The organism is Sphingobacterium gobiense (genome assembly GCF_002980575.1).
In the GTDB taxonomy this organism is placed as follows: Bacteria; Bacteroidota; Bacteroidia; order Sphingobacteriales; family Sphingobacteriaceae; genus Sphingobacterium; species Sphingobacterium gobiense.
In genome coordinates, this window is record NZ_PVBS01000001.1 from 173,014 (window position 1) to 230,684 (window position 57,671).

50 protein-coding genes (2 of these 50 only partly in view) are annotated in these 57,671 nt (G+C 40.9%); 31 read left to right on the top strand and 19 right to left on the bottom strand.

The genetic code is table 11. The annotated features are described in order from the left end of the window. Positions 1–461, top strand: the 3' end of a protein-coding gene (locus tag C5749_RS00755) for an acyl-CoA dehydrogenase family protein (RefSeq protein WP_105722103.1). 607 nt of this gene lie to the left of the window's left edge; 461 of the gene's 1,068 nt are visible here — the last part of the coding sequence; its start codon lies off the left edge, out of view; the stop codon is at positions 459–461. 20 nt (positions 462–481) lie between these two features. On the opposite strand, the gene C5749_RS00760 is transcribed toward C5749_RS00755, so the two are convergent. Next, complete coding sequence (locus C5749_RS00760) at positions 482–2,218, bottom strand: thiamine pyrophosphate-dependent enzyme (protein WP_105722105.1); 1,737 nt, start codon at positions 2,216–2,218, stop codon at positions 482–484. 84 nt (positions 2,219–2,302) lie between these two features. Here C5749_RS00760 and C5749_RS00765 point away from each other — a divergent pair, with 84 nt between their 5' ends. Continuing rightward, positions 2,303–2,443 carry an RNA polymerase sigma factor gene (locus C5749_RS00765; protein ID WP_181151231.1) on the top strand — a complete coding sequence of 47 codons (141 nt, stop codon included), beginning with the start codon at positions 2,303–2,305 and terminating at the stop codon, positions 2,441–2,443. 259 nt (positions 2,444–2,702) lie between these two features. Continuing rightward, positions 2,703–3,773, top strand: coding sequence for a PA0069 family radical SAM protein (locus C5749_RS00770; RefSeq protein ID WP_105725077.1), 1,071 nt, complete (start codon positions 2,703–2,705; stop codon positions 3,771–3,773). A 49-nt stretch (positions 3,774–3,822) separates the two neighbouring features. Here the strand turns inward: C5749_RS00770 and C5749_RS00775 are convergent, their stop codons facing one another. Beyond that, on the bottom strand, positions 3,823–4,224 hold the full coding sequence (locus C5749_RS00775) for a DUF5606 family protein (RefSeq protein ID WP_105722109.1): 402 nt from the start codon (positions 4,222–4,224) through the stop codon (positions 3,823–3,825). 13 nt (positions 4,225–4,237) lie between these two features. Then, positions 4,238–4,696: a peptidylprolyl isomerase gene (locus C5749_RS00780; protein ID WP_105722111.1), complete on the bottom strand. Its 459-nt coding sequence runs from the start codon at positions 4,694–4,696 to the stop codon at positions 4,238–4,240. 151 nt (positions 4,697–4,847) lie between these two features. Between C5749_RS00780 and radC the strand changes: the two genes are divergently transcribed. Continuing rightward, complete coding sequence (gene radC, locus C5749_RS00785) at positions 4,848–5,534, top strand: RadC family protein (RefSeq protein ID WP_105725079.1); 687 nt, start codon at positions 4,848–4,850, stop codon at positions 5,532–5,534. Positions 5,535–5,545: 11 nt separating this feature from the next. On the opposite strand, the gene C5749_RS00790 is transcribed toward radC, so the two are convergent. Then, positions 5,546–6,160, bottom strand: coding sequence for a deoxynucleoside kinase (locus C5749_RS00790; RefSeq protein ID WP_105722113.1), 615 nt, complete (start codon positions 6,158–6,160; stop codon positions 5,546–5,548). Between the two features lie 3 nt (positions 6,161–6,163). Continuing rightward, on the bottom strand, positions 6,164–7,165 hold the full coding sequence (gene trpS, locus C5749_RS00795; RefSeq protein WP_105722115.1) for a tryptophan--tRNA ligase: 1,002 nt from the start codon (positions 7,163–7,165) through the stop codon (positions 6,164–6,166). A 68-nt stretch (positions 7,166–7,233) separates the two neighbouring features. Between trpS and C5749_RS00800 the strand changes: the two genes are divergently transcribed. Further along, positions 7,234–7,932 (top strand): hypothetical protein, encoded by a 699-nt coding sequence (locus C5749_RS00800; protein WP_146113642.1) that lies wholly within the window; start codon positions 7,234–7,236, stop codon positions 7,930–7,932. A 9-nt stretch (positions 7,933–7,941) separates the two neighbouring features. Here C5749_RS00800 and mazG read toward each other — a convergent pair whose 3' ends face one another. After that, positions 7,942–8,748, bottom strand: coding sequence for a nucleoside triphosphate pyrophosphohydrolase (gene mazG / locus C5749_RS00805; RefSeq protein ID WP_105722119.1), 807 nt, complete (start codon positions 8,746–8,748; stop codon positions 7,942–7,944). A gap of 100 nt (positions 8,749–8,848) precedes the next feature. On the opposite strand from mazG, the gene C5749_RS00810 reads away from it, so the two are divergent. From C5749_RS00810 to C5749_RS00830, 5 genes are all read left to right on the top strand, one after another. Next, the gene (locus tag C5749_RS00810) at positions 8,849–9,154 is read left to right on the top strand and encodes a hypothetical protein (RefSeq protein ID WP_105722121.1); all 306 of its coding nucleotides are present in this window, start codon (positions 8,849–8,851) and stop codon (positions 9,152–9,154) included. Positions 9,155–9,237: 83 nt separating this feature from the next. Next, positions 9,238–9,798 carry a Crp/Fnr family transcriptional regulator gene (locus C5749_RS00815; RefSeq protein ID WP_105722123.1) on the top strand — a complete coding sequence of 187 codons (561 nt, stop codon included), beginning with the start codon at positions 9,238–9,240 and terminating at the stop codon, positions 9,796–9,798. Between the two features lie 94 nt (positions 9,799–9,892). Further along, the gene (locus C5749_RS00820) at positions 9,893–11,281 is read left to right on the top strand and encodes a TolC family protein (RefSeq protein WP_245893579.1); all 1,389 of its coding nucleotides are present in this window, start codon (positions 9,893–9,895) and stop codon (positions 11,279–11,281) included. A gap of 2 nt (positions 11,282–11,283) precedes the next feature. Continuing rightward, entirely contained in the window at positions 11,284–12,240 is a 957-nt protein-coding gene (locus tag C5749_RS00825) for an HlyD family secretion protein (protein ID WP_105722125.1), read from the top strand. A gap of 13 nt (positions 12,241–12,253) precedes the next feature. Continuing rightward, on the top strand, positions 12,254–13,408 hold the full coding sequence (locus C5749_RS00830; RefSeq protein WP_105722127.1) for an ABC transporter permease: 1,155 nt from the start codon (positions 12,254–12,256) through the stop codon (positions 13,406–13,408). Here C5749_RS00830 and C5749_RS00835 read toward each other — a convergent pair. Further along, a complete protein-coding gene (locus tag C5749_RS00835; RefSeq protein ID WP_105722129.1) occupies positions 13,405–15,573 on the bottom strand; it encodes a S46 family peptidase in 2,169 nt (722 codons plus the stop codon). The genes C5749_RS00830 and C5749_RS00835 overlap by 4 nt on opposite strands. A 220-nt stretch (positions 15,574–15,793) precedes the next feature. Between C5749_RS00835 and C5749_RS19555 the strand changes: the two genes are divergently transcribed. The 3 genes from C5749_RS19555 (at position 15,794) to C5749_RS00845 (ending at position 18,960) form a co-directional block, all read left to right on the top strand. Continuing rightward, positions 15,794–15,943, top strand: coding sequence for a hypothetical protein (locus C5749_RS19555; protein ID WP_181151232.1), 150 nt, complete (start codon positions 15,794–15,796; stop codon positions 15,941–15,943). A 267-nt stretch (positions 15,944–16,210) separates the two neighbouring features. Beyond that, positions 16,211–17,152 (top strand): hydrogen peroxide-inducible genes activator, encoded by a 942-nt coding sequence (locus tag C5749_RS00840; RefSeq protein ID WP_105722131.1) that lies wholly within the window; start codon positions 16,211–16,213, stop codon positions 17,150–17,152. Between the two features lie 17 nt (positions 17,153–17,169). Continuing rightward, positions 17,170–18,960 (top strand): chloride channel protein, encoded by a 1,791-nt coding sequence (locus C5749_RS00845; RefSeq protein ID WP_105722133.1) that lies wholly within the window; start codon positions 17,170–17,172, stop codon positions 18,958–18,960. Here the strand turns inward: C5749_RS00845 and C5749_RS00850 are convergent. Together C5749_RS00850 and C5749_RS00855 are read right to left on the bottom strand one after the other, a co-directional pair. Continuing rightward, positions 18,948–19,547 (bottom strand): riboflavin synthase, encoded by a 600-nt coding sequence (locus tag C5749_RS00850; protein ID WP_105722135.1) that lies wholly within the window; start codon positions 19,545–19,547, stop codon positions 18,948–18,950. The two genes, C5749_RS00845 and C5749_RS00850, sit on opposite strands and share 13 nt — an antisense overlap. Positions 19,548–19,778: 231 nt before the next feature. Next, positions 19,779–20,678, bottom strand: a complete 900-nt coding sequence (locus C5749_RS00855; protein ID WP_105722137.1) for a DUF3078 domain-containing protein — start codon at positions 20,676–20,678, stop codon at positions 19,779–19,781. Between the two features lie 170 nt (positions 20,679–20,848). On the opposite strand from C5749_RS00855, the gene rlmH reads away from it, so the two are divergent. After that, positions 20,849–21,322, top strand: coding sequence for a 23S rRNA (pseudouridine(1915)-N(3))-methyltransferase RlmH (gene rlmH / locus C5749_RS00860; RefSeq protein ID WP_105722139.1), 474 nt, complete (start codon positions 20,849–20,851; stop codon positions 21,320–21,322). Positions 21,323–21,379: 57 nt separating this feature from the next. Beyond that, a complete protein-coding gene (locus C5749_RS19875; RefSeq protein ID WP_281258028.1) occupies positions 21,380–21,511 on the top strand; it encodes a hypothetical protein in 132 nt (43 codons plus the stop codon). Positions 21,512–21,574: 63 nt separating this feature from the next. Here the strand turns inward: C5749_RS19875 and C5749_RS00865 are convergent, their stop codons facing one another. Then, positions 21,575–22,021, bottom strand: coding sequence for an NUDIX domain-containing protein (locus C5749_RS00865; protein ID WP_105722141.1), 447 nt, complete (start codon positions 22,019–22,021; stop codon positions 21,575–21,577). A 20-nt stretch (positions 22,022–22,041) separates the two neighbouring features. Further along, a complete protein-coding gene (locus tag C5749_RS00870) occupies positions 22,042–22,776 on the bottom strand; it encodes a hypothetical protein (RefSeq protein ID WP_105722143.1) in 735 nt (244 codons plus the stop codon). Between the two features lie 386 nt (positions 22,777–23,162). Between C5749_RS00870 and pheT the strand changes: the two genes are divergently transcribed. The 12 genes from pheT to C5749_RS00930 all read left to right on the top strand — a co-directional run bounded on the left by pheT (position 23,163) and on the right by C5749_RS00930 (position 39,111). After that, positions 23,163–25,556 (top strand): phenylalanine--tRNA ligase subunit beta, encoded by a 2,394-nt coding sequence (gene pheT / locus C5749_RS00875; RefSeq protein WP_105722145.1) that lies wholly within the window; start codon positions 23,163–23,165, stop codon positions 25,554–25,556. A gap of 38 nt (positions 25,557–25,594) precedes the next feature. Continuing rightward, positions 25,595–25,903: a hypothetical protein gene (locus C5749_RS00880; protein ID WP_105722147.1), complete on the top strand. Its 309-nt coding sequence runs from the start codon at positions 25,595–25,597 to the stop codon at positions 25,901–25,903. Positions 25,904–25,951: 48 nt separating this feature from the next. Beyond that, positions 25,952–26,242 carry a cell division protein ZapA gene (locus tag C5749_RS00885; RefSeq protein ID WP_105722149.1) on the top strand — a complete coding sequence of 97 codons (291 nt, stop codon included), beginning with the start codon at positions 25,952–25,954 and terminating at the stop codon, positions 26,240–26,242. A gap of 246 nt (positions 26,243–26,488) precedes the next feature. After that, positions 26,489–28,048 (top strand): ribonuclease Y, encoded by a 1,560-nt coding sequence (rny, locus tag C5749_RS00890; RefSeq protein ID WP_105722151.1) that lies wholly within the window; start codon positions 26,489–26,491, stop codon positions 28,046–28,048. Between the two features lie 273 nt (positions 28,049–28,321). Next, positions 28,322–28,999, top strand: coding sequence for a response regulator transcription factor (locus C5749_RS00895; protein WP_105722153.1), 678 nt, complete (start codon positions 28,322–28,324; stop codon positions 28,997–28,999). 3 nt (positions 29,000–29,002) lie between these two features. Next, positions 29,003–30,337 carry a sensor histidine kinase gene (locus C5749_RS00900; protein WP_105722155.1) on the top strand — a complete coding sequence of 445 codons (1,335 nt, stop codon included), beginning with the start codon at positions 29,003–29,005 and terminating at the stop codon, positions 30,335–30,337. A 69-nt stretch (positions 30,338–30,406) separates the two neighbouring features. Further along, a complete protein-coding gene (locus tag C5749_RS00905; RefSeq protein ID WP_105722157.1) occupies positions 30,407–31,651 on the top strand; it encodes a TolC family protein in 1,245 nt (414 codons plus the stop codon). 7 nt (positions 31,652–31,658) lie between these two features. Continuing rightward, positions 31,659–32,750: an efflux RND transporter periplasmic adaptor subunit gene (locus tag C5749_RS00910; RefSeq protein WP_105722159.1), complete on the top strand. Its 1,092-nt coding sequence runs from the start codon at positions 31,659–31,661 to the stop codon at positions 32,748–32,750. A gap of 11 nt (positions 32,751–32,761) precedes the next feature. Next, entirely contained in the window at positions 32,762–35,863 is a 3,102-nt protein-coding gene (locus C5749_RS00915; RefSeq protein ID WP_105722161.1) for an efflux RND transporter permease subunit, read from the top strand. A 23-nt stretch (positions 35,864–35,886) separates the two neighbouring features. Continuing rightward, complete coding sequence (locus C5749_RS00920) at positions 35,887–36,417, top strand: DUF962 domain-containing protein (RefSeq protein ID WP_105722163.1); 531 nt, start codon at positions 35,887–35,889, stop codon at positions 36,415–36,417. Between the two features lie 133 nt (positions 36,418–36,550). Continuing rightward, the gene (gene pruA / locus C5749_RS00925; RefSeq protein ID WP_105722165.1) at positions 36,551–38,179 is read left to right on the top strand and encodes an L-glutamate gamma-semialdehyde dehydrogenase; all 1,629 of its coding nucleotides are present in this window, start codon (positions 36,551–36,553) and stop codon (positions 38,177–38,179) included. A gap of 41 nt (positions 38,180–38,220) precedes the next feature. After that, positions 38,221–39,111 (top strand): helix-turn-helix domain-containing protein, encoded by an 891-nt coding sequence (locus tag C5749_RS00930; RefSeq protein WP_105722167.1) that lies wholly within the window; start codon positions 38,221–38,223, stop codon positions 39,109–39,111. A 4-nt stretch (positions 39,112–39,115) separates the two neighbouring features. Here the strand turns inward: C5749_RS00930 and C5749_RS00935 are convergent, their stop codons facing one another. Both C5749_RS00935 and C5749_RS00940 read right to left on the bottom strand, forming a co-directional pair. Continuing rightward, positions 39,116–39,496: a hypothetical protein gene (locus C5749_RS00935; protein WP_105722169.1), complete on the bottom strand. Its 381-nt coding sequence runs from the start codon at positions 39,494–39,496 to the stop codon at positions 39,116–39,118. A 36-nt stretch (positions 39,497–39,532) separates the two neighbouring features. After that, entirely contained in the window at positions 39,533–40,087 is a 555-nt protein-coding gene (locus C5749_RS00940; RefSeq protein ID WP_105722171.1) for an NADPH-dependent FMN reductase, read from the bottom strand. Between the two features lie 114 nt (positions 40,088–40,201). On the opposite strand from C5749_RS00940, the gene C5749_RS00945 reads away from it, so the two are divergent. Next, entirely contained in the window at positions 40,202–41,278 is a 1,077-nt protein-coding gene (locus C5749_RS00945) for a DUF6807 domain-containing protein (RefSeq protein ID WP_105722173.1), read from the top strand. A gap of 20 nt (positions 41,279–41,298) precedes the next feature. On the opposite strand, the gene C5749_RS00950 is transcribed toward C5749_RS00945, so the two are convergent. Together C5749_RS00950 and C5749_RS00955 are read right to left on the bottom strand one after the other, a co-directional pair. Further along, positions 41,299–43,488: a glutamine synthetase III family protein gene (locus C5749_RS00950; protein WP_105722175.1), complete on the bottom strand. Its 2,190-nt coding sequence runs from the start codon at positions 43,486–43,488 to the stop codon at positions 41,299–41,301. 170 nt (positions 43,489–43,658) lie between these two features. Beyond that, on the bottom strand, positions 43,659–46,397 hold the full coding sequence (locus C5749_RS00955; protein WP_105722177.1) for a S9 family peptidase: 2,739 nt from the start codon (positions 46,395–46,397) through the stop codon (positions 43,659–43,661). Positions 46,398–46,603: 206 nt separating this feature from the next. Between C5749_RS00955 and C5749_RS00960 the strand changes: the two genes are divergently transcribed. Then, positions 46,604–47,338: an SIMPL domain-containing protein gene (locus tag C5749_RS00960; RefSeq protein WP_105722179.1), complete on the top strand. Its 735-nt coding sequence runs from the start codon at positions 46,604–46,606 to the stop codon at positions 47,336–47,338. A gap of 20 nt (positions 47,339–47,358) precedes the next feature. Here C5749_RS00960 and rnhA read toward each other — a convergent pair whose 3' ends face one another. Continuing rightward, entirely contained in the window at positions 47,359–47,859 is a 501-nt protein-coding gene (rnhA, locus tag C5749_RS00965) for a ribonuclease HI (RefSeq protein ID WP_105722180.1), read from the bottom strand. Between the two features lie 66 nt (positions 47,860–47,925). Then, on the bottom strand, positions 47,926–50,385 hold the full coding sequence (lon, locus tag C5749_RS00970; RefSeq protein ID WP_105722182.1) for an endopeptidase La: 2,460 nt from the start codon (positions 50,383–50,385) through the stop codon (positions 47,926–47,928). A gap of 294 nt (positions 50,386–50,679) precedes the next feature. Between lon and C5749_RS00975 the strand changes: the two genes are divergently transcribed. Further along, complete coding sequence (locus tag C5749_RS00975; RefSeq protein WP_105722184.1) at positions 50,680–51,351, top strand: tetratricopeptide repeat protein; 672 nt, start codon at positions 50,680–50,682, stop codon at positions 51,349–51,351. 59 nt (positions 51,352–51,410) lie between these two features. On the opposite strand, the gene C5749_RS00980 is transcribed toward C5749_RS00975, so the two are convergent. After that, the gene (locus C5749_RS00980; RefSeq protein WP_105722186.1) at positions 51,411–52,898 is read right to left on the bottom strand and encodes a RagB/SusD family nutrient uptake outer membrane protein; all 1,488 of its coding nucleotides are present in this window, start codon (positions 52,896–52,898) and stop codon (positions 51,411–51,413) included. Positions 52,899–52,929: 31 nt separating this feature from the next. Next, the gene (locus C5749_RS00985; RefSeq protein ID WP_105722188.1) at positions 52,930–56,043 is read right to left on the bottom strand and encodes a SusC/RagA family TonB-linked outer membrane protein; all 3,114 of its coding nucleotides are present in this window, start codon (positions 56,041–56,043) and stop codon (positions 52,930–52,932) included. Between the two features lie 495 nt (positions 56,044–56,538). Between C5749_RS00985 and C5749_RS00990 the strand changes: the two genes are divergently transcribed. Continuing rightward, on the top strand, positions 56,539–57,671 hold the 5' portion of the coding sequence (locus tag C5749_RS00990) for a SusC/RagA family TonB-linked outer membrane protein (RefSeq protein ID WP_105722190.1). The gene runs 1,954 nt beyond the window's last position; 1,133 of the gene's 3,087 nt are visible here — the first part of the coding sequence; the start codon lies at positions 56,539–56,541; its stop codon lies beyond the right edge, outside the window.

Sequence of the window (57,671 nt, forward strand, 5' to 3'; positions counted from 1 at the left end):
ATCTACATCCCGATAAGCGCACAAGCGACGAACCTATTTTTTATTATCCGTTTATGACTTTCGCCGAGTGCACATTGGCAGTGAATTATGTCGGTATGTTTAGGCGTTTTCTTGATCTTTTGGAAAAACAACTTCTAATTAAAGCATCTGATCCGGAGCCGGCTGCGGAGAAAGGGAAAATATTGTTTAAGAAAGTCGACGCGGTAAGAAGCGCTTTTGAAGAAAAGCGTAATCGTCTTTATCAGCTCATAGCGGCAACTTGGAATAAGAGAGAACCCAAAAAAGAATTTTTGGTAGAAATAGCAACCTTAAGCCGGGATCTTACGCATGATGTTCGAATAGGAACAATAGACTTATTTCCTTACACGGGTATTGCCGGCGCACAGCGTGATAACGAGTTGAATATTGTATTTCGTCATATTTTTACGGCTTCACAGCACGCTTTATTGAATATTCCGTAATGGAATAAACAGAAAGTTGTCTAAAACACATCTTTAATGTGCTTATAATTGCTTTTAATAATATTAGCAACATCTTTAAAATCACCGTGAAGCATCATCTTGCCCATGGAAGATACCATTCCCTTTAACTGCTCAAATTCTATCTTTGGGGGCATGGCGAGTGAATCGGGATTGGTATATACGTGAATCAAGGCCGGTCCGTTAACAGCAAATGCATTTTGTAGTGTTATTTCCACTTCATCAGGTGAATCTATCGTAAAGCTGTTCATGCCCATGGCATCACCTATTTTGGCAAAATCAGGATTGTACATGTCGGTTTCACCGTCTGGCAGTCCCTCAACCTGCATCTCTAATCTTACCATACCTAACGATCGGTTGTCGAAAACCACTATTTTTATAGGGAGCTTATATTGCACCACGGTAGCTAGATCACCCATCATCATAGACAACCCTCCGTCTCCACACAGTGCTATCACCTGTTGAGTTGGTCTAGCTAAAGCAGCCCCTATGGCATGTGGTAACGCATTAGCCATCGATCCGTGCGTGAATGAACCCAATAATATTCGTTTTCCTGTAGCGTGTAGGTATCGTGCCCCCCACACACAGCACATCCCCGTATCCACGGTAAAAATGGCGTCGTCATGGGCTAATCTATTAATGGTATCGGTTAAAAATTCCGGCGATATGGCGTGTTGCTTACCGGTATCTTCCACATAGGTGCGAAGTGACTTTTTGACATCCTGATATTTATCCAATTGTTTTTGCAAGAATGCATCATTCTTTTTTTCCTCTATTAAGGGGAGTAATGCTTCCAACGTATCTTTTATGTTTCCTGCCAAGCCCAATGATACTTTAGCCTTGCGTCCTAGACGCTCGGCACGTTTGTCTACTTGTATAATTTCGAGATCATCCGGCATAAACTCCTTATATGGAAAATCTGTTCCTAGCAGTAACAACAGCTCTGTATGATGCATCGCGTAGAAGGCTGAAGGCAATCCCAGTAAGCCAGTCATACCTACTTCGTAAGGATTGTCATACTGTATACCCATTTTGCCGCGGAAGGAATAAGCCACGGGTGATTTCAGCAAACCTGCCAATGCGATGATTTCAGTATGCGCTTCGCTCGCACCAAATCCACAGAAAATCGTGATTTTGGTCGCTTTATTTAATTTTTTGGACAGTTCGTGCAGCTCATTATCTGCAGGTCGGAAAACCGGACGTTGTTTCAAAAGGTAGGGAGTAACACTACTTTCTTCCGCTTTTTCTTTACTGAGATCACCCGGAAGGCCGAGAACAGCTACTTCTCCCTTGGTATGCGCGTGTTGTAAGGCCGCTTGCAACATGCGGGGAAGTTGTTTAGGGGTGGTGGCGATTTCGTTATATCCACTACAATCTGTAAAAAGTTTTATTATGTTGGTCTCTTGAAAAAAACCTGTACCAAATTCATCTGTTGCACAGGTTGAAGCAATTGCTAATACAGGCACATTGTTACGCTGTGCTTCATACAATCCATTGATCAGGTGTACATGTCCGGGACCACTGCTTCCAGCACAGCAAGCAATGCCATTGAGCTCGGCTTCGGCGGCGGCAGCGAATGCGCCAGTTTCTTCGTGCCTCACATGGATCCATTCGATGTCGCTAGATCGACGCACAGCGTCATTCACCTCATTCAAGCTGTCACCGGCAACTGCATAAATACGTTTAATGCCTGCTTGTGCTATTGTTTCTACGAGTTGGTCTGCTATAAGTTTTGCCATATGATTTTTGTAAAAGAGTTGATAGTACGAGGATTAACTATTAAACACAGTAGGCAGTAAATGGTTTTAAAGTAGATGATAACCATGTTGGACAAAGAATTGGACGATCTTCTCCAATATTGGATCAGTCAACTTCCGGGCAAGCGAAAAGAGATCTTTTTGTTAAGATATGAGGACGACTTGAGCACGGAAGAAATAGGGGAACTATTGAATAAAGTGCATTGAGAAAGCAATTGGAAGTGGAATCACAAATCTTGGGTAACAAAAAATAAATATGACCTACTAGCATTCATTGGCTTTGTTAGCTAAGGAGCTTATGCTTGATGGTTTTTATTAATACGTTTAAGACGATGGCATCGCTTGACAAAAATGAAAGCTGATGAAGAGATCGTTACGGCGATACCGTTAGGGAATTAGTGGAAAAGAAATAAAATATTCTATGACGACACGTGAAAAAAAACTAATATTTTTAGTATTTTTGTTTATGGATTCAAAGGAAGAAAAGTATTTTAAAGGAAGAGGGGCGCAGCTAAATCCCAATAATAAATTTTTCGGACAGAGCTACGTACAGGAATATATAGAAGGATTGGATGAACCTTTTTTAACATCTGATTCCACGAAATTTATAGCAACATATCCGAAAGCAATTTTGTCTAAGGTGGACAGCCCAGATATAGGGTTTTACCAATCGCTGAATCCCTACCAAGGTTGCGAACACGGCTGTATTTATTGCTATGCCCGTAATTCTCACGAGTATTGGGGATACAGCGCAGGACTGGATTTTGAACGAAAGATTTTGGTTAAATATAATGCAGTGGAGTTGTTGGAAAAAGAATTTGATAGGAAAGGCTATATTCCAGAGTCGGTCTTTATGTCTGGCAATACGGATTGCTATCAGCCTATCGAACGGAAGCTGGAGATTACTCGGCAACTTTTAAACACTTTTCTATCCTATAAGCACCCAGTCTCGATCATCAGCAAGAACGTACTTATGCTTCGCGACTTGGATATACTAGCAGCCCTTGCTGAATTGGGGTTAGTGAGTGTATCGGTGACCATTAATAGCTTGCGGGAAGAAGTGAGACGGAAGATGGAACCGCGGACGGCAACCGCCGCTGCACGACTCAAACTCATTGAAAAATTGGCAGCGAAAAGCATCCCTGTATCGTTGATGATCGCACCAATTGTTCCGGGAATAAACAGCGATGAGATGCCTGCATTGATAAAGCAAGCGGCTGATGTAGGAGCTAAATGGGCTAGCTATACGATTGTACGCCTAAACGGTGCAATCGCGAATATTTTCAGGGACTGGGTATATAAGAATTATCCAGCAGGAGCGGAAAAGATTATACATGGTATAGAAGCTTGTCATGGAGGCAATCTGAACGACAGCGAATGGGGGAGGAGAATTCGTGGAGATGGCGAAACCGCAGAAGGAATACGACAACTATTCAAGATAGCGGTCAAAAAATATATGGGACAAGAGACTTATCCTGTTTTGCGCACCGACTTATTTGAAAGGCCGAATCGTGACGCGCAATTGAGGTTATTCTGATGTAAAATATGTAGAGGCGCAAAATTATTGCGCCTCTATCAAAATATTACTATTGAATCGGTTCTGGTGTTTCCTCTTCGAATAACGGTAACTCCTTGATAATGTTGTACCACGATATAATTTTTTTCATATCAGAAGCATAAACTCTTGACTCGTCATGTCCGGGGGCTACTTCGCGGAAAAATTCACGTAAAGCTTGTCCATTTTTGATATCTGGTGTATGGCTTCCTTTTTCTTTAATAGCTTCAAACACATCGATTAGACGTATTTCTTCTTCTTCACCATAAATGGTGATGTCTTCTAGGGTAGCCATTTTAGTCGTAGATAGATTGACCGTGGATTTTGTTTTTTTATCATCCAAGGTTTCTAATATAAATCCACTTTTACTCTGTCCAATTAATTTAAAAAGGCCAGGTTTTCCGGTAACTGATACTAAAGCTCTTAAATTCATATATCTTTAGGTTTTACTCTTCAATAATTTCAATTCCTAAGATGCGATCTCCTTGACGGATGTCATCCACGACATCTACATTCTCAATAACTTTACCGAAGCAGGTATGGTTTCGATCTAAATGTGCTGTGTTGTTGCGGCTGTGGCAGATAAAAAATTGTGAACCACCGGTATTTCTCCCAGCATGCGCCATAGAGAGCACACCTCTGTCATGATATTGGTTTTCTCCAGTTAATTCGCAATCGATTTTGTAACCTGGACCTCCGGTACCGGGCACGCCTGTTGCACCGTCGCGTGTATTGGGGCAACCACCCTGGATAACGAAATCAGGAATGACACGATGGAATGCTAAGCCGTCGTAATAACCAGATTTTGCCAGTTTGATAAAGTTGGCCACCGTATTTGGAGCGTCTTCCGCATAGAACTGCACGGTCATATCGCCTTTTTCCGTCTTGATAATTGCTTTACTCATGTCTTGATATTTATATAGATTGCAAAGATAAAGTTTCTCTACGAAATGCGAGGCTTGAATCGGTTAAGAATTGTTAATGCGTTTTGTATTAGTAGATTTGTTTTTACTAAAAAGAATAGTAACTTTAGTGCACCATTATATACTTGTTGTCATGGAAAAACTAATCATTCGGGAATGGTCAGCAGCTGACCGTCCAAGAGAAAAGCTATTGGAACAAGGTCGAAGGGCCTTGACAGATGCAGAGTTGATGGCTATCCTTATTGGTTCCGGTTCAAGCAAGGAAACTGCGGTTGAACTGTGTCGTAGGATATTATCCGATGCTCAAAATAATTTAAGTAATATTTCGAGGTTAGAAGTACCTGATCTATGTCGTTATCGTGGTATCGGAGAAGCAAAGGCCTTAAGTATTATTGCCGCTTTAGAATTGGGGCGCCGTAGAAAAGAGATGGAACCCGACGCGATCTCCGTCTTGAATAGCAGCAAGAAAGTCTACGACTATTTTAGATCTTATATACAAGACTTGGTGCATGAGGAATTTTGGGTGCTCTACCTAAATACCGGTTGTAGATTGGTGGATAAGAAAATAATAGGTCGAGGAGGCAATGATTCGACGCCTGTGGATATACGGGTTATTCTCCGATATGCATTGCAAGTACAAGCTGGCTCTCTTGTTTTGATTCATAATCACCCATCAGGCACGCTGCGGCCTAGTAATGCGGATAAATTAATTACAAAAAGAATTGTTACGGCCGCCGAGCTGATGGATATAAGGGTGAATGACCACATTATCTTCACGGATATTTCTTATTTCAGCTTCCGTGATGAGGGATTGTTGTAAGAAGTGATGGGCTAAAATAGTCCAAACATTTCTGCTTCCACCTTTTCGATAATTTTACCAAGGTCTTCCGGTTTATTGGCGAAGTCTAGATTGTCTTTGTCTAAAACCAATAGTTTTCCGTCGGTATAATTGCCGATCCATTTTTCGTATTTTTCATTGAGTTTAGATAGATAGTCTAAACGAATGGCCGACTCGTAATCACGTCCTCTTTTTTGGATGTTATTTACTAATGTAGGTACAGAAGCACGTAAGTATATTAAGAGATCCGGCGCTTTGATATAGTGAACAATGCTTTGAAAAATATTGCTGTAATTCTCAAAATCACGAGCACTCATGAGCCCCATGTCATATAGGTTCTCCGCGAAAATATAAGCGTCCTCATAGATTGTCCGGTCTTGAACCATATTTATGCCCCGATTCTGAAGGTCTACAATATGTCTAAAACGCGTGTTGAGAAAGAATATTTGCAGATTAAATGCCCATCGCTTCATATCGCTGTAAAAGTCTTCTAGATAAGGATTGTCTTCTACGGCTTCATACTGCGCCTCAAAATTAAGATGACGAGCTAACAACGCTGTTAGAGTCGTTTTCCCTGCTCCGATATTTCCTACAATTGCTATATGCATGGTCTAATATAACTTCTTGATTCCTATTATTTCACGTACTTCTTTGATCGTCCTACATGCACTCTCCCGCGCTTTTTCTGCTCCCATGTGGATAACTTTTCTGACATATGCATCATCGTTGGAAATGGCTTGTATACGTGACCGAACGGGCTCAGTCGCCAAGATCATATCCTCGGCAAGCTGCTTTTTAAAGTCACCATAACGGATTTCACAGTTGTTATATAGCTCTTCGAAATGTTGCAGGGTGTCTTGTGTAGAAACGACCTTCATTAAATCAAATAGATTCTTTATGGGCTCCGGCTTTGCTTGATTCATTTCTGTTGGACCAGCGTCCGATACCGCGCGCATTACCTTTTTACGGATGACCTCTGGTGCATCGCTCAAATATATACAACTCGCCTCACTATTGGACTTACCCATTTTTCCGTTACCATCCAGCCCTGGAATTTTGACCAGTTTATCGCTATAAGAGAACGCAAACGCTTCCTTAAAGTAGTCTACATTGTATAGCCTGTTAAACCGATTTCCAAAAGTTCGCGTCATTTCTAAATGCTGTTCCTGGTCTTTCCCAACGGGAACCTTTGTGCCGTGATGAATCAAGATGTCGCATGCCATCAGTACCGGATATGTTAATAGGCCTGCGTTAACATTGTCCGGATTAGCGCGGACCTTATCTTTGAAAGCCGTTGCGCGCTCTAATTCGCCTAGATAGGCATTCATATTCATGTAAAGGTAGAGCTCCGCTACTTCGGGAACATCCGACTGTACATATATAGTCGACTGTTCGGGATCAATGCCTGCCGCTAGGTATTCTACCACAACTTCCCTTACTGTTCGATTTAAATGCTCTGGAGTGGGATGTGTGGTTAGGGAATGCAGATCCGCTATAAAGAAAAAGCAATTGTATTCATGTTGCATTTTGACAAAGTTGCTCAATGCCCCATAATAGTTGCCTAAATGTAATTTCCCGGTACTTCTGATACCGCTAACGACAGTTTCTTTCATGTCGCGAATTTACGGATTAATTGCTAATTAAAGACAAGCTCACTATATTAGTTTCATAAATGGAGGTTATGAGGTTAAGACTAATTTCGATAGGATCTTTTATGGTGGTATCTCTCTTGAGCTCAGCTTTTGCGCAAACAAAAGCTTGGGGGTTCAACGATGAGCTATGTACGTACAAGGGATATTACGATAGCAAAAAATATACGGACGTACAGCTCGCTGATACGTATAAACTTTTTCGTACTAGCCACTACGTTCATGATGAGGGGACGTTGGAAGAGCTGACTGTCCGATATGACAGCGTGATACGATCTGTTGAAAATTTGAAAATCGTCCAAGTGTCTTATTTTCAACGTTTAAAAAAAGACGTGTTACGTTATTTACTAGAGACGGCAGACTTAAAAAAAACACAAAAAAAAGCGAAAGAAAAACCACAACTTTTAATTGCTGCTGTAAAAGAAGGTACGCGGGCGAGGGAATATGCCGAAGCACTTCACCAAGGCGGAGATCGTTTGCTGGAGGCCTATGAGCAGGTGACAAAGGAGCAAATGAAAAATAATAGTACGCCTGCCTACCTATGGCATAACTATGAAAACACCATGAAACGTGCGGATAGGTTAGATCGTGCTTTCGACTACGTATTGGTATACGGCTGGTGGAATAGTGCGAACCATCTGGTCCACCATATTAACTATGACGGAACACAAATGGAACAGTTTCAAAAACTGTTTGTTAAGGTAGATATCGTGGATTGTGATGAACCTTAAAGTCTTTTATTACGATAATTTTTTTGCTTCGTTCCAATAAACGTCCATTTCGGCTAATGTCATTTCTTTGAGGCTTTGTCCGTTTTCGGCCGCTCGCTTTTCCAAATGGCGGAATCGTTGCATAAATTTTTTATTGGTACGTTCTAAGGCATTTTCAGGATTGATGCCCAGATGCCGAGCATAATTAATTAGGGAAAATAGCAGATCACCAAATTCTGCTTCTGCTTTCTCTTGATCGACAGACTCTCCATCTGTGAGGTTAAATTCGTGCTTAAATTCTGCCAGTTCTTCCTCTACCTTTCCCCAAACCTCCGTTTTATTATCCCAATCAAAACCGACCCCTCGCACTTTATCTTGAATACGATAGGCCTTGACGAGGGCAGGCAATCCTTTTGGTACACCAGATAAAACAGATTTGTTCCCCTCTTTTAATTTGATAGACTCCCAGTTGCTTTTTACATCTTCCTCATTTGCAACCTTTGTATCTGCATAGATGTGTGGATGTCGTATAATCAACTTATCACAAATCGCATTTAATACGTCTACCACATTAAATTGTTGTTGTTCATCGGCAATCTTGGTGTAGAAAAGAAGATGTAGCATAACATCGCCAAGCTCTTTTTTTATCTCATTATAGTCTTTTTCTAGAATCGCATCCGTGAGCTCATAGAGCTCTTCAATGGTGAGATGTCTCAAGGATTCCATGGTTTGTTTTCGATCCCACGGACAGGCGATACGGAGCGTATCCAGGATGGTGATCAACCTTTCCAATGCTTTTCCAGGAGTGTATTGAGGCTCGGGTATAGGGTGTGCCATAATTTTTCGCTTCAAAGATGTCCAAAGCTAGAAAAAAAATGCGAAAACAGAACTGCCGTTTGATGTGTTATCCTATTAAATAAAACAAACTTTAGATATTATGGATACGAAACACGATTATGAAACCACGGATGTAGCGCTGGCTAAATTAAAAGATATGGGATACACCATCGATTTTAATGTCGAATTTGATGAGATATTGAATGACGCAGAAAATTATCAGATAGATCATCTTTATCGCTATGAAGGACCTTCCAATCCAGATGATGAATCCACAGTATATGGTATTTCAAATAATATCAGTGGTAAAAAAGGAGTGTTTGTTGCTGGAAATCTATCTTTAATAGAAGGTAAGAAACGGGATATTATACTGGCCTTGGAAATAAAATACAAAAATCCGGCGTAAGGTGCGAAGAACTTTAGTGATAGCACGCTAGGTAATCACAAATTATGAGATTGTATTTTCTAAAAATTATGTTATTTTAGGGGATGCAGTTGATTCCCTATTTGAAGACCGCGTTTGGTTTGACAGATGACCTGTTAGTATACTTGGAACAGGTATCTGTCACTAAAACCTATGAAAAAAAAGCCGTTATTTTAGATGCAGGGCATTATTCGCAGAATGTGTTCTTCATTGAGCAGGGACTTGTGCGGATGTTTTATTATAAACTAGATAAGGACATCACACATTATTTTTTTTCAGAACAAACCTTTGCAGCGGGTACAGAAAGCGTGTTCTATCATAAAAAGTCAATGTATGGTATAGAGGCACTCGAGCCTTCAACCATTACCTTGATCCCGTTTGATGCGATATCGAAACTTGCATCCCGTTCCATAGCCATGAACAGACTTATACAAACCATACTGTTGCAAGCATTGATAGGGTTTTCCACGCGGCTACAGAGCTTGCAATTTGAAACGGCACAAGAACGCTATCAAAAATTAATGGAGCAGCATCCAAATATACTTCTGCGAGCACCATTAGGAGATATTGCGTCCTATTTAGGCATTTCTCAACAGACGCTTAGCGTCATTAGAGCACAGCGTTAATTCAATAAATCGATACAAGACCTCCTTTTTTAAGATATCTTAAAAAAAGCAAGCTATATAAAGCAGATATTTGTTGCGATAAATAAAACAAGTTATGGTAAAGAAATGGGGATGGATCTTAATGATGTTTAGCATTGCTTTTCAACAAACGGGGCGGGCACAATCCATTATAGATCCAAAAGTAAAAGAAGTTATACAGCAATCGTTTCAGGCTAACCACGATCTGAAACTCAAAAACTACGAAGTAGATAAAGCGAACCTAGAAGCGGAGGGCGTGAAAGCGAATAAACTGCCCCATGTATCAGCGACAGGCTTGTATGGTTTTATGTACAACAATGGGAGTCTTGATATTCCTACACTCAATCTGCCGGTATTGAATCTAGGACTATTTGACGGTGCGACAGATTTTACCCTTAGATCACAAGCTGTATATGCGGGTGTATCTGTAAGACAAGTTATTTTTTCAGGATTGCAGATACTCAATGGCGAACGTGCCCTCCAAGAAAAGGCGCGAGCACAAGGTTATCTGGCCGAAGCGGGAAAAGAGGGAATGGCAAAGGAGATCGCGTCTACGTTCGATCAGCTGATGTTGTTGAACGAGGTTGATAAACTGATTCTAGATTCCGAACGGAGGTTGAAAAAGGAACAGGAAAAAGTGAATAAGGCCATCGAAAATGGATTGGCTATACCATATGATCGGGATAAACTTAAACTTGCTCTGTTGGAATTGGAAGAAAAAAAGGTGGAGTTAGCTGGAAATCGTGCGTTACTGGTCAAAAAAATACAACAGGAAACGAGTTTATCGGCATCAGCAGTAGAAGAGGTATTGTATAATCTTTCGCCCATCTATTTATCGGATGTACCCACGGGAGTGGAAGAGCGTTCTGAATTAAAAGCGTTGGATGCGTCATCTAAAGCTTATGAATATCTGTATAAAAAAGAAAAAGGGGCGTCACTGCCGACGGTTTTTGCTTTCGGCTCAGCGAGCTATTTGAATCTTCATAACACGAATTTAACCATTAAAGACAAACCCGTCGTAGGTGATCTCGACCTTTCTACCAACTATCTAAAAGGTAGGCCTAACTTTATGGTTGGCGTCGGGGTGAGATGGGATATCTTTAACGGTGGGGAACACCGAAATAAAGTAAAGCAAGTACAATTAGATCAAGCCATCAATGAAACGAAGTTTCTTGACGCAACGGAAAAATTAAATCTGTTGCTGGATAAAAACAAAGTCAGTTATACCACCGCAAATCAGAAATTAAAAGTAGGTGACCAACAGGTAAAAGTTGCCCAAAATAATTTGCAGATGGCTTCGAAGCAGTATGAAGCTGGCTTGATTGACGTAACGGAACTGTTGGCAACCGAAAATGAGTGGTATAAAGTCAATCTTAATTTTTACAGCCATGTTTTGCAGCAACGTGCAGTGGCATTGGAATTATTACATACATCAGGAAAACTATTACAAACCATATACGAATAGAAATGAAACAGTTGTATCTTATACCCTTGGTTTTCTTATTTTTTGCTTGCAAAAATGAAGTTCGGGAGAAGCCTTTGGAAGGAAAAGTTGAACGTGAACAAATAACGGTTGTGACAAAAGTCCCCGGAAAGGTGGCGGAAATACGTGTTCAAGAAGGAGAGTTTGTACATGCAGGAGATACGTTAGTGATATTGGATATCCCCGAAGTAGATGCAAAAGCAGAGCAGGCACAAGGAGCTCTACAATCTGCCGAAGCACAATATAATATGGCGACAAAAGGTGCTACACGCGGGCAATTGGTACAATTGCAGGCTAAGGTAGACGGATTAAAAGAGCAATATGAATTCGCCGAGAAATCTATCAATCGCTTGAAAAACTTATTGCGTGACAGTTTAGTGTCGCAGCAACAATATGATGAAACGTACGCCAAATATCAAGGAGCGAAAAATCAATACCTCGCTGCGCAAGCGGAAATGGAAGAGGCACGGAATGGTGCTCGTTACGAGCAGCAAATCATGGCGTTAGGACAAAAAGAGCGTGCTTTAGGGGCAGTAGCGGAGGTTAAGGTAGCCGCACGGGAGAAATACCTTATCGCACCGCAGGATATGAGTGTGGAAACTGTTAATTTAAACGTAGGGGAACTCGCCACCGCTGGATATGCTATTATCAATGGTTACATTAACAATGCGACTTATTTCCGGTTTACTGTTCCTGAAAATAGAGTAGGTAAATTAAATAGAGGAAGTGACGTTGTTCTGCGTGTCCCTTATTTGGATAACAAGGAAATCAAAGGTAGGGTAGTAGCGATGAAAGCATTGAGCTCGTATGCGAATATTTCTACGGCTTATCCGGACTATGATAACCAATTGACGGTATTTGAGGTTAAAGTAGTGCCTCAAGATCATGCAGAGGTAAGTGATTTGTTAACAAAGACGCTGGTTGTTCTTCAAGCACCATAGAAAGGATTAGAACGTGAAAAAATTTATCGAACTCATTCAACGCGAGTTTAAGCTCTTTTTCAACAATAGTGTGCTGATGATGCTCTTTATCGGCGCACCGATTCTCTATGGTGTATTGATAGGGCATGTGTATCAACAAGGGAAAGTAACGGAAATGCCGATTATTGTTGTGGACGAAGACAATAGTCCGATGAGTGCCACTTTTGTCGACATGATGAACGACAACGAAAGCATCAAGGTGGTGCGTATGCTGCCATCACTGTTTGATTCAAAGGAGATTGCTATTGAACATGATGCAACGGTTATTGTGCATATCCCTAAGGGCTTTGCCGCAGGTGTCCAACAAAAGCGGGTTCCGGCAGTGACCATTTTTGTGGATGGTTCCAATACCTTGACTTCCAATACAGCTGCCATGGCTGTGAATGTTTGCGCCATGACACTCAAAGCCGGCGTACAAATAGAAACGCAGATGAAACAAGGCGTTCCTGCCAAGATTGCAGCCGAACAATACGAACCTTTCAAAACGACCATGGTCAGGCAGAATATCCGAAGCGGTAACTATCTGTATTTTATGCTGCCAGGTGTGCTGATTATCGTATTGCAACAGGTGCTCCTTTTGGGATTGGCGTTATCTTTTTCTTCCGAATTTGAGAACGGCACCTTTGTAGAATTGGCGGAGAAAATACGGAACCCCGTAGGGCTTATCTTTGTCAAGATTACGCCTTATATCCTCATGTCCATTGGTATATTGATATTGTATTGGGGGTTTGGAAAATGGTATGAAATGCCATTACATGCTGATTTTTGGTGGTTTGTGTTGTGTACATTCGTGTTTATGTTGGCCGTATGCTTTATCGGTGTTTTGGTAAGTATCGTTTTGCCGTCACAATTGAAAGCAACGGAAATATTGATGGTTATCGCAACACCTGCATTTATTTTAAGTGGTTTCACCTGGCCGTCTAGTTTGATGCCGGCTTGGGTACAGCTTATTGCGGATGTCATTCCGTCTACCCACTACTTACGCATTTTTAGGGTTATGTTTATTCAGCACGGAGAAAATTATCATACCTATAGCGATTTAATCGCCATGGCCATTATTGCTGCGGTGTGTTTTATTATTGCCACAGTAGTGCTAGCCGTGAAGATACGGAAAGTGACTCGTCGCTAAATCCCCATTTCCTCTAAAATGAATTGCGCATTGTCGATTTTGTCGGCTATCCATAATACATAACGGATATCCACACCGATGGAGCGGCTATAATCTTCGCTCCAGGCAAAATCGTTTATGGTTGCATCGTAAGCACGGTCAAAATTAACACCGATGAGTTCACCATGTGCATTCATAATCGGCGAACCAGAATTTCCACCGGTTGTATCCATATTGTAGAGGATATTGACCGGAACATCGTTAAGATCTTTCTTTACATATGCGCCGAAGTTTTTTTCCAACCATGCCGCTTTAATACTTTCTGGATATTCATATTCTGATAATCCCGAATTTCCTTTTTCTATAAGCCCTTTTATCGTTGTAAACGGACTCATATACGTGGCATCGGCAGGACTGTAACCTTTGATGTTTCCGAAAGTGAGGCGTAGCGTGGAATTCGCATCTGGAATAAAGTTTTTTGCTTGATATTGCTCCTTTACGGCCACGTAATCTCCCATAAGGCGATTTAAAACACCCTCACGACGTTTTTGCTCTGTATTGAATACCTCGCGCTCAGTATCCAGTTCTTTTAGGATCGTCAATAGATCATCGTTATAGTTCTTTAACGACTGGATATCTTTTAATATCGTGTTGTAGAGTGTTTCCTTGCTGTTAAGTTTGGACTTGTCTAAAGCCGCTACTATATAATCTCCCGCTTCCTCTTTATTGGTGAAGTTTTTCTTGACGAAGTAATCAAGTTGGTTGGATCCATCTAATTGATAGGCGTCCTCAAACATACGGCGTCCAATATTTTTGTCGACCGTAAGATGATAGCTACCATAGATGTTATCTATATATTCCCGCAATTGATTAATGTTAAGCGCGAATACCTCTTCTTGTGTGTTGAGTCCATTTTGCTTGAGTATAGCTTTTTTAAAATCGTTTATTGTATAAGCTACCCGAAGCAGAGATATACTGTTATAAATGTTATTGAACCAAAGCTCTTTTGGAGCAACCTTAAAAACAGCTTGGTAATGCTTATCAATGTCGGCCATCAGTGTGCCGTATTTAGCTTGGAGATCGGGTTTGCTTGCAATGAATTTTGTTAGTGCTTCATCTTCTTCTCGTTTGTCGCCAACCAAATTCAAATTCTGAAGCCCTTTCAATTTACCGCGATAGTTTTTCATGACGTTCGCGTTTCGCTTGATACGTGTTGCCAGCGCCAATGCTGTTTTTGGATCTTCTTTCCCTACTGCAACCATTTGTTGATTTTGAAAATCATAAAGTTCCGATGTATATGGCAGTAAATATTTTTGTTGGTATTCAATATATTGAGCCGGGCGGTGCCTAAATGTACGACCGGGATAACCTAAGATAAAAACGAAATCATTTTCGTTGACACCTTTTGGATTCACTTTAAGGTGTTTTTTTGGTTGGTAGGGTACGTTCTCCTTTGCGTATTTCGCCGACGATCCGTCTGGTGCTACGTAAGCACGTAAAAAAGAAAAGTCTCCCGTATGTCGCGGCCAAACCCAATTGTCTGTTTCACCTCCGAATTCACCGATATCTTGCCGAGGGACATAAACTAGACGTACATCTTCGATTGTCTTGTAACGGAAAAGTACGTAGCTTTTGCCGATGAACATCTCGGAGACTTCCGCTTTAATGGTTGGATTGTCCGTCTCTGCTCTTTTTGCAATTTCAGACCGCTTTTTACTGATCATATTGATGCGTTCTGCTGGATCGCTAATAGAAGCTACCGCGCTTAAAATCTCTTCTGATACATCTTCGTAAGATTCTGTAATGCGAATGGTTAAACCTTGCGCTTCAATCTCCTGTTCGTAAGCATGCGCAACAAAGCCATTTTTTAAGTAATTAAACTCGGGTGAACTCGCTAACTGCACAGCACTAAATGCACAATGGTGGTTCGTAATGATAAGGCCGGTAGGAGATACGAAAGAACCCGAACAACCACTTACCTGTACTAATGCATCTACCAATCCAATTTGTCCGGGATTATAGATGTCTTTCTCCGCTATTTTTAACCCTGCCTTTTTTAATCCTGCGCGGCTAAGCTCACTAAGGGGAAACATTCCTTCGTCGGGAATGGATGCCGAAAAATTAAATACGCTGGCTCCCAATAAAAAGGCACATAACAGGCTTCCTTTTGCTTTTAGTTTGATCATAAACTTCCAAATTTTAGCATTCTCTCCAAAGTTAAGAAACATTTCCGACTAGGGATAGACGGCAGAGGGTATTCTTTATTTCAAATAATTTGCAGTTTAAATCTGTACTAAGTTTGATGTTTCAAGTTAGACTAGACCAAACTAAATTTTTTGAGGAAATAATCATGAAAACAGATTCTATAAATCGAAATTTACGCTTTCCCTAGGTGTGGGATTGCTCTTGACATTTTTAACGCGTTGTAATAAAGCGATAGAGCGTACAGAGCAGCAGCCCAATCTCATCATCATCAATATGGACGATCTGGGGTATGATGACGTGGGCGCTTATGATGCAGAAAGTATCTCTACGCCGAACATGGTTGGCCAATGAGGGTATTCTGTTTACCAATGTTTACGCGGCGTCCTCGACCTGTACACCTAGCCATTTCGGTATGCTGGCCGGTGTGAAGAATTGAGAGGAAAAAAAGTACAAAAGGTTGAAGAACTGAAATTACAATAATCCTCTTATGTAAAAAGATGAAGAAGACACTGAATAAATATCCGTGTCGTATTTTTGGAAATTAAGGACGTCTCGGATACATTCGGGAGACCTCTTCTCAAATAAATACCTACCTTTGCTTAGTTAAAAATCGATAGGATGACACTTGTGCAACTGGAATATATTATAGCTGTGGATACTTACCGTAGTTTTGTCGCTGCGGCAGAGCACTGTTATGTAACACAGCCGACCTTGAGTATGCAGATTCAGAAATTGGAAGAGTCGTTGGGAGCGAAAATATTTGATCGGAGCCGACAGCCGGTGGTGCCTACTGAAATAGGAGAAAAGATTGTTCGACAAGCACGTGTGGTATTGAATGAGAGCAAAAAAATAGAGGAATTATTGCAAGAGGAGAGAGGCGTTGTTTCGGGCGAACTAAAATTGGGCGTTATTCCGACGGTAGCACCCTATTTGCTTCCGGACGTCTTGACAAAGATGCTTCAAGCCTACCCACAACTGCAGCTACAGATTTGGGAATATACGACCGAAAGGATTATTCAAGAGCTTAAAACAGGGCGCTTGGACTGTGGTATTCTTTCTACCCCTTTACAGGAAGCTGGTATAGAAGAAAGGGAATTGTACTACGAAACTTTTGTCGCGTATGTATCAGAAAAAAGTCCACTATACGAAAAAAAGATAGTAACGGCAGACGAAATCGCCAATGAAAAATTATGGCTTCTTAACGAGGGACACTGTATGCGAGGGCAAGTCCTAAATATATGTCATTATAAGCATAATCAAGCTGCTGAGGGAACATTTGAGTATAATACTGGGAGTGTCGAAACCCTGAAACGGATGGTGGATATCAATGGAGGGATTACGATATTGCCAGAAATGAGCATCCTGGGGTATGATGAAGATCAGCTTAACCACGTAAGGTATTTCAAAATGCCAGAGCCCGTTCGAGAAATAAGCTTGGTAACGACCTCAAACTTCGTGAAGAAACAGGCTGTTAATGCCTTGAAAAATGAAATTTTAGCTATTGTACCCGAACGTTTTAAAACGAAAAAGAAAAGAGAAGTAATGGGGTTTGACCTCTAATAAGGGACTGTGTTAACATGAAAGTAAACATTAGAAAGAAACTAGACGAACTGAACCGCTGGCGGATGCAGAAAATTTCAAACCGGAATTTTCTAATTATACTGGCGTTTCTCGTTGGGATTATAGGCGGGCTGGCGGCTGCACTGTTAAAAGGTCTGACGCATTTTATTGCGGCCACGCTGCAGAACGATATTGAATGGCATTATAAATATTCGTTTTATTTGATTCTCCCGCTTCTGGGTATTTTGTTGAGTGTATTATATGTGCGCAAGTTTCTCAAAAAGAAGAAATTTGAACACGGTATCACACCTATTATTTATGCAATTTCGCGGAAATCCAGTCGTATAGAGCCACATAATGTGTATTCACAGATCGTGACGAGCGCTATCACGGTGGGCTTTGGTGGTTCTTGTGGTTTAGAGGCTCCTATTGCGTATAGCGGTTCGTCCATCGGGTCCAATATAGGACGTTTCTTTGGTTTACAATATAAGGAGATTACCATGTTGTTGGCTTGTGGTGCAGCTGCAGGGATTGCGGGAGCCTTTAACAGCCCTATTGCGGGGATGATTTTTGCTATCGAGATCTTACTACCGGAGTTTTCGATACCCGCCTTTATTCCTTTATTGATTTCTGCCGCATTAGCCTCCGTTGTTTCTCGGTTACTGTATAGTGAACCTCTTTTTCATACGGCTAGTACCGAGTGGGAGGTCGGAGCACTTATCTTCTATATACTATTAGCGGTAATTGTTGGTCTCTATACGGTTTATTTTGCAAAAATAAGCACATCCATAAAATCTTGGTTCGCGAAAATCGATAATCCTTACCATAAGGTGTGGTTCAGTGGCATTTCGTTAGGGCTGATGATTTTCATTTTCCCCGCGTTATATGGTGAAGGATATCTCGCAATCCAACAAATGCTGGACGGACAGTTTGACGCTATTGTGAAGAATAGCCTCTTTGCTGATTATAGACATATGGCGGGTGTCGTTGTATGTTATACTGTTTTGACCCTGTTCGCGAAATCTTTTGCATCACTTTTTACATTGAACGGAGGTGGAAATGGAGGGGTGTTCGGCCCTAGCTTGGTAATGGGCGGGCTTCTTGGCTTTGCTTTTGCCTACGGTATCAATCAGACCGGTGTTGTGATGCTCAATGTACCTAATTTTGTAGTAGCTGGTATGGCCGGTGCATTGGCGGGCATTATGCATGCACCGCTGACAGGTCTGTTTCTGATAGCAGAAATTACGGGTGGCTATACACTTATGGTACCGTTGATGTTAGTTACGTCTATATCTTACCTCATCAATCGCTCTATACTCAAACATTCTATCTATACAAAAGTATTGGCAGATTCGGGAGATTTGCTTTCCTACGAAGATAAAGATCGAACAGTGTTAAGTATGATGAAGCTCCGATATGTGCTAGAGACTAACTTTGTCATATTGCGACTCCATGAAACGCCATTGGATAGAAAATCGGATATTATCCATTCAAAACGTAATATATTTCCTATCGTAGATGATAGTGGGAAATTGTTGGGGACAATCTACAGTGAACGGCTTTTTGCCATTTTATTGGGCGAAGAGGAGGGGGCTGACAAGACGTTCGAACAGTTGGCTCAAAAACCTAACGATGTTGTCCGCGACAAAGAGAATATGGAAATCGTGATGACCAAGATGAACAAAGACGACGTGTGGATATTGCCTGTGGTCGACGAGGATGATCGATATTTAGGATTTATTTCAAAATCCAGTGTATTCAATAAATATAGAGCATTATTGGTTAGGCAAGGGCATTATCTGGAGTGATCACGCATAGCTATTATTTTGGAGACGTATTTTCCAACAATATCAAATTCTAAATTGACGGTGTCGCCTATACTTACCTGTTGCAGATTGGTGTGTTCTATGGTGTAGGGAATAATGGCCACTGAAAATTGACTCGCCTGCGAATTGACTACGGTTAAGCTAATTCCATTTACAGTTATAGAGCCTTTTTCCACCGTTATGTTTTGCTGTAGGGGTTGATATTCAAAGGTAAACAGCCAACTTCCCTGTTGTTCTTCTTTCGCAATACAAATAGCGGTTTGGTCTACGTGTCCCTGTACAATGTGGCCATCGAATCGCCCGTTCGCCAGCGTACAGCGTTCTAGATTGATCAAGTCATTAACTTTTAAAGCTCCTAAATTAGATTTGCGTAATGTCTCTTGTATAGCTGTCACTTTGTGAACATTCTCCTCTATTCCGACAACAGTTAAGCATACGCCATTATGCGATATACTTTGGTCAATTTTCAACTCGTTAGAAATATCGGATTGTATAAAGAAATGTATATTTCCTAATTCGTTTTCTATGTCGGTCACAATTCCTACAGTTTCAATAATGCCGGTAAACATAATATTTTTTTGCAAAGGTAACTTTTTTATGTCTTATTTATCCATGCGTGTTTATTTTATAACGGTATGGATGAGAACTTCGTGATTTTCCCCTAAAATAGAAGAAGAAAAATTGGGAGGTATAATAATTATATTTTACCTTTGCTATAGGTTTAGGTTGATTATCCCATTTATGGGATTATATTTTTAAAGCCTGGGAAATCGCCAGATTACTCCCGGGCTTTTTTGATGCTAGAATTTATAAGTGATTCCTGCACCAAGTATCTGTCTAACCTGAAGGCCAGGACCTTTAGTTTCTACACCATTTCTTACTTTTGGCACATCGGTATTATCGTCATATATCAATTGCACACCTGCATTTACTGTGATAAATCGATTCACTTCCATAAAAAGATTGGCAGTGTAATCAACGTCTACGTTTTGCGGATCTTCTAGGTAGTTGGAATACAGCTTTAAGATGTTTTCTAACGATATATTTTCCATTAGGTTGACCTTGTAGTAAGCATCTAAAGATGCACCTAGTTCAAACCTTAATTTTTCACCAGGATCTACGCCGAATGCTCCCACATTCGATAGTGAGTCGTTTGTGACAAAAATGAAGCGCGCGGCCATCGGCGATAGATTAACCTTAAAATTGTCTGACCTTTTATATGCCATACCAGGACCAAAACTCAGATAGGCCGGAGCGAAACTTGCAGAAATCTTGTCCCTTCCGGTGTCGGCGTAATTGTATCCATTTGCAAATTGGGTGTTAAAGTTCATAAAGAATGTGTATAACCAATATGGCGATGCTTCGTAACCAAGCAAACTATTTAGTGCAAGCCGGTCGTCGTTTTTACGCCAACCCGTTTCCTTTTGGAAAGTCTGTCCGTAAGCGGCCAATACTTTATTGTCCCAGCTCCATTTATCTTTTTTATAATTAAAGTCATAATTAAAGATCAAATTTCCGGCAAAGGAATTAACACCTCCGGCAGCCCAGTTAGAGAACGAGCTTTGATTGATCAGAAATGTGTTTTCACCCTTAATAGTCCAGGTTTTAGTGGTGTCTTGTACGGAACTTTCTTCCTGCGCATTTACGCTGACTGCCAATAGTAGTGTACAGACGCTAGAAATGGTTTTAAATAACTTCATTTTTCTTGATTTTATTAATAAATGTAATTTTGATGTGAAATATAGGATGAAAATAGTAAATTGTTTAGACTTCATCTCGTTCATGTTAGATCTAGTTTGTTAATTACAGGAATTAAAAAAATACGCGGCTTTTTAGAATAAATGAGGGATATTTGTTGAAATATAACAAAATGAAAACAACGCTATTGTGTATCGGAAAAACGGATGAGAGTTTTATTAAAATGGGTATCGAAAATTATGCGAAGCGGCTAAAGCATTATGTATATTTTAATATTTCTGTTATTCCTGATATTAAAAGCACAAGACACTTAACACAAGAACAACAAAAGACGAGAGAAGGTGAGCTTATCCTAAAACAATTGAAGAATGGGGATTTTGTGATCTTATTAGACGAACGTGGAAAAGCGTTCCGTTCGGTAGAGTTTGCGAAGTTTCTGGAGCAAAAAATAGTGGGTTCTGTTCAGCATATTGTATTTGTTATTGGAGGTCCCTATGGTTTTTCGGAAGAAGTATATAAACGGGCCAACGAACGGTTATCGTTGTCCAAAATGACATTTTCCCATCAGATGATTCGTTTGTTTTTTGTGGAGCAGCTTTATCGGGCATTTACAATTCAACGGAGAGAACCTTACCACCACGAATAAATAATTTTTTATGTAAATTTACGGTTATTATCATCACCATAGAAAAAGGAGGCAGTTATGGATATGAATAAATTCAAAAGAGACTATAAATTTAGAAGCGCGGAATCGGATAATGAAGGTAAACGAAATCTGATTATTATTATCGTCGGTATTGTCGTCGTAATCGCGCTAGCGTATTTTTTGAGATAAAGTGAAGACACTATTATCTTCCATGGGTTCTCTGCCAATTGGCGGGACGGTAATCGCGTTTTTTTACAATATCGATTTTTTGAATTGATGCCAAGCCATCTGGTCTGTTTTAAACGTTAAATCTGCTTCTTGCAGGCTATCGATTGGTATAAACCTAAAGACCTCCATCTTCTCTTTTTGCTTTTCGTGGGAAAAATCAAAAGGACTTGTCTTTATATCGAATAGAATTGGACTTCGCGCGCGTACTTGATAGTAGATCGAAATAATCTGGCTGTCATTAAAGCTGGATCTTTCATAGAAATCCGTGGTATATATATGCCGAACGATATCTATTTCTAATTGGCATTCTTCCATGAACTCTCGTTTTAGTGCATCGATTAACCCCTCGCCATACTCCAGCCCGCCGCCAGGAAATTTAGTGAAAGATACATTGAGCGTCTTTTCATCACTAATAAGAACTTCCTTGGTATCTGTAATCAATAGACCGTAAACGCGTACATTAAAATACATCTGAGTTTATTTTGATTTTATTAAAGGGATTGAAATCCATTTTCGATGGCCAGTTCATCAGCGCCGAAAAATGAGTACTGCTTCGGTAAAAACCATTGTATGGTATTCATGATGGTGTTGAAATCTTTTTCCGATGGAAATTGTGTAGGTATGATATTGAACACCAAATCCTGCGATGCACGCTCTTCATCTGTATAATTACGGGCAATTAACATGATTTTTGGATTTTTGATCCCGGAATATTGTAAAAACTCGCGAATCTGTCTCCGAAGAAAATTAGGGAAAATCTCTTCAGCAGGTTGTCCTACCAAAATTTCCTCGTCCTTGTCGATGCCTAAATATTCTTCTGGATTAGTAAAGACAGTCTTATCGGTATAAAAAGAGCCGTTCAATTTAAGGTTTACTAAATCACCGTAGGAGAAAATCCAATCAGGTTGCTGTAAATCTGCGTTAATGGCAACGCCAAAACCCTGCTCTAATATGGTGTCTAGCTCGTTTTTGATAACAAATGCCTGAAAACTTTCTCCGGCAGCAACCGTCTGGAGTTGTATGTACGGAAAGCCGTCCTTGCTAATAGCCACTTCTGGTTCACCAAGCTTGAGGTTTGCTCCGCCGATATGACTCAAAAAATGATCTCGCCACTGTTCATCCCGCTCTGGAAAGGGCGAGTCCATCAAATTATTGATGATGATGGTTTTTTCAAGGTCTCCTAATAAACTATCCCCCTGATTGTTGTTATTGTTACTTACACTCATATTTCTCTCTCCTAAAAAGAGCCCAAAAGTAAGGATTAAATTTGAATTTTAGATAAAATCGCTATCTTGGATACTTATGTCAAAAAAAACTGGATATCCTTGGTCATCAAACCTATCGCCATAAAGTTGAGCATTATATTATATGGAGGCGGATTTGAACTGCAACCGTATGGCTATCGCTCTTGGCTGTTCGACCAGAAATTTGAGTCGTGTATTTGTTAAGATGGCGATACCTGGAACGATTCGAATGCTTCGTTTACAGAAAAGTAGACAACTACGAGTATGCATTTGCGCCAATAAAAAAGCCGTTTTTCTGTACATCAACAGAAAACGCTTTACTGAACACGTCAAAAAAACTATCTTTGTGCCTAAAATAAAGATTCAACATGAATATTTCCTATAATTGGCTTAAGAACTACATAAACATTGATAAAACACCAGAAGAACTATCCTTGATTTTAACAGACATAGGGCTGGAAGTGGAGTTACTAGAAACGGTGCAGAGTATCCCAGGTGGTTTAGAAGGTTTAGTTGTAGGAGAAGTGAAAACATGCGCACAGCACCCCAATGCGGATAAATTAAAAGTCACAACAGTGGATGTTGGCAGACCGGAATTATTGCATGTTGTCTGTGGTGCACCCAATGTGCGGGAAGGACTAAAAGTAATTGTAGCGACGGTGGGAACGTATTGTCATCCCGTAAATGGTGAACCTTTCAAAATCACGAAATCTAAGATCCGAGGAGAAGTGTCTGAAGGGATGTTATGCGGTGAGGACGAGATCGGTTTAGGAACCTCACACGCGGGCATTGTAGAGTTGAACGCTGATGCGGTAGTAGGCGCGCTGGTAAAAGATTATTTTAATATTCAAGACGATTTCCGATATGAAATCGGTTTAACACCCAACCGGGCAGACGCTGCATCACATTTAGGCGTAGCGCGCGATTTGGCGGCGTATTTCCGTAAATCTTATATATTGGATGACGTTTCCGCTTTTCAGGAAGGAAAGGATGTAGGAGTACAGGTAGAAGTAAAAGCAGCTGAGGCAGCCCTACGGTATGCCGGAGTGACTATTTCCGATATCACCGTAGGAGAGTCACCAGATTGGCTGAAAGAAAAACTGAATGTAATCGGCCTACGTCCAATCAATAATATAGTAGATATCACCAATTATATATTACACGATTTGGGACAACCTCTACATGCATTTGACGCAGCGAAGATTGCCGAAAATAAAATAGTCGTACGGTACGCGGCAGAAAATGAGCTTTTTGTAACGCTGGATGGCGTAGAGAGAAAGCTCTCGTCAGAAGATTTGGTTATTGCAGATGCGGATAAGCCGATGTGTATCGCTGGTGTTTTTGGAGGTGAATATTCCGGTGTTAACGAGACAACTACGAGTATTTTCTTGGAGTCGGCTTATTTCAATGCCGTATCGGTACGGAAGACATCGAAACGGCACGGTCTAAAAACAGATTCTTCGTTCCGTTTTGAGCGTGGTACAGATCCCGATATGCCGGTGTATGCGTTGCAAAAAGCGGCGTTGATGATTCAGGAGATTGCCGGTGGTAAGATCGTCTCCTCTATAACCGACAGCTATCCAAACCCCGTTTCGCCATTTGTATTCCCCGTTCATTATGGTCGAGTGCGACAACTGATCGGTAAGGAAATACCCGATATAGAAATAAAAGCCATTATCGAAGCGTTAGGAATCTGCGTTTCAGAAGAGGACGGCGAAGAAATTACAGTGCGTGTGCCCGCTTATAAAGTCGACGTTACTCGAGAGGTAGATGTCATCGAGGAGGTGCTACGTATCTACGGTTATAACAATATCGAACTAAAGTCACAAATTAAATCTTCTTTGAATACAACGGAAAAGCCGGATAAAGAAGTGGTGTTAAACCAGGTTGCGGATTTATTGATAGGAAATGGTTATCGCGAGATATTAAACAACTCCCTTACGAAGTTATCGTTTGTAGAAAACGAACAAACGGCTGTTCGTTTGATTAACCCGTTGAGCTCGGATTTAGATACCATGCGTCAAAACCTGTTGTTTTCGGCATTGACGACTGTAGCGTATAACCAAAATCGAAAACAGCCAAATGCTAAATATTTCGAATACGGTAAAACCTATTTTAAGACAGAAGAGGGCTATAAAGAGCAGCAAAAGCTAGCATTATGTATAGCTGGGGATCAAATAGAGGAGCATTGGGATTTAAAAAGTAAAAAGACGAACTTTTATCATTTGAAAGCGGCTGTCGACGCTGTAATTAAACGTCTGAATATCGGAGGATTGCAGTTACAGGATACGGATGAGACTTATTTTGATTACGGACTGAATTATGTGAAAGGACAAAAGGTTCTGGTAACGTTGGGCTCCGTCTCTGCCGGCAATCTAGAAAAAGCCGATGTGGATAATAAAGTTTATTTTGCTCAGTTTGATTGGGATCTTATTATCAAGATAATACGTAAAAATAAGATAAAGTATAAAGAGGTTTCCAAATTTCCTGCAGTACGCCGAGATTTATCATTACTAATCGATGATGCGGTGACGTTTGAAGAGCTGTTGCGAATAGCAACGAAAACCGAGCGTAAATTACTTAAAGAGGTTAATATCTTCGATGTTTACAAAGGTACTGGACTTGCTGAAGGTAAGAAATCCTATGCATTAAGTTTTACGCTGCAAGACGAAGAAAAAACGTTAAATGACAAACAAATTGAGACCATAATTAAAAAATTATTGCTTAACTTTGAGCAAGAAATTGGTGCGGTAGCGCGCTAATGGATACGTTTAACGATTAATTGCGAAAAAAAAATTATATGGCTGGACTATCTACACAAATGAATGTCATTGTCGAGAAGACGAAGAATCTTATTCAGTTGTGCGAGGCCTTGCAGGAAGAAAATGATTTGTTAAAACTAGAAGTACAATCCTTACAGGTAGCATTTCAAACCAGTACAAATAAAGTACAGCAGCTGGAGGAAAAGGTTAAGGCTTTGGCAGTTGCAAAAACATTGGATAATTCGGAGGTAGGTAAAGAAGCTATAAATGAAAAAATACTTGACACAAAGCAAAAAATTAACGATTTTGTGCGAGAAATAGACAGATGTATAGGCTTGTTAAAATAGGGGAAGAGTAGAGGCGGAAGCCTGTTACGTTATTTAAGCTCAACAAAAATGGGAGAAATTTCCATAAAAATAAATATCGCAGACCGTGTTTATCCACTGAGGGTAGCGACAGAAGAGGAAGAAGTGATTAGATATGCTGCGAAATTAATTAATGAAAAAATAAAGGAATTGCAGGAAAATTATGCGGTTCGTGATAAACAAGATTTATTGTCTATGTGTGTCTTGCAATACGCCACCGGAATGATAAAGGCCGAGCGTAATGCACAGCAACAGGAGAATGGATTGGAAGAGAAAGTTCACGAGTTGGATGCTATATTAACGGATTTCTTTAGAAAATAACGATATCGTTCTTTATTTCAGAGCTTATAACGACGAATTTGCCGCAATTAAATTCGGGTTGTCACTATTTTAAACTTAACGCTTCAATATCACGAGCGAAAAAAGATGTAGGCCATTTTGCGAAAGCCATCTAGGTCATGATCAATTGCTCAAATCATGTGTAATCGAAGTTTAATAATACATGGGACCTGTTACATTTAATTGCGGTTTTTTTTTGAATAAACAGAAATACTATATATATAAACAATGGATTTAATTACAATTATTTTAATTATAATTTCGCTTATTATAGGTATCGTTATTGGTCGTTTTTTGTTGCAGGCAGTCTTCAAAAAACAAGAACAAGCGGCACAAGAAAGGGCGGAACGCATCATTAAAGAAGCTGAACAGCAAGCTGAGCATTACAAAAAACAACGGAATTTAGAGGCAAAAGAAAAGTTTCTGCAATTGAAAGCAGAGCATGAAAAGGAAGTTAGCCAACGCAATAGTGCGGTGGTTCAAAAAGAAAATACAATTCGGCAGAAGGAGCAGTCGTTGAATCAAAAATTGGAAAGTCTCAATAGAGAAAAGCAAGATTTAGACAGCAAAAGCAAGAAACTTGATCATTTAATTGAACTCAACGAGAAGAAATCGGAAGAGGTAAATCAATTAAAGAATCAGCACATCAAACAATTGGAAACAATAGCCGGTTTGTCTGCTCAGGAAGCTAGAGAACAATTAGTTAACTCCCTTCGTGAAGAAGCACGTTCACAAGCCATTATGCAAATCAAGGATATCGTAGATGAAGCAAAATTGACGGCGTCAAAAGAAGCTAAAAAAGTCGTTATCCAAACGATTCAACGAACAGCAACCGAATCAGCCATCGAAAATACCGTATCCATTTTCAATATTGAAAACGACGAAATTAAAGGCCGAATCATTGGTCGCGAGGGACGTAACATTCGTGCTTTGGAAGCGGCTACAGGCGTTGAAATCATTGTAGACGATACGCCAGAGGCGATCATATTGTCTGGATTCGATCCAGTGCGCCGGGAGATAGCCCGTTTGTCGTTACATAGATTGGTGACTGATGGACGGATTCACCCCGCTCGTATTGAAGAGGTGGTGGCGAAGACGCGTACACAGATTGAAGATGAAATTGTTGAAATCGGCGAGCGTACGGCAATTGATTTAGGTATACATGGCCTTCATCCGGAACTGATACGGATGGTTGGCCGTATGCGCTACCGTTCTTCCTACGGTCAGAATTTGTTACAGCACTCCCGCGAAGTTGCCAACTTTGCAGCAACGATGGCGGCAGAGCTCGGTCTAAATGTAAAACATGCGAAGCGTGCTGGTCTTTTGCACGATATCGGAAAAGTGCCTGATGACAATCCGGAATTGCCACACGCTATTTTGGGTATGCAATTGGCGGAAAAATATAAAGAACATCCTGATGTTTGCAACGCTATCGGGGCGCACCACGATGAAATAGAAATGACCTCGTTGATTTCACCGGTCGTCCAGGCATGTGACGCTATTTCCGGTGCGCGTCCAGGTGCCCGCCGCGAGGTGGTTGAGAGCTATATTAAACGTTTGAAGGAATTGGAGGAACTCGCCCTTTCTTATCCAGGAGTGGAAAAGACATTTGCTATTCAAGCGGGTCGCGAATTGCGGGTTGTGGTCGAATCAGAGAAAGTTTCTGATGCGCATGCGGAGATCTTGGCAGCAGACATATCCAACCGTATCCAAACGGAGATGACCTACCCAGGTCAGATCAAGGTAACGGTTATTCGTGAAACAAGATCGGTTTCGTACGCGAAATAGTAATTGTTAAATATATCAAAAGTACAGTTGCCTCGAAAAAGGCAGCTTTTTTTGTGAAATTAAGCTAGACGTTAATTTAATCACTTTTAGATGTTCTTTTTTTAGAAAAAGGAACGAAAAAATCGTCGCTGTGGATGTTTGAGATAGTGGGAGGTGCTAAGAATGAATTTCTATATGCCTCAAACCTTGAGCTCACTTCGTTCGGTTTTTGTCTCCCCTCTATAAAGAAAGAGGGGTAAAATAAATTCCTTATTTTTGAATAAATACCAGCTTATGCAAATTCTTGTAGTAGAAGACGATAACCGGATCAGTAACTTTTTGATTAAAGGACTGGAGGAGCGTGGCTATATGGTAACGTTATGCAAAAATGCGGAAGATGTATTAAAACAATATATCAACATCGAATGGGATCTTATTATTTTGGATATCATGTTGGGAGATATGGATGGTGTACAGCTTTTACAGACATTGCGCTACAAAAAAGTATATACCCCTATCCTCATGTTAAGCGCATTGAATAGTGTTCAGGACAAAATATCGGCATTAGATTATGGTGCTGACGATTATCTTACGAAGCCCTTTCATTTTGATGAGCTACTTTCACGCATCCGAGCGCTTACTCGTAGACGAAGATACGAACACCTAGAAATACCGAAGGCTGAACTACAGTTTGGGCGTCTACACATCAATTTTGAACAGTATAAAGTAACGTTGGGAGAGGACCCGGTTGATTTGTCACCTAGAGAGTATAAGCTGCTTATCTATCTGGTGGAAAACGAAGGTAAAACAGTCACCAGAATGCAAATTTTAAACGCAGTCTGGGGTATTACGTTTGATAATCACACGAATGTAGTAGACGTCTATATATCTTATCTCCGAAGTAAAATCGAAAAGGATAATGACAAGTATATTTTTACTGTCAAGGGTGTCGGGTATATGTTCAAAGTATAGCATATGAAGTTAAAACACAGGTTATCGTTATATTCTGTTGTGATGTTCGGGGTCATCATGCTGGTTTTCTCGATCGTGATTTATCTCTCCTATTACGCACAACTCGAACGAAAAGAGCAGCAATCACTGGAAAGTAAGTCTTTACTGGCCGCCATTTACTATTTAGAACAGGACGAGCTTTCTTTTCTAGAACACACCAACGTTAAAAACCAGCTGCATCGTACGATTTCTCGACAGCATATTGTCGTCTTTGATAGCCTGAATAACGTGTACAACGGAGATATGCGGGCCCCTGACGAAATTCCTTCTTCGTTTATTACAGATGTAAGGCACATGGGAAATGCTTTTTTTAAGACCGATTTATTCTTCTACAATGGGATCTTCTATCCAGATAATGAAGGCGACTTCGTCGTGATTACGCGAGAGTCTAGGACTGAGTTTAATGCACAGATGTCGTCCCTCTTTCATATATTGATGGCTGTTTTTTTATTCGGTATACTGTTTATCTTCCTGTTTTCGCAGTATTTAAGCTATATCGCTTATCAACCTATTATCAAGATCATTAGTCAAATTAAAGACCGAGATAGTAAAAACTTCAACGAACCCCTTTCGTTGACCAGGACCTACACGGAGATCGGAGACTTAGTGAATACTTATAATCATTTTGTAAAACGTATAGAAAAGACCTTCAACGTACAAAAGAATTTTATCGATTACGTATCCCACGAACTGCGCACACCGATAACAGCGTTGTTGGGGACGTTGGAGGTAACTAAAAGTAAACCACGATCTGTTGAGGAGTACGAACGGGCGATTACCCAATTAAGACAATACACACTTGACCTACAAACTACATTGGATCAAATGATGCTCCTTTCAGGCGCGAAGACGAATTTCGAACTACAGCCAACGCGGGTTGATGAAGTGCTTTGGCAGCTTGTGGAAAATATGGTACTGTACCACCGGGCACATATTGATGTTGATCTTCAAGTAGAAAATAATGCTTTATTGACTGTCGAAGGCAACGACAAGCTACTTGAACTGGCTATTGGAAACGTTCTAGAAAACGCGATTAAATATTCGAATAATAAGATGGTTAAGGTTATGTTTCGCGAGCAGGGAAATAAGTTGGTCGTCTCTATTATCGATCAAGGGATTGGTATTCCGCAGCAGGATCTTCAACATATTCGGCAAAATTTTTATCGAGGCCATAACACACAGAAATATCAAGGGAAGGGTATCGGGTTATCGATGGCGAATATTATTTTTTCCCTTCATCAAGTAGAGATGGAAATCTCTTCGAGTACGCAGGGAACAATTGTCCACTTGCATTTCTAATCAAATTCTAATCTATCACGAAATTTAGCTTAACGTTGCTGACGTACATTTGTTGAAAATGTATAGAAGGTGAGATATTATTTAACTGTTTTAACACTTTGTGCTGCTTTTGTTAGCTATGCACAGCCATATAGTTTAGACCAGCTTGAAGCCAGCTTTCTGCAACGTAATTATTTAATCATTGCGGAGAAGTTTGAAATAAGCAAAGCTGAAGCAGAAATTGTACAGGAAAAAGTATGGGAGAATCCTACTCTGGCCATAAGTGAAGTTAACCTGTGGACAAACCCCGGGGGGGAGCGGATGACACCTATGTTTGGGAGTTGGGGAGAGACACAACAAATTTCCGTAGGGTTGGAGCAATTGATCGAAACTGCTGGAAAGCGGAAAAAGCGAGTAGCTATTAAGCGTTTGGAACATCGGATGGCTGTATACGAATTTGAGGAGCTCGTTCGTGAATTAAAAAAGGAACTGCGGCAGACGTTTTATCAACTCTCGTCGGTGAAATATAACCGTTCGCAGTTGATGCATATTGTGCAGCTTTTCGAGCAAATGAAAAATCAATATGACCGCCAGGCCAGCCAGCAGAACATAACCAAGGCAGACTATTTCCGAGTAAACAACGAATTGGCGAGTTTGCGGAAAGATTTAATCGATCTCGAAGCGGATACAGAAACGAATCTTTCTAAGCTCCGTATTTTGACACGGCTATCCGATTTGGAACTTGATCAGTTACAGATTAACCAAAGATTTACGAGTAGAACAATTTTGCTTCCGGCAGATATAAAGACTTTGCTTGCCGAACAAAACATCGCCATTCAGAAGCAAGCCGTTTCCGTAAAAAAAGCGGAGGGCGAACTAACGCTTGAACGCGCCAACCGTAAACCGGATATGACGGTAGGGGTGGAATATGACCGCGGTGGGAATATTATGCAAGATTTTATCGGCTTAAACCTGTCGATAGATTTGCCCATCTTCAATCGCAATAAAGGAAACATACAAAAAGCACGCTATCAGCTTGATCAGGAGAAGGTGATTTATGAAGGGCTACAGTCTGAAATCGAGGAAGAGATAAACCAATACAAAAAGCAGTTACTGGGGTACGAAAATATACTGAATGGATGGGAAGATACCGAACCGCAGGAGAAGATGATGGAAAGCTACCATAAACACTTACTGGAAAAGCAGGTGACGTTAATGGAATTTATTGATTACGTACAATCCCATAGAGAAGCACAAGAATCTTATATATCGATATGGGAAAATTATAACCTCACATTCGAAGAACTACAATATTTATTAGGTAAAGACTTTTAAAAAGAATATGACAAGGAAAATTTATTGGGGTGCTGCGGCGTTACTCTGGAGTCTTAGCGCTTGTACGCCAGAAGTCGAAGAGAAATCATCAGCGCGAGAAGCGTTCTGCCTAAACCATCAGCTGAGGAAATCAACGGAGATTATCAAGGTAAAAGAACAACCAATTACAGAGCAGCTGACACTATCTGGTAAGATAGATTACGACGAAAACAATATGGTTGCTTTCCGCAGCTTATTGGAAGGCGTTGTAGAAAGCGTATCTTTTGAATTAGGGGATCAGGTGAAGCAAGGGCAAGTACTGGCGACGATAAAATCTGCCCAGATACAGGAACTATACCAACAAAAACGGTTTCAGGAAAATCAGATTGTCTTGTTGAAAAAGCAAACGCAAAGTACGCGGGAACTGGCAGCCGATGGCTTAGCAACGACTCAAGATGTGTTGACTGTAGAGCATGAACTGGAAAGTGCCATATTAGAGTTGGAGCGGATCAACGAAAGCCTGTCCTTATATCGGGCGGCGGGGAAAGATGCTTTCCACCTATTGGCGCCAAAAAATGGGTATATTATACAAAAGTCGATTAGCCCGGGACAAAGTATAACGGGCGATAACGAGCCACTTTTTTCTATTTCCAATCTAAAAGAGGTATGGGTCATGGTAAATATCTACGCAACGAATTTACGCCATATACAAGAAGGTAATAAAGTGAAAGTGCGTACAATTGCTTATCCAGATAGATTTTACGAAGGTAAAATTGATAAGATTTATAACACCTTTGATGACAACGAACATGTGTTGAAGGCGCGTGTGGTGCTGCCGAATCCGAATATGGATTTAAAGCCGGGTCTGAGCGCAGATATCATCATTGACCTTGACCGTAAAGATACGGAAGTGGCTTTGGCCATTCCAAACCGAGCAAAAGTGTTTAGTAACAATAAAGAGTATATGGTGGTGTATAGAGATAGCTGCGACATGGATGTTCGACCGATAACGACACTCGGACAGAACGAGGAGTATACGTATGTTAAAGAAAAACTACATGCAAACGAGATGGTCGTAGGAACGAATGCGCTGTTGATTTTCGAACAGCTGAACCAATAAAGCAGGGTGGAATGAAGAAGTTTGTACAAAATATAGTGACGTTTTCGTTGCAAAATACAACCATTGTATTGTTTGCGGTGATGATATTGGTGTTCGCCGGTACATATGCTTTGCGCCATACCGCAGTAGAAGCATTTCCCGATGTCACCAATACGCGAGCGCGTATTATTACACAATGGCCTGGACGGAGTGCGGAAGAAGTGGAGAAGTTGGTAACCTTGCCCATATCCAAAGAAGTAAACAGTATTCCGCGGAAATCGAGCGTACGTTCCATCTCGTTATTTGGACTTTCCGTCGTTACGGTTCAATTTGAAGACGGCGTAGAAGACTTTTATGCGCAACAATACGTTTCCAATAAATTAGCGGGTGTGGATTTACCGGATGGTACAGATACAGAGGTAGAACCGCCATCTGGAGCGACGGGCGAAATTTTTCGCTATGTAATAAGAGGCGATCTGCCGATTAAGGAATTAACGGCTTTGCAAGATTGGGTCATCGAACGGGAGCTTTTAGGTGTTCCCGGTGTGGCCGATATTGTTAGCTTTGGTGGCGAAGAGAAAATTTATGCGATAAAGATTCACCCCGCCGAACTCAAGAATTACGACCTCTCACCGCTAGATGTATACGAAGCCGTATCGAAATCGAATATTAACGTCGGGGGAGATGTTATCGAACGAGGTGACCAAGCATATGTGGTACGGGGCGTGGGGTTATTGGATAAGCTAGCAGATATTGGAAATATTACGGTTAAACTAAACGGTTCGACCCCGATTTTAATAAAACATGTTGCAGAGGTTGAAATTTCAAATAAGCCCCGATTGGGACAAGTGGGATTTAACGATGAGGACGATTTAGTGCAAGGGATTGTGATCATGCTCCGTGGCGAGAACCCTTCGGAAGTGATTACTGATTTGAAAGCAAAAATAGAGGAACTGAACGAGCGCGCTATGCCGGAAGGTGTACATATCGAGCCGGTTCTCGACCGTACACACTTAGTGGACAATACGGTACGGACTGTGTCTCATAATCTAATAGAGGGTATCTTATTGGTTTCCTTAATTGTGTTCATCTTTCTGTACAATTGGAAGTCTACATTTATCGTTGCCTCGGTAATTCCTTTGTCTTTTTTGTTCGCTATTGTGATGCTAAAGATACAAGGGTTGCCAGCGAACCTTATATCCATGGGATCGCTGGACTTTGGTTTGTTGTTAGAAGGCACACTGGTGATCGTGGAAACTGTGTTTGTAGCATTGGCCGGCTTGTCACACCGGGTCGGGCCGGAACGTTTTGCGAAGATGAGTAAGCTGGGGGTCATCAAGAAAAGTGCGGGAAGTGTTGCTTCTTATATTTTCTTCGCCTTGATTATCTTGATCGTCGCTTTGTTACCAATTTTCTCTTTCCAAAAAGTAGAAGGAAAAATGTTCAGCCCTTTGGCCTTTACATTAGCTTACGCCCTGTTGGGATCTTTGATTCTCAGCCTGACATATGTGCCTGCTATGTGTAAACTTTTGTTTACAAAAAATATAGAAGAGCGGGAGAACATGGTGACGCGGTTTTTTCAACGCACTATTTTTGGTTTGTTTGCCGTAAGTTTTCGGTATAAAAAAACAACGATTGGTGTTTTTCTTGGCATTTTAATGTTGTGTATATTCAAGTTTATGCATTATGGATCCGAGTTTTTACCAAAGCTGAACGAAGGCGCTATTTATATCCGTGCAACGTTGCCCAATAGTGTAAATTTAAACGAATCCACCCGCTTGGCAAAAGAAATGAAGGCTTCAATGGAAGAGAGTGCGGAAGAGATAGATTTCGTCTTGACACAAACGGGGCGGCCGAATGACGGTACCGATCCAACTGGTTTCTTTAATATTGAATTTCACGTACAGCTGAAGGATGCCGAAACTTGGACGCGTAAAATCACGAAAGAGGATATAATCCAAAACATACGAGAAAAACTAGACCACTACCCTGGTGTCACATTCGGATTCAGTCAGCCAATACAGGATAATGTCGAGGAGTTCGTAGCCGGAGTGAAGAGTTCGTTGGTCATCAAAATTTTTGGAAACGATTTATATGATCTGGAAGATTATGCCAACCAGGTAGCAGCAGCGATCGACAAGGTACATGGTATTACGGATATCAATGTGTATAAAAATATTGGTCTACCGGAATTGCGTATACAATTACACGACTCGGAAATGGCGAAGTATGGCGTGTTTACGGCGGATGTCCAGGCAGTTGTCGAGATGACGATCGGTGGACAGGCAGCCACTAAATTTTATGAGGACGATCGCCAATTTGATGTCGTATTACGCTTTGACGAACCTTATCGGGACACACCTGAAAAAATTAAGAATATTTTGATTCCGACCAGCAGCGGCCAGAATATTCCTTTGCAGGAGATTGCAACGGTAGGTTACCAAACTGGGCCGGCATTTATCTATCGAGAGGGAAGTAGTCGCTATATCGGTGTGGGATTCAGCATAGAAGGACGCGATCTAGGGAGCACGATCGATGAAGCGAAAGAAGTTGTCGCAAGAGAAGTGTCTCTGCCGCAGGAAAACTATATGGAATGGGCAGGTGAGTTTGAAAGCAAGGAACGTGCCGCTAAACAATTGGCGTTGGTTGTCCCGGTCAGCTTGACACTCATATTAATATTGTTGTATTTCAATTTTGGGAACATAAGAGACACATTGATATCTTCGCTGACTTTAGCTTTTGCATTCATCGGTGGGTTTATTTCGTTATGGGTGACAGGTACCGTCTTTGGTATCTCGGCGGGTATCGGTTTTATTATCTTGTTCGGCGTTGCCACAATTGACGGGATTGTATTAATCGGCGTGATACGGGATAACCTTCGGCAACGGATGGAACTTTTACCGGCTATTTATGCAGGGGTTAGAAGCCGGATACGTCCGGTCGTTATGATTGCACTAATGGGGTCGATGGGATTATTACCGGCGGCGATGTCCACCGGTATGGGGTCAGAAATTCAAAAACCACTCGCTATTATGATTGTCGGGGGATTGATTATATGTTTATTCTTGAGTTTTACCGTTATCCCAGTTGTGTTTTACTGGGCAAATAGAAAACAACATCAGGTAAGCGCTTAAAAGATATTATGTACCTTTGCGTTATGAGCAAGCGATACAATAAGGGACTAAAAACGCCAGACTTTGATAGGGCTGTCGACCGTTATTTTTACGAAATGGATCAACGTTTTTCCAGTGGTCATAAGGGGCTGTATACTATCAGTCTGGCGTTTGTATTTTTTGGTGTTTTGGGATTGATTTGGATGATCCCGTTTCCTAAACTCGGTTTTCTGGTTCGCATGCATATGGATACCTTTCTGAACTGGGGTTCCTTTTACATTGCGATTATCATCTATTTGTATTTACGGCTGGCTCCAACACTATCGTATGCCATGCTTTTCACGATCGGTGTAATGAGTTTTTTTATTGTCCAGTTGGAATATCTCGAACGCGATGGAGGGCCTGCAGTATGGTTAGTCTGTACCGTATTAACTATTATAGGGGTATCGACGACCTTTTTACAAATTAGAAAAATACCTCATCATACCGCATGGATAGACGTTTGGCGGCTATTGACGATAGGTCCAATTTGGCTTTGGTCTAAGGTATTCATTGACCTTAAAATAAAGTATTAGCAACTTATCTTTGCCTATATTTCCCGATGTATACTGTTATTAGGCAATATATGTTTATATAAAAACATAATCCGTATATTTAACGTACTATATAATAGGTAATTTTATCTCAAATTAAAAAAAGAGCAGAGTTATGTTAAAAGGATTTTTTAATGTTCCTACACCAGTTAATGAGCCGGTTAATTCATATGCTCCTGGTACAAAGGAAAGGGAGCTATTAGAAGCGGCTATAGAAGAGGCAAGAGCACAGGAAGTAGATGTTCCCATGTACATCGGAGGAAAAGAAGTGCGCACAGGAAACAAAGCGAAGATGACACCTCCGCATGACCATCAGCATATCTTGGGCTATTACCATGAAGGGACAAAGAGTCATGTCGAAAATGCAATTCATGCTGCTTTGGCAGCAAAGGAAAATTGGGAAAAACTTCCATGGGAGCAACGCGCAGCTATCTTTTTAAAAGCTGCTGAATTAATAGCAACAAAATATCGCTACATCATCAATGCAGCAACGATGCTAGGCCAATCGAAAAATGCTTTTCAAGCAGAGATTGACTCCGCTTGTGAGCTTGCTGATTTTTTACGTTTCAATGTGGCGTATATGACCGAAATCTATAGCCAACAACCACCTGTGAGTCCAAAAGGTTTTTGGAATAGAGTAGAGCAACGTCCGCTAGAAGGGTTTGTTTTTGCACTGACGCCATTTAATTTTACGGCTATTGCCGGAAATTTACCATCTAGTGTTGCGATGATGGGAAATGTCGTGGTATGGAAGCCTTCTAACACGCAGATTTACTCGGCGAATATCGTGATGAAAGTATTTAAGGAAGCGGGGGTTCCGGACGGCGTAATCAATCTAGTTTATGTTTCTGGACCGGATGCAGGAGAAGTAATCTTTAAACATCCGGATTTTGCAGGTATTCATTTTACTGGTTCTACGGCTGTATTCCAAAATATATGGAAAACCATAGGTGAAAATATCCATCGCTATAAAACATATCCACGCATTGTAGGCGAGACAGGTGGGAAAGATTTTATCTTGGCACACCCATCTGCCGATATCGATGTTCTTAACACCGCATTGGTCCGTGGAGCTTTCGAATTCCAGGGCCAGAAATGTTCGGCGGCGTCGCGCGCATATATACCCAAATCATTGTGGGATGATCTTCGCCCGCGCATGGAACGTGATATTAACTCTTTCAAAATCGGCGGTTCGGAAGACTTAAGTAACTTTATCAATGCTGTTATTGATGAAAAAGCATTCGACAAGATATCCAGTTACATAGACCGGGCGAAAGCGGCAACAGACGCAGAAGTTATTATCGGTGGCCAATACGACAAATCAAAAGGCTATTTTATTCACCCGACAGTTATTCAGGCCAAGGTGGCGGATTATGAAACGATGACAGAGGAATTATTTGGCCCTGTCCTAACAGTCTATGTTTACGAAGATGACAAATGGGAAGAAACATTGGAGCTGGTGGACAAAACATCCGTTTATGCCTTAACGGGCGCGGTTATTTCTCAATGTCGTTATGCCGTAGATGAGGCAACATATAAGCTACGTAATGCAGCCGGTAATTTCTATATTAATGATAAATGTACAGGAGCTGTCGTTGGCCAACAACCTTTTGGCGGCGCTAGAGGCTCGGGTACAAACGATAAGGCCGGTGCGATGATTAACTTGTTGCGTTGGGTGTCCCCACGTACCATCAAGGAGACTTTTAATCCCGAAACGGATTATCGTTATCCATTTTTAGGTTAGTTGATTATTTTAAGCCCACGGCTTAAACCGTGGGCTATATCATGATGATGAAATCTTCAGAACATAAAGAGCCAATCGAATTTACGGTACCCGTTCGGGGTGATGAGGCATTTTACGTCATGGACAATACGGGGACGAATTTTTACGAATATTACCATCGGCATCGGGAATTTCAAATTACCTATGTTGTGGAGGGAAAGGGCGCACTCATGCTGGGCAACCTAATACGCCCTTGTTTGGAAAATCAGCTATACCTTATCAAGCCTAATGATCCGCATTTGTTCTTTAAAGACGAGCATATTGCAGAAGAACCGCGGATACGCATTATACATCTCTTTTTCTCGTTGGAAAAGCTACGTCCATTCTTTGATATGAACGAAATGAGCGTTGTTAAGTCGTTGTTTTATTCGATGGACGCTAGTAAATTGCTACCAGAGCAATTCGCGATGCCATTGAAGGAGTTATTCGTATCCCTATATCGGAAAGAAGGTGCATCTAAATTGATTAACCTACTAAATATCTTTAAAGAACTGGTGGCTAGAGAAGATAAATTTATATCCATGTATTCTGGTTTAAGTAAAGTTCATTTTCAAGAAGCCGATGGGCTTCGTATCCATACCGTGATTAAATATGCGATTGAAAATTATAGACGAACGATCTCTATCGAAGAAGTTTCCGCACTCATCCACCTAACACCTACCGCTTTTTGTAAGTTCTTTAAAAAACATACGCAAAAAACATTTATCTCTTTCCTTAACGAAATACGTATTGAAAGTGCATGTCAATTATTAGTTAACAATAAAGTAGAAAGCATCGCCGAAACAGCCTATCAATGTGGATTTAACACGGCTGTCCATTTCAACAGGGTGTTTCTACATGTAATGAAAGTGTCTCCTAAAGAATTTATTGCCGCACGTACTCGAAAAAGATAGCTTCTTATTTTTTGTCAGATCCCGTCCGTTTAAGAATCATAACTGCTTCATATTGATCTGTATCATAATGAGGCGACTCGATTGTCAAAATGCTCGGGTAGGGTTTTGACTTATCGAAAAAATATATTTTCGTTGTACTCCCATAATCGTTCGTAGGAAACATATCTGCACAGGCGTCATATTGTGCGTTTTCCATGTCGCCCACGGTCACGGCATAAACGCGCATAATCCCCCCTTTATTCTGATCATTTCGAATAAACGCCACCTCTTCAAAATCACCTTGTAAATCTTTGATGGACGGTTGGTTGTAAGCTTCCCAGATTCCGTATCCCAACAGGAGAATTAAACCGACGGCAATTATCCAAATTTTTCTTTTTCCTTGCATCTGTATGGTGTGGTTTTATTAATAAAGTTACTTACTTTACTCAAATTTTTGTTTTAGTATCTTTTTTGTTTTCCGGACTTTAGCTTCCAATTGGCTTCTGAATAATACGTTTGTAACGCCTTTACCTTCTTCGAAGTTTTGAGAAAATTCCGGAAGACTAAAATTCTCCAATACTTCTGCACCATCAAAAGGTAATCTGTTGACGGCAATTTCCAATACAGATTGTCCGCCTCTTTTTCCGGGAGAGGTGGCCATTAAAAAAGCTGGTTTGCCATTGAAAATTTTTCTATTTGGTATTCTGGATACCCAGTCTATTATATTTTTATACGCGGCATTATAGTTACCATTGTTCTCTGCAAAAGATATGAGGATAAAGTCTGCTCGATCAATTTTTTCGGCGAAGGCATAGGCCAACGATGGGATACCGGATGCCTTTTCTCGTTCCTTCGAGAAAAGCACCATGTCAAAATCGTTCAAATCCAGTATTTCTATAATGACGTCGGATGCTTTGTAGTATTTGCTAACACTCGTTACCAGTTGCTTGTTAATGGATTGAGCGCTATTGCTTGCGGCGAATGCTAAGATGTTCATCAATGTAGGGTTGTTTTATGGTATAAATCTAAGGATTATTTTTTTTTGATCCTTGACTCATGCTGATTTCATATAAAAAGTTATGTTTGTAAGTGTAGTTTTCGAATTAGTTTAATGAAAAAGCAGAAACTGATGACCAATAGAAAGACCTTATTGCTATATATAGCAAGTACAATGATGATGCTCGTATGTGGATCATCTGTACATATTACTTATGATCAAGACGGTACACGGACGGATAGCCTTCAGTTGGTTATAGATAGCGTGCTTACCGTTTTTAAGAATGACCAACCATTACTTACTTATCATTTCAATACCGTCTATCCACCAAAAGGACAGGATAGTAGTTACCGACGCAACGGTTTTATCCATCCGATTTATACCTTAAAAGGACATGGACTTACACGGATACAACCGCGGGATCATTACCATCACTATGGCGTTTGGAATTCTTGGACACATACGTTATTTAAAGGCGATACTGTCGATTTTTGGAATCTTTATAAAAAGTCGGGGACAGTTCGCTTTGTTCGGTTAATACATCACGAAGTCAACGCGCGGGACGCAGCATATACAGTGCTCCATGACCATGTTGTCTTTAAAGCGGACGGTCGCGAAGAGGTAGCACTTCATGAGTGGCAAACAGTTCAAGTGTGCTTACCGAAGGATCAGGATGATCATTACTGGATTGATATAACTATTAAAATGCGTTGTGCTACCTCCAAACCACTACGGCTTCTTACTTACCGATATGGTGGTCTAGGATGGCGGGCATTGGCATCCTGGAACGCTGATAACAGTAGCGTACTGACTTCCGAAGGTAGAACGCGGGAAGAAACGGATGGTAGTAGAGCGCGTTGGTGTATGGTGCAGGGAGAGTTCTCACCAAATGGATATGGTGGTATGGCGATATTATCTCATCCTCGGAATTTTAATCACCCTGAACCCCTACGTATCTGGGATGGCCGGGCCAATGGCGGAAAAGAAAACGTATTCATCAATTTTTCTCCAACAAAAGATCGGGATTGGCTCTTAGAACCTGACCATACTTACACGCTTATGTATAGATTGGTGGTTTTTGACGGCCAACGGGTCGCAGCAGATATCGAAAATGAATGGCGATATTTTGCAAATGAAAAGTGCCATAAAAAAGCACTCAACTTTCCGTTGAGTGCTGGCGCTATGAATTGAAGGTTAGTAGCGTTGTCCTCTTATCGTAAGAATAATAACTCTCTTAATTTTGGAAGAGGCCATTTGTTGTCGTCGATAATTTTTTCCAATTTGTTCACATGATAACGAATCTCGTCAAAATAAGGTTTGACGACTTCGTCATAAGCAATTGAGCGTTCACGGAGGTCTTCGATGTTGTTCGCCTGTTTACGTGATTGACGCATTTCTTCCGCTTTTTCCAAAATCAGATTGGTGTGTTTGGAGATACGCTCTATTAAATTAATCTGAGAGCTATAAGCTTCATTTGCTAAACCTAAATCTTTCAAACCTTTGACATTCTCGATAAGCTGATTTTGATAAATGAAACATACCGGTGCGATTTGGCTGGTTACTACTTCGCCAATTACACGAGCTTCGATTTGAAGTTTCTTAAAGAAGTTTTCCAACAAAATCTCGTGACGTGCTTCTGATTCGCGCTTGGTGTATATGCCTAATTTTTCAAACAAGGCAAGGTTTTCCTCTTTAATATATACGTCTAATGCCTTAGGTGTTGATTTAATGTTAGAAAGCCCACGAGCCTCTGCTTCAACAGCCCATTCATCACTGTATCCATTGCCTTCAAAACGGATCGCTTTCGATTCTTTGATGTACTTGCGGATAACGTTAAGCAAGGCGAGGTCTTTTTTCGTACCTTTTTTGATTTGTTTGTCGACCTCTGTTTTAAACTCAATAAGTTGGTTGGCAACGATAGCATTGAGTACAATCATTGGTAACGCGGAGTTTGCGGACGATCCAACAGCACGGAATTCAAATTTATTTCCGGTAAAGGCAAAAGGTGAAGTACGGTTACGGTCGGTATTGTCTAACTGCAAATCTGGAATTTTAGGAATTCCATGCCACAAACTAGCATCGTTTTTCACTTTTTTCGCTACACGGGCAGATTCTACTTCTTCTAGAATTTCATCCAATTGAGAGCCTAAGAAAATAGAGATGATTGCCGGAGGTGCTTCATTTGCCCCTAGACGGTGATCATTACTATGGCTGGCGATAGACGCACGAAGTAAATCAGCATGTTCATATACGGCTTTAATCGTATTTACGAAAAAGGTTAGGAACATTAGATTGTTTTTTGGAGTCTTACCCGGTGAAAGAAGATTGACACCTGTATTGGTAATTAATGACCAGTTGTTGTGTTTTCCTGACCCGTTAATTCCGCTAAATGGTTTTTCGTGTAATAATACTTTAAAGTGATGGCGAACAGCCACCTGCTCCATTAAATTCATCAACAATTGATTGTGGTCAATTGCTAAGTTGATTTCTTCATACATCGGTGCACATTCGAATTGAGAAGGAGCGACTTCGTTATGTCGAGTTTTCAATGGAATACCCAGCTTCAAGGCTTCATTTTCTAAATCTACCATATAAGCTAAAACACGCTCTGGAATAGCACCAAAGTAATGGTCTTCCAATTGTTGTCCTTTTGCGGACATATGACCAAAAAGGGTACGGCCAGTAAATTGAAGATCTGGGCGCGCATGAAATAACGAAAGATCGACTAGAAAATATTCTTGTTCGATACCAAGGGAAGCATTAACTTTCGTTACGGACCTGTCAAAATATTGAACTACGTCAGTCGCGGCTTTATCGATTGATTCTATTGCTTTTAATAATGGTGCTTTGTAATCCAGAGATTCACCTGTGTAAGAAACAAATACTGTGGGAATACATAGTGTTTTGCCTGCTGCAGTTTCGAAGATAAAAGCTGGAGAAGAGGGATCCCATGCCGTATAACCGCGGGCCTCAAATGTATTGCGAATACCGCCGCTAGGAAAGGAAGAAGCATCTGGCTCTTGTTGTACCAACGAATCGCCTGAAAACTTCTCAATAGCATTTCCGTTTTCATCGGGTTCGAAGAAAGCATCATGTTTTTCTGCAGTACTGCCGGTTAAAGGTTGAAACCAGTGGGTGTAATGTGAAGCCTCATTACTGATAGCCCATGTTTTCATTGCTTGTGCAATCTGGTCCGCGAGTTCTCGCGATATCTTTGTGCCTGCGTCAATAATTTGATTAAGTTCTTTGTATGTGCTTTTGGAAAGATAATCTTTCATCTTCGCAATAGTAAATACATTCTTTCCGTAGATACTAGTTGCCTTTAGCGATTCTACTTTTTCCATATCTTCTACCGGACGAGATATGGCTAACTCTGTTGCTTTAAATCTAGGGCTTGACATTTTTTATGATATTTTTTATAGTTTCGGTTGTTTTTTCGTTGTAAAAGTACATTTATTTTAGGAAATACAATAAAAAAATGAATAAAAATAGCATGTTTTGTTTGTTTTTTTTGTTGGCAATAACAAAAGCATGCATTTTTTTTGATAAGTCACATCTTTGTTTTTGTTTTTTATTCAAAACCCCAGTTAATTCCCTTTTCTTTCGCAGGGACACCGCGTTCCAGCCATTCTGGAGCTGGCTTGCCTTTTAGAAAGTGGTCAAAGAATTGTGCTTGCCGAATCTGTATGTCTTTTCGGTTTTGTCTTTTCATCAGGTTATGCTCGTCTCCGTTATAGTTTAATAACCAAACGGGTTTCTGTAAACGCCGTAGCGCTGTGAACATCTCGATGCCCTGGTACCAGGGCACTGCACCATCGTTATCATTGTGCATAATAGCGACAGGTGTTGTTACACGATCCAAAAAGAAGAGCGGTGAATTTTCGATATAGCGTTCACGGTCTTCCCATAGCGTTTTTCCGATACGTGATTGTGTTTGTTCGTACTGGAATTGTCTGGACATGCCACTATGCCAACGGATACCGCCATAAGCAGATGTCATATTGACGACGGGTGCACCGCTCCATGCCGCGGCATACATATTCGTCCGTGTAATCAAATGCGCTACCTGGTAGCCACCCCAGCTTTGTCCTTGAATAGCCATTTTGGTAGAGTCGACCCAAGAATTCTGGGTCAAATAACGCATGCCGGAATTTACATATTCCTCTGCGGATTTTCCTGGATATCCGATTTCATAACGTATATCCGGTGCAAATACCAAATATTCGTTACTTACATAATAAGGTATATTCAATCGGGAGGGGGTGGGGGCTGGTGCTTGGTAACTATATAGCCCGTTGCTTAACTTTTCATAGAAATATGCAATAATGGGGTATTTTTTGTTCGGGTCAAAGTTCTCGGGTTTATATAAAATACCCTCAGCAGCGAAACCAGAAGGTGTCGTCCATTGTACGCGTTCTGCTGTTCCCCAATTATAGGCTACTTGTTGAGGATTGATATCGGTAAGACGAGATTCGTTTTTAAATCGTTTGCTTACATATAGATCTGGTGAATACACGTAATTCTCTTTGGTATAGATGATTGTTTCGCCACCCGATGCACGTTTAAAGTTCCGAAATGTATATCCATCAGAAAAAATTTCATCTGGTTTTCTGCTTTTGGAAGTGTTCACAGTATACACACCGTTATATTTGGTCTTTTCGTTAAATCCCGTGATAAAAATGTTCTGTCTGTTGGGAATAAGCGTTGTTTTGTATCGTGGATCGTCGTTTTGGTTTAAATCAATGTAGCGGAAGATGGTTTGCGTTGCACGTCCTTCACCGTTGGTAAGCAGTTCTTTTCTTTTTCCAGCCAAGTCAAATTTCCAGATGTCATATCGGTCATAAATATAAACAACTTTGCCGTCTGCGGACCAACCGGCTATTCCATAAGGACTTGGCAACGACGGGGAGTCGTTTTCCTCATCTACGAAATTCACGGGCAAACCATCGTTTAGCACGACTGTTCTTCCCGAAGAAATCTGGTAGCTATACCAATTGCCGGTTTCACGATCAAAATAAAGGACAAAATCCCCTTTTGGGGATATCGATGCATAGCCATTTAGGTTTTCTTTAACGATCTTTTTTTTGCCAGATATAGTGGATATGGCGTAAATATCCGATAAGGCGAAACCTTGCCATTGTGCAGCGATGCGCTTGCCAAAATCGGACGTGGCCAATATCCATTCGTTATCTGCCTCGTCCGTGATATTGGTCCGATTAAATGTGCCATCTGCGAGTTGCACCAATCGATTAGCACTTGGATATATTACAGCAAGGAAATTTTGGCTTTTATCCCGTTTTAAATTGGCGAGCTGTTGCGGTTGTATATAATCATCTTTCCAATGCCAGATATCTACCTGCGCGTGTTCAAAATCGACTAATGTGGTGTCTTTTACTTTCGGAATCGGAGCTGTCCCAAAAAATAACTTTTGGCCATTCGCACTGAATTTCAGTTTTCCATCGCCACTTACCCGCCATTGAGACGGCATTCCCATACTTTGTTGGCTAACAAGTACACGAGCGGTATCGAATTGAGCTGTATAGTAGTAAAGCTTGAAATCTTTAAGAATTGATTTTTCCGGTGTTTTATCCGCGAGAAAGGCCAGTTGTGTACCAGCATCATCAAAAAGTAATTCTTTATAATCACCCCGTCCATTGCTGATCTTTTTTAATTTCTTGCTGGTTATATCGAAAATATACAGACCGGCATCAGCGGACAAGGAATCTTTCTCGTAGTTTTTCTTGGAAAATAGGAGAAAATTTTCGTTCGGGCTCCATGCATATTGGTCTACGTTGCAGAAATTCAATGTATCGCCGGTGACCAGATTTCTAACATGAAGGATAGCGGTGGAATCGGATCCCAGAAACGCGACATATTCATTTTTGTTTTGTGCAAGTTTGTACGTACTTACTGTTGGAAATTTCCATTGATCTTTATTTTGGATGCCTATGATAATCAGGGAATCCTTCGGCATATCTGCACTTTTTTTCTTTTTGATTTTCGCTTGCCTTGTTTCTTCGAAAGTAGGCTTTATTTTAGCGATGAGGAAAGACTCATCTCGCGTAAGCTTTGCGTCCGCAACGCGAGGTAAGGAAAAAAGGAGTTCATTATCCTTAGTTTTGACCTCGAATATCGCATCGCCCTCTTGCGGTATAATCTGATATTGGATGAGTTGTCCCGTTTTGCTAACTTCAGGATTGCTAATGCTTTTCCAATTATCATAAACGCTATGATCTAGTGGAAGTTTCTGCGCAAATAGTCCGGTAGATAAGACTAAAATGCTTAATGTAAAGGTTATACGAATTTTCATTATAAACAGATTGTTTCTTTAAGACGATGAAGCTTACTTGAGCGAGATTTCTTATTAATATCCTTTCTGAGGTAATGACGCTGAAGCTTTCACCAGGGTAAACTAACTAATTCGCGCTGAAAGTAAGGATTAAAAAGTAAAAAGCCAATAACATTAGGCACGGAAATTGGTGAATAACACGCGTATCATTTATTAAAGAGATAGATATGAAATCAAATAGTATATTGGCGGCTGTGATCGGTGCCCTAGCTATCGTAATTTTTGCTGTGATATTGGCAAATGCGTATAAATATAAATATAGAATCAATAATACAATAAACGTTACGGGAAATGCAAAAAAGGATTTTGAATCGGATATCGTAAAATGGTCGGCATCCTTCAATCGTAAATCCATGGATTTGAGTGCCGCTTCAGAACAGTTAAAACAAGACAGGGATTTGGTACGTCAATTTTTGGAGCAACAGGGTGTCAAACCAAAAGAAATTATATTTAATGCGGTCAACATTAACCGGGAATTTTCCTATCATTCAGACGGCCAAGGAAATAGTTATAATACATTCACGGGTTATAATTTGTCACAGAATGTAAGTGTCGAATCAACAGATTTAGATAAAGTAGATAATGCTTCGCGAGAAATCTCTACGTTGATTTCACAGGGTATTGAGCTCAGCTCAAATTCGCCAAACTATTATTATTCTAAGTTAGAAGATCTCAAATTAGAATTGATCTCCCAAGCCTCTGAGAACGCGAAACAACGAGCTTCGAACATTGCTACCGAGGCAGGTTCCTCGTTGGGGGATTTGATCAAAGCAGATTTAGGAATTTTCCAGATAACGGGGCAGAACGACAATGAAGAATATTCTTATGGAGGAGCGTTTAATACAACCGCTCGAAATAAGACAGCCAATATTACCGTAAAGACGAGTTACACAGCCAAATGACTTGGATTGTAGAGCTTTCTTCAAAGAACGTCTCTACATGTTGCTTCGAATACTGCATCGATTTGCCAATTAGCCTTGTCTTTTGAGGCTTTTACTGCTAATTGATCACAGCGTTCATTCAGTGGATGTCCGGCGTGACCTTTTACCCAAACTAATTTTATATGATGTTGTTTGTATAAATTCATCAGTCTCAACCAAAGATCCTTATTTTTTTTTCCTTGAAATCCTTTTTGCATCCAACCATACACCCACTTTTTATCGATAGCATCGATAACGTATTTGGAATCGGAATATACTGTAACTTTTTGATTGGTGTTTTTGAGAGCCTCTAAGCCTACTATCACCGCTAAAAGCTCCATACGATTATTAGTCGTTTTCCGAAAACCACCCGAAAATTCCTTTTCGATAAGTTTGCCTTGAAATACAGGGTTACTACCTTGATAAACTGTTCTTAAAATAGTTCCGTAACCACCAGGACCTGGATTGCCGCTTGATGCGCCATCTGTATAAAGTTCAATCATGAAATCCAAAAGTAAACAATATCTTCTTATCTAAAAAGCCCGCATACGATTAGCGGGCTTATAGGACTAGTTTACACGATTCAAATCTTTTGGATGCTTAACTTTTTGGTTCAAAAGCGCGATGCCAATGACTTCAGACATTTTGGTAACATAATGGAATTTTAAATCTTTGACATAGTCTTCCTTAATCTCCAAAACATCCTTTTCATTGGCTCTGCATAAAATGATTTCCTTAATATTGGCACGTTTTGCTGCCAAAATTTTTTCCTGTATCCCCCCAACTGGAAGTACGCGCCCGCGCAATGTGATTTCGCCGGTCATGGCGAGTTTTTCTTTCACTTTTCGTTGGGTAAAAAGAGATGTTAAAGCCGTTAACATCGTTACACCGGCAGAAGGGCCGTCTTTCGGCGTAGCACCTGCTGGAACGTGGATGTTGACGTCCCATTTATCAAATACGTTATAGTCGATGTCAAACTCTTCCGCGTGGGATCTTAGGTAGGCCATCGCAATAGCAGCAGATTCCTTCATTACATCTCCCAAATTGCCAGTTAAGCTTAGCTTTCCTTTTCCGGGACTCAAACTCGATTCAATAAATAGAATATCGCCTCCTACGGCGGTCCAAGCGAGCCCCGTAACAACGCCTGCGATCTCGTTATCTTCGTACAAATCCTTGTCAAATAATGGCGCGCCGAGTATTTCCTCCGTCATCTGTGCGCTTATTTTCGGATTGTATTCTTTTTCCATGACAATACGTGTAGCCACGCCACGCACGATAGAGCCAATTTTCTTTTCCAAACCGCGCACGCCTGATTCTCGTGTATATTCGTCAATGATTTTCTCAATCACTTTATTATTTAACGAAACATCTTTTTTTGCGAGTCCGTGTTGTTGAAGTTGTTTAGGAAGGAGATGCTTTTTTGCAATTTCTATCTTTTCTTCAATTGTATAACCATTTACCTCAATGATTTCCATACGGTCTAACAAAGCTGGTTGAATGCCGTTCAATGAATTTGCCGTAGCGATAAACATAACTTTGGAAAGATCGTATTCCATCTCTACGTAATGATCATAAAAATTCGTGTTTTGTTCCGGATCCAATACTTCCAACAAGGCGGACGATGGATCTCCTTTGAAATCTGCACCTAACTTGTCTATCTCGTCCAAAACAAAAACAGGATTGGATGCTCCCGCCTTATTAAGCGATTGAATAATACGCCCCGGCATAGCACCAATATAAGTTTTTCGATGTCCGCGGATTTCTGCTTCATCGCGGATACCGCCTAATGCCATACGGGTATATTTACGTCCCAGTGCTTTTGCTATAGATTTTCCTAGCGACGTCTTTCCTACGCCGGGAGGACCTACTAAGCAAAGAATGGGTGCTTTCATGTCATTTTTGAGTTTCAACACCGCTAGATATTCGATAATGCGTTGTTTGACCTTCTCCAATCCATAATGGTCTTTGTCAAGAACTTTTATCGCTCTACTTAAATCGAAGTTGTCTTTTGTATATTCTCCCCAGGGTAGATCAAGCATTAACTCTAAATAATTGATCTGGACGGAATAGTCGGCAGCAGCTGGATTAATACGTCCGAGCTTTTCCAATTCTTTATTGAAATGCTTTCGCACTTCTACAGACCATTTCTTGACTTTAGCTCGATTTTCCAGTTCGTGCATTTCCAAGTCTGGTGTGTTTCCACCTAGTTCTTCTTGGATAGTCTTGAGTTGCTGATTCAAAAAATAATCCCGTTGTTGTTTGTCTAAGTCTACCCGAACTTTGTTCTGAATTTGGTTTTTTAGCTCCAACATTTGGATTTCGGTCGTGAGGTGCTCTAAGAGGATCTTGGCCCGTTTTACAAAATCTTTCGTTTCTAAAAGCTCCTGTTTTTGCTGTATTTCCAACGCCATATTCGATGAAATAAAGTTCACGAGGAAAGTAGGGCTTTCAATATTTTTGATCGCCAGACCGGCCTCGCTAGGAAGGTTTGGGGAAAGCTGAATGATTTGCAGCGCCAGTTCCTTTACAGAAGAAATCAACGCCTTAAATTCTCTACTGGATACCTTGGGTTTATCTTCGACAACACGCTCTACTTTTGCTTTTAGGTAGGGGTCGGCGGTCACCATTTCCGTTATTTTAAACCGCTGTTTCCCTTGAATGATCACCGTAGTATTGCCGTCGGGCATTTGCAAAATTTTAATGATATTGGCCGCAGTACCGATTTTATGAAGTTGATCTAGGGTAGGTTCCTCAATATTCATGTCTTTTTGAGAAACTACTCCGATAGTACGATCTCCTTTGTAGGCTTCCTTTACTAATTTAATAGACTTATCGCGCCCCACTGTGATGGGGATTACGACACCCGGGAAAAGTACCGTGTTACGTAGTGGGAGTATTGGTAGTATTTCAGGTATATCGGCTTTGGTCATCTCTTCTTCATCCTGCGAACTCAGCAACGGAAAAAACTCCGTGTCCTCGTTTATGACAGAAAATACTTGTTTAATATCAAATGTGTCGTTTTTATTCATTATATATATGCATTCTTCCGACAATATGTCAGAATTTTAACTGATTTATGAGAAAGTAATTACGAAACCATTATGTGCAAGAGAAATGCCAAGTTTAAAATTTGGTATCATTTATGTTAATAAACAAAGAAACCTGTTAAATCGGCAGAACGCTGCAGGTGACAAAAGACATTTCGTATGCAAAATAAATGTGGAAATGTTTATAACTTCGCTTTGTATTGTTAAACTATTTAACGGAGATTTATTCCAATAGAATAGTGTTTGATAAAAAATTAGCAGAATAAAAAAAATTATATGAAACGGAGATTTTTGAGTAACCCATGGAGAGCGGTGAAGTTAGGCTTAGCTTCGGCTACAATTGCTTTATTTACACTAACTGTTCAAGCGCAAGAACAAGCACAGCACAGCAATCCGAATGTTCGCTTAGGGCAGAAAGCATTATTAGATGGCGATTTTAAATCAGCTGCTTCGCATTTGCAAAAAGCACTTCCTGCAGAAGCAAACGATCCGGATGTACAGTATTTATTAGGATATTCTCAATTCCATAATGGAGATTATAATAAAGCCATTGAGACGTTTAAGAAGGTTATCTCCTTGGATACTAAACATACGTCGGCATATTATTATAAAGGTAAAGCTAGCAGTAATTTGGCAATCGCAAGCGGAAGTAAGTTAGATAATGCTGCGAAAGAGCAATTGTTAAAAACCGCTATAGAGGATTACAGCAAGGCCGTCTCGATCACGCCGAATGACGCAAAATTGTATCAAAATAGAGCAATAGCTTACCGTGATCTTGGAATTTTGACGGGTACTACAGGCGCAGCGAACTATAATAAGGCGAAAGCGACGGACGCCTATAATAAAGCGGTAGCTGATTACGAAAAGGTACTTAGTTATGATGCTTCTCGTAAGGATATTCAAACGGAAGTAAAAAAAGCGAAAGTCTATCGAGATAATTTAAAGTAGTGATAATCGAGATAATCGAATAATATAAAGGCTGTCCTCGGACAGCCTTTTTTGATCGTTTAATCTTTATTTAAATTAGGATTCCGACGTATCTCTTCGTCTGGAATGGCAAAAATATAATAAGGGCTGTTAGCCGTGAAATCTTTACCATCTGGGAAGTTAACAACACGGTGCCCTTGTCCATTCACCTTTTTTACCTCACCGTCAGGCGTAGTGACTTCGACTTGGATGGGTGTACCGTCACTATTTAAAAAGGCTTTTCGTTCAACGGATCTTTGGGTACGAATTATATCTGAAAGGGCAAAGCCTTCTCCCCAAAGTTCTTTCCGACGCTCGATAAGTATTTCCTCGAGCAATACCCCCGAAGCGCCTGAATAAAGAGGTGTTTTTCGTGCAGCCTTCAAGGTATTGAGCATTTCTATCGCTTTAGTTGTTTGCCCGGCACGAGCATAACCTTCAGCTGCAATTAACCACATTTCTGCAGACCTCATATAGACGATATCGCCAATTAGGTTAGATTTGAATTTAAACTTTTTGTAACGCAAAAAGCCCTCTCTTCCCGGTTCGCCGTCCCATTCAAAGAGCTTATAACGGATATCGCTCGGATCAAATAAGTCTTTAAAATAGGGGTCGGCCATATAACTGAAATAATAAGAGCCAGAGGAGGAAACATCCAAATAATGGAATGTATAACTTGCGGTGTTTTGTTCGCTAGTTTGCACGTGTCCCCAGATCCATTCGGCATTTCCGACATCATTAAATCCTTGCTCGTAGGCCTCGGCTGTCATGAGGTCATACCCTTCTTTTGCGTTCTCTGCTGCTTCGGCCGCTTTTTCCCATAGTCCCATATTCAAATAAGTCCTAGCCAATAATCCTTGTACGACTTGCGTATCGATTCGGTATTTGTTTGGACGTTCGTAATCTTCCAATAGCGTAGATGCATCATTAAGATCATTCAAGACTAGACGGTAGATATCTTCCAGGCTTGCTCTTGGCTTTCCTTTCGTTTCTCGGGTAGTTGGTTCGGTGTAGATAGGCACTGTTAACGCATTTTTGTCTTTTTGGTAACTGAACTGATAGAAAGACGCTAGATTGAGATAACAGAATGCCCGCAGCGCTTTTGCCTGTCCTTTCAAAAGCTCCTTGTCCTCATCACTACCTTCAGCAGCATCGACTCTATGGATAACATTGTTTGTGTTGTCAATTACCTTGTATAACAAGGTCCAGAGTGACCTTACACGATATGCTGTCGAATTGATCATCTCGTTAAAGGTGTACGCATCTCGGTAACCATATTTGGTGGTAACAGCTACATCGTTTCCCATCGCGTCACTCGTTCGCATGAATGCGGTATAACCAGGATTGGCGTAGGTAAAATAGGTGTCGTTCAGGTATCTCCATGTACCCTCTATAACGGTTTCTATATTCTCCGTTGATTTGTAAATTTCGGTATCCACAACCGCGTCAGTGGGAGCTGTATCGAGTATGTCGCTGCAGGACGTCGTGACCAACGTAAAGATTGCAATATAAATATATGTTAGTTTCATTTTTCAGTGTTTTTTAATATTTCTATATCGTTTATAGTCCCAATTGTAACCCGCCAGAGATAGTGCGTATAGCAGGATATCGATAATAGGTTGATCCATTTACAGTCTGCTCAGGATCCATCCCGTTGTGTCCGTAAAAAGTGAATATGTTTTCTGCTAGTGCAAAGATCCGCAAGTTCCCTATTCCTATACGTGATAGGACGGATTGAGGGATTGTATATCCGATACTAACATTCTTCAAGCGAGCATATGTTCCACTATAGAGGAAGCGGGTAGAAGTAGACGTCCAACTCAAATTGTCGGTAGTCAAACGCGGCACATCGGTTTCTGTATTTTCAGGTGTCCAACGATTTAAGATCTCCTTGCTCCAAGCGCGACCGGGCGTATTCCCATTATGCATAATCATCAGATAATCATTATCTAAAACCTGTCCGCCGATACTAAAACTTAGCAATGCGGAAAAATCTACGCTTTTATAGGAAAAGCTGTTATTTATACCACCTACAAGCTTGGGTAGCGAACTCCCTTGTATGAATCGTCCTGCATCCCCATGAATCGAAGTCGTCTTGTTACTTCTGTTGCCTTCCTCATCGGCTAGGTACCATAATGGATTCCCGTTCTCTGGATCTACACCAGCCCATTCGGGGATATAAAAATCATAAATGGAACCTCCGATGCGCAAAAGTTTATTTCCCGCGTCTAACGGTTCGTTGTTTTCGGTTGGGAGATCCGTTATCTGGTTACGATAATGAGAGAAATTTATGTCTAGGTTCCACCGAAAATCCGAAGTTCTCACGGGTATCGTGCGTAAATCTATATCGAAACCTGTATTTTTCATAGAACCAATATTTGCATCATATCCAATATAGCCAGACGACGGTGGCAGCGGCATGGTAAATAGGAGGTCCTTACTTTGTCTGTTAAAATACTCCGCAGACAACGAGATCCGATTCTGGAGTATGGCAATATCCAAACCGAGATTTAAATTGAGATTTGTTTCCCATTTTAAATCTGGTGTAGGAAGGCGATTAGTTACTGTTCCTCCTCGACCTAAATTATTGGCTATCGTGTATAAACCTTGATGCGCATAGTATGTTCCAAGATTATCATTTCCCTGGCCACCGTAGCTTGCACGCAATGTCAGTTGGTTGATGAGTGTCTGGTCCTGGAAGAAGCTTTCTTCTGCTACTTTCCATGAGCCACCCACGGACCAAAACGTACCCCATCGACTTTCTGGTGCAAATCGAGACGAACCATCGGTCCGTAAAGAAACTGAAAGATGATAACGGTTTAGATAGTTATATTCTGCTCGTCCCAAAAAACTCAATAACCTATAATCGGAGGATGACCCTGTAAATGAATTCAATTGTGATGCAGCAATAGGCTCATAAAACCCGGGTAAAACGAAACGTTCACGATCTCCACTAATATTGGCTGAATGGAAATCATAATATTCGTGCCCCGCTAGTACGTTAAGGTGGTGGTCGTCAAATTGTTTGTCGAAAGTCAAGATGTTGTTCCAGGTTTGCGCTACAGTCCGTACATTGGATTTGTATACAGTTCCTCCACGCTCAGCTGAATTGCCGTAGATTGGGTTGGTATAATTGTGCGTATTGGAATTGATATAATCCACACTATAAGTCGATCTAAATTTTAGAGCTGGGTGCAGTATTGCCTCTAGGTATGCTCGGGTAGAAACGTTTTCTCGTAGAATATCATTTTTATCCAGTGGGAGGGATGCAGCTAAGTTGTTTCTTGGGGTAGCTCCACTGGGACGGTAATCCCCGAAGTCCCAGACTTTGTTATTGTGCGCATCTGTCTCGTAGCTGCCGTCCGGGTGGCGTTTGTAATAAGGATAAAAAGAAGGTACAAGCCGGGAGAAATTGATAATGTTTGCTGTGTTGCTGTCTTCTGATTGCGGATACTTTTGAAGTGAGCTACTTCCGGCAAAGTTAACCCCAGCATTCAGCCAAGGGCGCAGCTTCGCGTCGATGTTTGAACGTACATTATAGCGTCGATAACCAGATTCAATCGCGATTCCATTTTCATTCAGATAACCACCCGATATAAAATAGGTGTGGTTTTCGCCGCCACCGCTCAAATTAAGATCAGCTTGCGTGCGACTGCCTGTGCGTTGTAATACATCAGCCCAGTTATCGTTCCACAGGGGGCTCGCCCCGGCTACTAACTGCCCATCTAACCCGATGGGCTGGGAATAATCTGGTCCATACGGATTAATATTTAAATCGGTAAGCAAGGTACTACTGGCATTTCTGGCAGCCTGTTCCGGATTGAGGTTGCTGGAGAGGTTTTTATTGCGAAGTGCTTCCCAATACAGCATAAAATACTCGTCCGTTGTTACTTGTTCGTAATCGTTTACTGCTCGATTTGTTGCTCCTTGGGTAAAGTTGACGTTAATAGCTGCTTTTTCACCGGCTTGTCCGCTTTTCGTCGTGATGATAATGACACCATTTGCACCTCGCGAACCATAAAGTGCACTGGAGGCTGCATCCTTTAATACGCTGACGGATTGAATATCATTCGGATTGATGGCATTGATATCGCCCATATATGGGCTGCCATCGACTACATATAGCGGGTCAGCCGAAGCATTAATGGAACCTATTCCACGGATACGGATGGTAGCCCCTGTGCCAGGCTGTCCGGATGCAGCTACGGACTGTAGCCCAGGAACCTGTCCTTCAAAAGCTTTGGAGATATCGGAAACCTGCCGATTTTCAAGCTGTTTGTTGTTAATCGTGCTTACGGATCCCGTTATATTTCCTCTTCGCGATGTTCCATAAGCTACAACCACGACCTCGTCCAGATCTTTACTTGAAACTTCCAGAGATACGTTAATTGTAGAAGAGTTGATGGGGAGACGCTTAGTGTCGTACCCCAGATATGAAAATATCAGCTCGACAGCAGCATCGTCAATTGCTAGGTTATAATGTCCGTCTCCTTGGGTAGACGTGCTGTTTAGTTGACCGGAAACCTGAACGCTTACACCTACTAGCGGTTCTCCGGTAAACGCATCTGTTACGGTCCCTTCTATCGTGCGCGTCTGAGCACGGAGAGAGATAGAGAAGCTTAAAAGCAGCAAAAGTGTCAGATAAGCATAAAAACATATTGTAATTCTAGACATAAGTACGGCATTTAAAATTAAAATTGTTTGTTTCGGAACGAGAATTCTCTGGTGTTATAGACAGCCAGGTTTTTCCCGCTTCTTCTAATTTGCGGTGCAAATATAAATAATATATATAGAGTTGGTAGTCTTTATTTAAAGTTTGTTATGCAAACATCTTTTAGTTTATTAACGTTTGGAAGGTTGTCTTACGGTTTTTCGTTTTACAAAGGTGACGGAAACGTTGCCGGCAACGATTGCGCTTTTTTAATAGGTGATTAATTCGTGGATTGTCACCGAGATCGTTATCTTCATCAAGCTAATATATAAATCTAGTTGTTTATCTTTCTTTCAGAGAAGGACAAATAGCTGGCCAAGTTAAACAAACATATAAATTGTATTATGGTATCTATCCGGTATTTCTCTTCAAGTCATTTTTTCGATGATTAATCAAACCTCCTATTTACACACAATCAACGAAATATTTCATCTTACTTTACTTAAACAAAATCATTTATGAGGAAGTTCATATTTTTATTTTTTACCTTTCTTTCTAGCATGTATGCTATGGGACAGAATCGGCAGGTGACCGGAATTGTAAAGGACGAAGTCGGAATGCCTCTGGCCGGTGCGAGTGTTCGGTTAGCACAATCAACAATAGGTGCCAGTACAGATGCCGATGGCACGTTTAAATTGACAATTCCCGAAGAAGGGACACACTCACTTGTTGTCGATCTTATGGGATATAAATCGAAGACGATACCTATTGAAGGAACTGCCAGTCTTGATATTGTCTTAATAGTTGACGAAGCCTTAGCTTTGGACGAAGTGGTGGCGGTGGGATACGGAAGTGTCCGCAAGAAGGATCTTACTGGCGCCGTTGGTTCTGTCGGAGGCAAAGAGCTCCAGGAACGAGGAACGACCTCTGCCATGGAAGCGCTGCAGGGTACTGTGCCAGGAGTTGACATCAGTAGTACTTCTACACGCCCGGGCAGAACATTCAATATCCAGATCAGGGGACAAAATTCTATGCAAGGAGGGAATCCTTTGTATATCGTCGACGGTATTGCAACCGGTAACATTGATTTTCTAAACCCAGCGGACATCGAGAATATTGATGTGCTAAAAGATGCTTCGTCCACGGCGATATATGGATCAAGGGGGTCAAATGGTGTTGTGATCGTGACCACCAAGAATGCCGGGAGACCGGGAGATACCCGAACAACGGTAACTTATGATGGTTATTATGGTGTGCGGCAGTTAGCTAGAATCCCAGATTTTATGGATGGTAGAGAATGGGTCGATTTTCGTACTTCGGCGTTTTATACCTATGCTAACAACCAGTATTCGCTAGGCAATCAGAATACGATCCTACAGAATAGCCCACTATTGGAGTCACGTCTTTATAACGAACAGTACGAGGATTGGTTGGGGCTGGGGACGAAGACAGGGAGACAACAAAACCACTATTTGGGAATTGCCGGTGCAGCTGATAAACTGACTTATAATCTTGGTGTGGGCTATCAACAGGAAGTCGGCAACTTTTTGAAAGAAGATCTGAATCGATACACGTTGAAACTTTCAGTGGAACATAAAACGTCCGACTATTTTAGTACAGGGGCTAGCATCAATTTTGTGCACGGAATCAA

What these genes read in the sequence shown, in the direction of transcription:
- C5749_RS00770 (WP_105725077.1), top strand. Translation starts at nt 2,703, where the DNA reads ATGGATTCAAAGGAAGAAAAGTATTTTAAAGGAAGAGGGGCGCAGCTA.
- C5749_RS00835 (WP_105722129.1), bottom strand. Translation starts at nt 15,573, where the DNA reads ATGATCAAACTAAAAGCAAAAGGAAGCCTGTTATGTGCCTTTTTATTG.
- C5749_RS00840 (WP_105722131.1), top strand. Translation starts at nt 16,211, where the DNA reads ATGACACTTGTGCAACTGGAATATATTATAGCTGTGGATACTTACCGT.
- C5749_RS00980 (WP_105722186.1), bottom strand. Translation starts at nt 52,898, where the DNA reads ATGAAACTAACATATATTTATATTGCAATCTTTACGTTGGTCACGACG.
- C5749_RS00855 (WP_105722137.1), bottom strand. Translation starts at nt 20,678, where the DNA reads ATGAAGTTATTTAAAACCATTTCTAGCGTCTGTACACTACTATTGGCA.
- C5749_RS00940 (WP_105722171.1), bottom strand. Translation starts at nt 40,087, where the DNA reads ATGAACATCTTAGCATTCGCCGCAAGCAATAGCGCTCAATCCATTAAC.
- pruA (WP_105722165.1), top strand. Translation starts at nt 36,551, where the DNA reads ATGTTAAAAGGATTTTTTAATGTTCCTACACCAGTTAATGAGCCGGTT.
- C5749_RS00845 (WP_105722133.1), top strand. Translation starts at nt 17,170, where the DNA reads ATGAAAGTAAACATTAGAAAGAAACTAGACGAACTGAACCGCTGGCGG.
- rny (WP_105722151.1), top strand. Translation starts at nt 26,489, where the DNA reads ATGGATTTAATTACAATTATTTTAATTATAATTTCGCTTATTATAGGT.
- C5749_RS00910 (WP_105722159.1), top strand. Translation starts at nt 31,659, where the DNA reads ATGACAAGGAAAATTTATTGGGGTGCTGCGGCGTTACTCTGGAGTCTT.
- C5749_RS00790 (WP_105722113.1), bottom strand. Translation starts at nt 6,160, where the DNA reads ATGCATATAGCAATTGTAGGAAATATCGGAGCAGGGAAAACGACTCTA.
- C5749_RS00765 (WP_181151231.1), top strand. Translation starts at nt 2,303, where the DNA reads ATGTTGGACAAAGAATTGGACGATCTTCTCCAATATTGGATCAGTCAA.
- C5749_RS00915 (WP_105722161.1), top strand. Translation starts at nt 32,762, where the DNA reads ATGAAGAAGTTTGTACAAAATATAGTGACGTTTTCGTTGCAAAATACA.
- C5749_RS00810 (WP_105722121.1), top strand. Translation starts at nt 8,849, where the DNA reads ATGGATACGAAACACGATTATGAAACCACGGATGTAGCGCTGGCTAAA.
- C5749_RS00850 (WP_105722135.1), bottom strand. Translation starts at nt 19,547, where the DNA reads ATGTTTACCGGCATTATTGAAACTGTAGGAATTGTGACCGACATAGAA.
- C5749_RS00950 (WP_105722175.1), bottom strand. Translation starts at nt 43,488, where the DNA reads ATGTCAAGCCCTAGATTTAAAGCAACAGAGTTAGCCATATCTCGTCCG.
- radC (WP_105725079.1), top strand. Translation starts at nt 4,848, where the DNA reads ATGGAAAAACTAATCATTCGGGAATGGTCAGCAGCTGACCGTCCAAGA.
- mazG (WP_105722119.1), bottom strand. Translation starts at nt 8,748, where the DNA reads ATGGCACACCCTATACCCGAGCCTCAATACACTCCTGGAAAAGCATTG.
- C5749_RS00945 (WP_105722173.1), top strand. Translation starts at nt 40,202, where the DNA reads ATGAAAAAGCAGAAACTGATGACCAATAGAAAGACCTTATTGCTATAT.
- C5749_RS00780 (WP_105722111.1), bottom strand. Translation starts at nt 4,696, where the DNA reads ATGAGTAAAGCAATTATCAAGACGGAAAAAGGCGATATGACCGTGCAG.
- C5749_RS00955 (WP_105722177.1), bottom strand. Translation starts at nt 46,397, where the DNA reads ATGAAAATTCGTATAACCTTTACATTAAGCATTTTAGTCTTATCTACC.
- C5749_RS00935 (WP_105722169.1), bottom strand. Translation starts at nt 39,496, where the DNA reads ATGCAAGGAAAAAGAAAAATTTGGATAATTGCCGTCGGTTTAATTCTC.
- rlmH (WP_105722139.1), top strand. Translation starts at nt 20,849, where the DNA reads ATGAAAACAACGCTATTGTGTATCGGAAAAACGGATGAGAGTTTTATT.
- C5749_RS00900 (WP_105722155.1), top strand. Translation starts at nt 29,003, where the DNA reads ATGAAGTTAAAACACAGGTTATCGTTATATTCTGTTGTGATGTTCGGG.
- pheT (WP_105722145.1), top strand. Translation starts at nt 23,163, where the DNA reads ATGAATATTTCCTATAATTGGCTTAAGAACTACATAAACATTGATAAA.
- C5749_RS00870 (WP_105722143.1), bottom strand. Translation starts at nt 22,776, where the DNA reads ATGAGTGTAAGTAACAATAACAACAATCAGGGGGATAGTTTATTAGGA.
- rnhA (WP_105722180.1), bottom strand. Translation starts at nt 47,859, where the DNA reads ATGATTGAACTTTATACAGATGGCGCATCAAGCGGCAATCCAGGTCCT.
- C5749_RS00885 (WP_105722149.1), top strand. Translation starts at nt 25,952, where the DNA reads ATGGGAGAAATTTCCATAAAAATAAATATCGCAGACCGTGTTTATCCA.
- C5749_RS19875 (WP_281258028.1), top strand. Translation starts at nt 21,380, where the DNA reads ATGGATATGAATAAATTCAAAAGAGACTATAAATTTAGAAGCGCGGAA.
- C5749_RS00895 (WP_105722153.1), top strand. Translation starts at nt 28,322, where the DNA reads ATGCAAATTCTTGTAGTAGAAGACGATAACCGGATCAGTAACTTTTTG.
- trpS (WP_105722115.1), bottom strand. Translation starts at nt 7,165, where the DNA reads ATGAAAGAAACTGTCGTTAGCGGTATCAGAAGTACCGGGAAATTACAT.
- C5749_RS00975 (WP_105722184.1), top strand. Translation starts at nt 50,680, where the DNA reads ATGAAACGGAGATTTTTGAGTAACCCATGGAGAGCGGTGAAGTTAGGC.
- C5749_RS00930 (WP_105722167.1), top strand. Translation starts at nt 38,221, where the DNA reads ATGATGATGAAATCTTCAGAACATAAAGAGCCAATCGAATTTACGGTA.
- C5749_RS00775 (WP_105722109.1), bottom strand. Translation starts at nt 4,224, where the DNA reads ATGAATTTAAGAGCTTTAGTATCAGTTACCGGAAAACCTGGCCTTTTT.
- C5749_RS00815 (WP_105722123.1), top strand. Translation starts at nt 9,238, where the DNA reads ATGCAGTTGATTCCCTATTTGAAGACCGCGTTTGGTTTGACAGATGAC.
- C5749_RS00825 (WP_105722125.1), top strand. Translation starts at nt 11,284, where the DNA reads ATGAAACAGTTGTATCTTATACCCTTGGTTTTCTTATTTTTTGCTTGC.
- C5749_RS00820 (WP_245893579.1), top strand. Translation starts at nt 9,893, where the DNA reads ATGGTAAAGAAATGGGGATGGATCTTAATGATGTTTAGCATTGCTTTT.
- C5749_RS00985 (WP_105722188.1), bottom strand. Translation starts at nt 56,043, where the DNA reads ATGTCTAGAATTACAATATGTTTTTATGCTTATCTGACACTTTTGCTG.
- C5749_RS00880 (WP_105722147.1), top strand. Translation starts at nt 25,595, where the DNA reads ATGGCTGGACTATCTACACAAATGAATGTCATTGTCGAGAAGACGAAG.
- lon (WP_105722182.1), bottom strand. Translation starts at nt 50,385, where the DNA reads ATGAATAAAAACGACACATTTGATATTAAACAAGTATTTTCTGTCATA.
- C5749_RS00865 (WP_105722141.1), bottom strand. Translation starts at nt 22,021, where the DNA reads ATGTATTTTAATGTACGCGTTTACGGTCTATTGATTACAGATACCAAG.
- C5749_RS00760 (WP_105722105.1), bottom strand. Translation starts at nt 2,218, where the DNA reads ATGGCAAAACTTATAGCAGACCAACTCGTAGAAACAATAGCACAAGCA.
- C5749_RS00960 (WP_105722179.1), top strand. Translation starts at nt 46,604, where the DNA reads ATGAAATCAAATAGTATATTGGCGGCTGTGATCGGTGCCCTAGCTATC.
- C5749_RS00920 (WP_105722163.1), top strand. Translation starts at nt 35,887, where the DNA reads ATGAGCAAGCGATACAATAAGGGACTAAAAACGCCAGACTTTGATAGG.
- C5749_RS00800 (WP_146113642.1), top strand. Translation starts at nt 7,234, where the DNA reads ATGAGGTTAAGACTAATTTCGATAGGATCTTTTATGGTGGTATCTCTC.